A 54674-nucleotide genomic window follows, 5' to 3' on the forward strand; every position below is an offset into this window, starting at 1 on the left:
GAAGCCGGCGAACAGCGGCGTCGCGAACATCAGCAGCATGATCGTGCCGTGCATGGTGAACAGCTGGTTGAACTGCTCGTTGCTGGTGAACTGCAGCCCCGGCTGGGCCAGCTCGGCACGCATGACCAGCGCCATGATGCCGCCGATCAGGAAGAACACGAAGGACGTGATCAGGTAGAGGTGTCCGATGATCTTGTGATCGGTGGAGGACAGCCACTTGGCGATCACCCGGCCCTTGGGAGTGGGCCTGGCCGTCGTCGCGAGTGGTTCTTGGATGGCGGTCACTGGGCACTTCCAGCCTGGGTCGCGATGTACTGGTCGAACTCAGCCTGCTTGACGAGCTTCACGTTGAACAACATCCGGCTGTGGTCGACACCGCACAGCTCGGCGCAGCGGCCGGCGTAGGTGCCGGGCTTGTCGAGCGTGGTGATCTCGAACTTGCGGCCCTTGTTGTTCTCGGGGATGCCGGGGATGACGTCCCGCTTGAACAGGAACTCCGGCACCCAGAAGGAGTGGATGACGTCGGGGGACTCCAGCTCGAACTCGATCTTCTTGCCCACCGGCAGGACCAGCTGAGGACCGGCGGTGTAGTCGCTGACCGGCTGGCCGACGACGGGCTTCAGCGTCTTGCCGTCGACCGTCGTGGTGAAGCGCCAGCTCCACTGGAACGCCTCGACCTTGACCTTGACATCCGGTGCGCCGGAGAGCACCTCCAGGTCACGGCTGTCGCGGGCGGTGAAGAAGAAGAACACCGACACCATGACGAGAGGGACCAAGGTGTAGAGCATCTCGATCGGCAGGTTGTAACGAACCTGCGGCGGAAGCTCCGCCTTCGCCCGGCGCTTGGTGTGGAAGATGCACGCCCACACGATCAGCGCGATGACCACGCCACCTGTGGCGAGTGCGGCGATCCAGGCACCGTTCCACAGATTCTGGACCAGGCCACCTTGAGTGGTGATGTGGTCCGGAAGGAGGCCACGGGACCAGTCGGCCTCGGGAATGTCATTAGCACACGCCGTAACGGAGGCCAGCAGCAACGCCAAAACGGCGGCGCGCGGCACTCCGCGCCGGGCCAACGAACGCCGTGTCGAACGGCGAGTCGGACTCACGGATCGCCTACCCCACAAGTGAAGCCCAAGAGTCACTCTTGGGCGCTCGTATTTCCAAATGCACAGCTGATTGCTGACACATTAGCGCGCAAGGGCCCCGCCCTTCCGCGCGCCCCCTCGATGGCGCGCCGCGAGTGGGACCATAGGTCTCGTGGCGTACTTCGACGCGGCCTCGACCGAGCCGCTTCACCCCCAGGCGCGCGAGGCGCTCCTGGCGGCGATCGACGTCGGCTGGGCCGACCCCGCGAGGCTGTACAACCAGGCCCGCCGTGCTCACCTGCTGCTGGAGCAGGCCCGCACGGAGGTGGCCGAGGCGCTCGGCGCGCGCGCCGACGAGGTTTCGTTCACCTCTTCGGGCACCCAGGCCGTGCATCTCGGCGTCCTCGGCACCCTACACGGCAGGCGAAGGGCCGGGCGCCATCTGGTGACGAGCGCGGTCGAGCACTCCAGCGTGCTGCACGCCGCCGGTGTGCACGAGCGCGACGGCGGCACGGTCGAGACCGTGGGCGTGAGCCTGAGCGGGCGGGTCGACCTCGACGCCTTCGCCGCGGCCGTGGCCAGGCAGGACACCGCCCTGGCCTGCCTGCAGACGGCCAACCACGAGGTCGGCACGCTACAGCCGGTGACCGAGGCCGCCGAGGTCTGCCGGCGGCACGGGGTTCCGCTCCTGGTGGACGCCGCGCAGACGGCGGGCCGGATGCCGATCCCGCCCGGCTGGTCGGTGCTGACGGCCAGTGCCCACAAGTGGGGCGGCCCCGCCGGGGTGGGCGTGCTGGCGGTGCGCAAGGGCACCCGGTTCCGCTCGTTCCTGCCGGAGGACGAGCGCGAGCGCCGCCGCGTCCCAGGGTTCGAGAACGTGCCGGGCATCGTCGCGGCCGCGGCGGCCCTGCGGGCGATGACGGCAGAGGCGGCGCAGGAGTGCTCGCGCCTTTCCGCCCTGGTCGACAGGATCCGGGAGACCGTACCCAAGATCGTCCCCGATGTGGAGGTGATCGGCGATCCCGTCGACCGGGCCCCGCACATCGTGACGTTCTCCTGTCTCTACGTCGACGGCGAGGCGCTGCTGACCGAGCTGGACAAGGCCGGGTTCGCCGTATCGTCCGGAAGTTCGTGCACCGCTAGTACGCTTCGTCCATCGCACGTTCTGGAGGCGATGGGCGTGCTCACCCATGGGAATGTCCGGGTCTCACTGCCCAGGGGCGCTTCCGCGGCGGAGGTCGACAGGTTTCTCGCCGTGCTGCCCGAGCTGGTGCGGCGGATCCGCCAGGACGCAGGAGTCGCATGACAGAGATTTCTCAGCCGGTGTTGACGATCGACGCACTCGGGAAGAAGTGCCCGATCCCGATCATCATGCTCGCGGAGCGGATCAACCACGTGCCGCTCAACGCCGTGGTCTCGGTCCTGGCCGACGACCCCGCCGCCTATACGGACGTCCCTGCCTGGTGCCGGCTCAAGTCCCACCGCCATGTGGGCTCCTACGAGCTGCCCGGGGGCGGCTGGGCCATCCACGTGCGGCGCAACTACTGAAACCCGGCCTCCGTGGCATGCCGTCCGATCTGGGTAGTACTTCTCGGGGACATCTCCGACTTCCAGGGGGAAAGCAGATGACCACCGGACATCCACACGAGACCGCCCGCGACCTGATGCACCCAGGCGCGGAATGCATTCCCGCGCACGAGACACTGGACCGGGCCGCGCAGTTGATGCGCGACAGCAACGTGGGCGCGCTGCCCGTCTGCGACGTCGACGGCCGCGTCACGGGGATCATCACCGATCGCGACATCGTGGTCAGGTGCGTGGCCGAGGGACACGACCCGGCCAGCGTACGGGCCAGCGACCTGGCACTCGGGCTGGTCTGGGCGTCGCCCGACACCACGGTCGAGGAGGCGCTCGCTCTCATGGAGGAGCACCAGATCAAGCGGCTGCCGGTGATGGAGGACGACCGCGCCATCGGCATGATCAGCGAGGCCGACCTGGCCAGGCATCTGCCTGACGACCAGCTCGCGGAGTTCGTGCACCGCGTCTACGCGCGCGCCTGAACATCTCCTACGCGCGCCTGAACGTCTCCCCGCCGCGCTCCGGAGCGCGGCGGCCGCGGCTTCGGCCCCGTAGGCGGCGCCGAACCGCTCAAGGAAGACCTTCTGTCCCAGTTCGTACTCCTGCCCACCGACGCGCTCCAGCACGTGGGTGGCCGTCAGGTTGCCGATCTGGCCGCAGCGTTCGAGCGGCAGGCCCCACGCCAGACCGGCCAGGAACCCGGCGCGGAACGCGTCGCCGACGCCGGTCGGATCGGCCTTGCCCCGCTCGGGGGCGGGGGCGACGTGCAGGGCCGGCTCATCGGCGCGTTCGATGACCGCGCCCTTGGGCCCGAGCGTGGTGACGCGGACGCCGACGCGGGACAGGACCTCTCCGTCGGACCAGCCGGTCTTCTGCTCGATGAGGCCCTTCTCGTAGTCGTTGGAGAACAGGTAGGCGGCGCCGTCGACGAGGTCGCGGATCTGCTCGTCGCCCATGCGGGCCAGCTGCTGTGAGGGGTCTGCGGCGAACGGGATGCCGCGCTGGCGGCACTCGTCGGTGTGGCGCAGCATCGCGTCGGGGTCGTTGGGGCTGATCAGCACCAGGTCGAGCCCGCCCACGCGGTCGGCGACGGGCCGCAGCTCGATGAGCCGCGCCTCGGCCATCGCGCCGGTGTAGAACGAGGCGATCTGGTTGTGGTGGTCGTCGGTGGTGCACAGGAAACGCGCCGTGTGGTGGTTGTCGGAGACGTGCACCGAGGCGCAGTCGACACCGTGGCGCTCCAGCCACGAGCGGTAGTCGGCGAAGTCGTTGCCGACCGCCCCCACCAGGATCGGGGTCAGCCCCAGGCATCCCATGCCGAACGAGATGTTCGCCGCACAACCACCGCGACGGATTTGCAGGTCGTCGACCAGGAACGACAGGGACACCCGATCGAGTTGCCCGGCGATGAGCTGATCGCCGAAACTCCCCGGGAAGGTCATCAGTTGGTCTGTGGCGATGGAGCCGGTGACGGCGATGCGCACGGGATTCTTCTTCCTCGTTGTCAGCAGGCCAGTTGAGCCCCACGAGGATACGGGAAGGTCCCGCCCGCACAAAGACGAACGGGACCTCCGTGACGCCGTCTAGTTGAAGGAGTCGCCACAGGCACAGGAACCGGTGGCATTGGGGTTGTCGATGGTGAACCCCTGCTTCTCGATCGTGTCGACGAAGTCGATGGACGCGCCCATCAGATAGGGGGCGCTCATCCTGTCGGTGACCACGCTCACGCCGCCGAAGTCCGACACCACGTCGCCGTCCATCGACCGGTCGTCGAAGAAAAGCTGGTAGCGCAGGCCGGAGCAGCCACCGGGCTGCACGGCCACGCGCAGCTGCAGGCTTTCCTCGCCCTGCTGCTCGAGCAGGCTCTTGACCTTCGCGGCGGCCGCGTCGGTCAGGATCAGGCCCTGCGTCGTGGTCTCGCTGCTCTCAACCGTCATCTGCTGACTCCCTAACCCGGCTGTCTGTTTCTGACGTCCTACTAAGACGCTACCAACACCGGCGGGCTGTCTAACATTCCCCGCCCCACCGACCCGAAATAGAGCACCGGAGACCATGTGCCATGATGGGAATCGTCACTTCGACGATAAGGGGGTACGGCCATGGCCACCCAGACTGGACTGCCGCTCTTCGTTCTCGGCCAGGACGCCGATCCGCACTCCGAGAAAGGCGTGGACTGCCCGGGCGAGTTGCCGCCCGCCTCCGACCCCGACCTGGTGGAGCGGGCGCGCAGGGCCAAGGAGGCGCTCGGCGACCGGTTGTTCGTGCTGGGCCACCACTACCAGCGTGACGAGGTCATCCAGTTCGCCGACGTGACGGGCGACTCCTTCAAACTGGCCCGGCAGGCGGCCGCCAGGCCGGAGGCGGAGTTCATCGTCTTCTGCGGCGTGCACTTCATGGCCGAGTCGGCCGACATCCTCACCGGCGACGCCCAGAAGGTGATCCTGCCCGACCTGGCCGCGGGTTGTTCGATGGCCGACATGGCCACGTTCGACCAGGTCGAGGAGTGCTGGGAGGCGCTGGAGGACGCCGGCCTGGCCGATCAGGTGATTCCCGTCACGTACATGAACTCCAGCGCCGACATCAAGGCCTTCTGCGGCCGCAACGGCGGCGCGGTGTGCACCTCCTCCAACGCCCGCCGGGCCCTGGAATGGGCCTTCGAGCAGGGAGAGAAGGTGCTGTTCCTGCCCGACCAGCACCTCGGGCGCAACACCGCCGTGCTGGAGATGGGCATGACGCTCGACGACTGCGTGGTGTGGAACCCGCACCGCCCCGGCGGCGGCCTCACGCCCGAGCAGCTCGAACGCGCGAAGGTGATCCTGTGGAAGGGCCACTGCTCGGTGCACGGCCGCTTCACGGCCGAGTCGGTCGACGACGTACGCCGGCGCATCCCGGGCGTCAACGTGCTCGTCCATCCCGAGTGCCGGCACGAGGTGGTGCTGAAGGCCGACCACGTCGGCTCCACCGAGCACATCATCAACACACTCCAGGCCGCGCCGTCCGGGTCGAGCTGGGCCATCGGCACCGAGCTCAACCTGGTCAAGCGGCTCGCCGGGATGTTCCCCGACAAGAGCGTCTCGTTCCTGGACCGCACGGTCTGCTACTGCTCCACGATGAACCGCATCGACCTGCCCCACCTGGTGTGGGCACTGGAGTCGCTCGCGCTCGGCGAGGTGGTCAACCAGATCACGGTCGACGACGACACCACGCACTGGGCGAAGGTCGCCCTCGACCGCATGCTGGCACTGCCGTAGCGGCCGCCTACTCGCCGAAGGCGTAGACCACCCGGACGCCGACCGACAGTGTCTGGCGTCCGGGGCTCACCGACGCCTGCGACTCGGCGGCGAGCGTCGCGTAGGCCATCGGCTGCGGCCCGCCCCGCACCTCCTCGGTCACCGAGACCACCCGGCCGAGCGGCCGTCCCGCCAGCTCGGCGTACTGGGCGGCCTTGGCGGCGGCGTCGCGGAACGCGCGGGCCCTGGCCCGGCCGAGCGCCTCGGCGGGATCGGACAGCTCGAACGCCACCCCGCCCAGCCTGGCCTCCTCACCCACGCCCGCGACGGTGTCGATCACCCGGTCGGCCCGCGACAGGTCGCGCACCACCGCCTCGACGCCCTGCGCCGCCCGGTAGGCCGAGACCTTGGGATAGGCCTCGTACTCGGGACCCAGCGACAGCTCGCTCGTACGCAGGTCCTCGGCGGCGATCCCGGCCCCGCGCAGGGCCTCGGTCAGGCGGGCCGCGGCCGCCCGGACGGCGGCGAACGCCTCACCCGCCGACGCCCGGCGCACCTCGACGCCCGCGCTCAGCCGCATGACGTCGGGCGCGGCGGCGACGGAGCCCTCGCCGTCGACGGCGATCTGCTCGTGCTCGGTGTTCACATGCACCCCCACGGGATCATAGGACGGCTAAGGTGTGCCCCTTCGCGTAGCGAAAACCACCACCGAGGCGGGATCCCCTGGCCGCAGGGCGGCGAGGTCCGGCATTCCTACCCCCAATACGGCGTCTTTGCCCAATACGGCGTCTTTGCCGCCATTGTGGTGGGTCGCGCGGTCCCACGTCAGCCCTTCGCGACCGCTTCCTTCGGGCAACGCGTCCCCCCCACACCCCGGCCCGCGCCTCAGCCCGCATCCCAATCCGCCCCAGCCCGCGCCTCAGGCATCGCCTCAGGCATCGCCTCAGGCATCGCCTCAACCCGCGCCAGCTCACGCCCCCTGCCCGTGCCCCCAGACCGCGACTCAGACCGCGACTCAGACCGCGTCGATGATGGCGCCGGGGTCGTCGAGTTCCACGTGGTGCCCGGAGGCGGGCAGGCGGACGAGCTTGGCGTCCAGCTCATCCGCCAGCCGTTCCCAGCACGAGTCCTTCGCCCCTGCGCTGATCACCGTCACCGGCACGTCGGGCATCGGATGATCGCTCCGGACGACACGCAGGTCGGCGGCCATGCCGCGGCAGGCCAGCCACTCCCCCGCCGCCGCGGCCAGCACCCGGCCGCTGCCGTAGACGCGGTCGCGGTCGTCGAGGCCGGTGAGCAGCCGGTGGACGGCCGGACCCAGCAGTCGCGCCACGGCGGCGGCCCCCCACGTCCCCCCCAGAGCGGGCAGCCAGCGGCCGATCGCACCTCCCAGCACCGAGCCGCCGCGCCCCCTGCGGCCTGCGCAGCGGGGAGCGACGAGCACCAGCTTGGAGACGCGCATCGGGTGCAGCCGGGCGAACGCCTCCGCGTGCCAGGCGGCCACCGAGTGGGCGATCACGGTGACCTGCTCGGGATGTGCTGGGGCCAGCGCGGCCAGCCGGGCGGCCTCGCCGTACAGGGTGAGTGGGGTGGGTGAGGCCGGGCTGAGCCCGAGACCGGGACGGTCGAAGCGGATCACCCGGTGGCTCCGCGCCAGCTCGCCGGCCACCTGATCCCAGTGGAACCAGGCGCCCGCCAGTCCCGCGGAGATCAGCACGGCCGGTCCCGTGCCGTGCTCGATCACGTGCGGCGAGCCCTTCCCGTTCGAGCCGACCGGCCAGTCACAAGTGACCCTCGCTTCTTGCCCGACCGGCCGGGCACAAGTGACCCTCGCTTCTTGTCCGACCGGCGCTTCTTGTCCGACCGGCCGGGCACGGGTGACCGGCGCCTCCTGCCCAACCCGCCCATGACGGGTGACAGGCTCCTCGGAGGTGTCCGGGCCACCGGACGTGGACGAGCCACCCGAAGTGGACGAGCCGACGGACGTGGACGGGGGGTCGGTGGTGAGGAGCCTGACGGCGACGTACACGAGCCAGGCCGCCAGGAGCGTGACCTGGGCGCGCTGAGCCAGGCCGACCAGGTAGCCGGTCGCGGCGGAGGCGAGCGCGAGCGCGGTGACGCCCAGGGACAGTCCCGAGAGGAGCCAGGTCGGCCACGTCTGCCAGCTCAGGCTGAGCAGCGTCATGACGGCCAGCGCGGCGACGGTGGAGAGCGCGCCGGCGACGGAGTGGATGTGGTGCGACCATGACAGCGCGCTGTGCTCGCAGGCCGGGTCGCTCAGCACGGCGCAGTCGAGCGGGAAGACGCTTCCCATGATCACGAGGCCGCCGAAGACGGCGAGCGCCAGCCAGCCCGGCCACTCGCGCCGCACCCGGGACACGAGCGCCACCCCGGTGAGGCAGGCCAGCCCCGTCAGTGCCTCGGAGGCCCGGAACAGGCCCGTCCACGGCTGGTCACGCGCCGCCAGCTCGCTGACGTAGCCGTCGATCCGGTCCACCACCGGGCTGGTGAACTGGCCGGTCACCCACGCGCTGGACAGGACCGCCGCGACAATGAACGCGGAAGCCGCAATTGCCACCAATCTTCGCTCCACGTGATCATTAGATCACTATGCGCATTCAGAGCCCCGGGGCACCCCATACCGGGAACCATCGCCCAAGATCCTCCTCCAGCGGCAGCTCGGTCGCGAGCGCGCCTCTGACCTGGAGTTCGAGCGCGTTGTCGCGACGCTGTCCGGGCAGCGGGGCGAACGGGTAGAAGGTGCCGCGCTTGTAGAGGTAGACGATCGCGAGCCGCCGGCCGTCGGGGTCGGTGAACGACGCCAGCGAGCAGAGCAGCGACGGGCCGAACCCGGCGCCCTCCAGCGTGGAGTTGACCGCGTGCAGCTCGGTCACCAGGTCGGAGAGCGCGTCCGGCGGGCGGCGCACCAGCAGCCAGGTGTAGCCGTAGTCGTCGTCGGACTCCTCGACCCGGTCGCCGAGCAGGGCCTTCGCGTCGCGCTCGACCGCGGCGAACGCGCCTCCCTCGGCGGCCCGGAAGGCGACCGAGCCGAGCCCGGTGGGCGCCAGCCCGGTGGCGGCCTGCAGGGTGATGGCGGCGGACGGCAGCGCGAACAGCGCGTCGAGGTTGGGCTTGACCGGTTTGGACCGGCCGAAGAGGGCGTCGAGCCAGCCCATGTCAGCCCCTTCCGAGCTGGGCGGAGATCTTCGCCAGTTGCTCGAGGCGGCGGTTGAGCGGCGGGTGGGTGGAGAAGAGGCCGGCCACGGTCGCCCCCGGAGCCAGGGCGGGAGCGAAGTAGAAGGCGTTGAACGGCTCGGCCTCGCGCAGGTCGCGCGTCGGGATCCGGGCCATGTCGCCACTGATCTTGACCAGGGCGCTGGCCATCGCCGACGGCCGCTGGGTGAGCAACGCGCCCGCGCGGTCGGCGGCCAGCTCGCGGTAGCGCGACAGGGCGCGGGTGAGCAGGAAGCTGACGGCGTAGACGACGATCGACACCAGCATGATGATCAGGCCGATCGGCAGGCCGCCCTGTCCGTTGTCGCGGCGGCTGCCGAGGCCCGTGTAGAGGGCGACCCTCGTCATGAGCCCGGCGAGGATGCCGAGGAACGAGGCGATCGTCATGACCGCCACGTCGCGATGGGCGACGTGCGAGAGCTCGTGGGCCAGCACCCCCTCGAGCTCCTGCGGCTCCAGGCGGCGCAGGATGCCGGTCGTCACGCAGACGACGGACTTCTTCTGGTTACGGCCGGTGGCGAACGCGTTGGGGACGTCGGAATCCGCGATCGCCACCCGCGGCTTGGGCATGTCGGCCATGGCGCACAGGCGGTCGATCATGCCGTGCAGCTCGGGGGCCTGCTGCGGCGACACCTCCCGCCCTCCCATCGCGAACAGCGCGATGCGATCGGACAGGAAGTACTGCACCAGCAGCACGACCCCCGCGATCAGCAGCACGGTCACCGCCTGAACGCCCAGAGCGATCAGCACGCCGACGAACACCACATAGAGCAGCCCGAGCAGGAACATTGTCATGACCATGCGACGGGTCAGGCCGCTGTCGGACGCGAACCGGGAGCTCATGACTAACCCGGGATGAGGCCCTGATCGCCCAGCATCTCCCGGACCTCCTCGATCGAGGCGTCCGCGGGGGGAAGGATCAGCTCTGACGGCTCAAGGCTGTCGTCGGGCAGCGCCTTGCCCACGTGGCGCACCTTGTCGAGCAACGCGTGCAGCTTGTCGCGGAAGACCTCCTCGTCGTCGGTCTCGATCGCCGTCTCGAGCTCGCTGTCGAGCTCGTTGAGGACGCCGATGTCGTCGGCCGAGATCTCCACCTGCCCCTCGCCCATGATTCTGACGATCATGCGCCCTCCCCCGGCTGGCGCAGCTGCTGCGTGGGCTGCTGTTGCTGCTGCTGAGGCTGCTGCTGCTGCTGGCCCGGCTCGATGGCGCCCTGCGGAGCGGGGCCCTGGCCGAGCTCGGCCTTCATCTTGGCCAGCTCCAGCTCGACGTCCATGCCGCCGCCCATGCGGTCGAGCTCGGCCTGGATGTCGTCGCCGCGGGTGCCGCTGTAGTCGTCGAGCGCGCCACTGGCGAGCAGCTCGTCGATCGCGCCGGCCCGCGCCTGCATCTGCGCGGTCTTGTCCTCGGCACGCTGGATGGCCAGGCCGACGTCGCCCATCTCCTCGGAGATGCCGGAGAAGGCCTCGTTGATGCGCGTCTGGGCCTCGGCCGCGGTGTAGGTCGCCTTGATGGTCTCCTTCTTGGTGCGGAAGGAGTCGACCTTGGCCTGCAACCGCTGGGAGGCCGTGGTCAGCTTCTCCTCCTCGGCCTGCAGATTGTCATGCTGGATCTTCAGGTCGCTCATCTGCGTCTGCAGATTGGACCGGCGCTGCAGCGCCTCACGAGCCAGGTCTTCACGCCCCACCGACAGCGCCTTGCGGCCCTGCTCCTCGTAGCGCTTGGCCTGCTGCTCAAGACCGTTGATCTGCAGCTCAACCCGCTTACGCGAGGTGGCGACGTCCGCCACGCCCCGGCGCACCTTTTGCAGCAGCTCGAGTTGCCGCTGGTAGGAGTAGTCGAGGGTCTCGCGTGGATCCTCCATCTTGTCCAAGGCCTTGTTGGCCTTGGACTTGAAGATCATTGAAAGTCTCTTCATCACGCTCATGCGCGTCGGCCGTCCCCTTCTTAGGTCGTGCTGGTGTTCACCCAGTGCAGCGCAGCCGCCTTGGGATTACCCTACGCATAACGCACGGGGGCGTCACTAAGTTGCAGTCCAGGTAGGGTTGGCATCGTGTTGCGACGCCGTTCCCAAACCTCCGTGGACGACACCCCCGTCCCCATTGACGATCCTAAGCCCCAGGGTAAGGGTCGTCCCACACCCAAGCGCCGAGATGCCGAGAGCAGAAGGCGCCAGCCGGTCACGGCTCCGAAGGACCGCAAGGAGGCCTACCGGCAGTCCCGCGCCAAGCAGGCCGCCGAGCGCGAGAGGGCCCGCAAGGGCATGCTGGCCGGCGACGAGCGCTACTTCCCGGCTCGCGACAAGGGCCCGGCGCGCAAGTTCGCCCGTGACTGGGTCGACTCGCGGCGGCTGCCGAGCCAGTACTTCCTGCCGTTCTCCCTGCTCATCCTGCTGGCGACGTGGGTCCCGTGGCCTGCCGACATCCGCCCGCTCGTGCTGAGCAGCGTCATCACGATCGGCTGGCCGATCATGATGGTCGGTGTCCTGTTCACCTCGATCTACGTGGCCTGGCGGGTGAAGCGGCTGGTGGCCGAGAAGCACCCCGGCGAGAGCCTGCGGGGCGTCGGCTTCTACGCCGCGATGCGTGCCCTGCAGATCCGCAAGCTGCGCTTCCCGCCGCCCGCGGTGCTGCCGGGCGGCAAGCCCGTGCCGCCGAAGAGGTAGCCGCGGCTCAGCTCTGCGGCGTCCAGCGCAGGGTGCCTCGGGTCACCCGCGGCACCCACCCGCCGACCTGGCCGTCCTGTTCCAGGGCGTCGGCGGTGGCGCGCAGGAGCGCGTAGTAGGACGGCATCGCGGGAAACGTCCTGCCCGCGACCAGGTCGTCCCAGCCGACGTCGCCCACCTGCGAGTCGATCAGCCCGTATCCCATGTCGGCACGGTAGGCGAACGGGATCATCCTGCCGTTCCACCACTCCTCGCGCGGCTCGTGGCCCACATCCGCTGGGTCGAGACGGCACAGGTCGCGCCAGAGGTCGCGGATCTCCCGGATGCCGGAGGAGGGCGCGGTGGGCCCCAGCCCGAAGCCTCCGGTCCCGTTGTGGCGCAGCAGCGACGCGCGCAGGTCGTCGGGGAAGTCCAGGCCCGTCTGCGCTTCGGCGATCGCGATCGTCCTCGCCCTGCCCGGGTGGCCGAGGGTGACGTAGGTCCGCGGGGCCCGGGCCTTCAGCCAGCCCTCGATGCGCCGCCACTGCCGGTCGACGGCTCGTCTCACCTTCGGATCGATCGGGCGCACCGCCACCGGGCGGCGTTCGGGACGGCACGCCGGGTCCGGCACGGTGGACGGCGGCGTCGCGGCGACCGGCTCGGGAGCGCCGGACTCGGGAGCACCCGACTCGCGGGCTCCCGACTCGCGGGCTCCCAACTCGGGGGCTTCTGACTCGCGGGCTCCCGACTCGCGGGCTCCCGACTCGCGGGCTTCCGACTCGTGGACGACGAGCTCGCGCACACCCGGCTCCTGACCGCCCTGCTCGCCAACACCCGGCTCGCGGACATCCGGCTCGCGGACATCCGGCTCGCGGACATCCGGCTCCGCGCGGACGGTGGACCGGAAGGTTGTCCACCACTCCGGCTCCTCCCCGACCGGCGTCGCCACCTGGGTCGCGAACACGAGGACCGCCGCCGCCATGGCGCCGACGCCGAGCAGCGCGGGCCAGGCCCGCCTCGTGCGTCGCACCGGGTGGCGGGCCAGGTCGGCCCGGGTGGGGCGGCCCGGCACCGGCCCGGGACGTTCCGGCCGCGCCTCAGGCATACGAGCGCGGCGGCGCAGCCGTACCGCTATCGCGGTCAGGACCGCCGCGGTCAGCGCCAGCCGTACGAGCTTCACCACGCCGGGCACCTTATCCCGAAACAGATCTCGTGACGGCCTAAGGTCGGATACATGGAATTCCGTCACCTCGGTCGCAGCGGTCTCATGGTCAGCGAGATCAGCTACGGCAACTGGCTCACCCACGGTTCCCAGGTGGAGGAGGACGCCGCCAAGCAGTGCGTCCAGGCCGCCCTCGACGAGGGCATCACCACGTTCGACACCGCCGACGTCTACGCGGGCACCAAGGCGGAGGCGGTGCTCGGCCGGGCGCTCAAGGGCGTCCGCAGGGAGTCGCTGGAAATCTTCACCAAGGTCTACTGGCCGACCGGTTCCGGGCCCAACGACCGCGGGCTGTCCCGCAAGCACATCACCGAGTCCATCAACGCCTCGCTGCGCCGCCTGCAGACCGACTACGTCGACCTCTACCAGGCGCACCGTTTCGACTTCGAGACGCCGCTCGAGGAGACCCTGAAGACCTTCGACGATCTCGTACGGCAGGGCAAGGTGCTCTACGTCGGGGTCAGCGAGTGGACGGCCGACCAGATCGCCCAGGCGCTGGAGATCGCCGACGAGATGGGCTTCGACCGGATCGTGTCCAACCAGCCGCAGTACTCCATGCTGTGGCGGGTCATCGAGCCCGAGATCGTGCCGCTGAGCGAGCGCGAGGGCGTCGGCCAGATCGTCTGGTCGCCGATCGCCCAGGGCGTGCTCACCGGTAAGTACCTGCCCGGACAGCAGCCGCCGGCGGGCTCCCGGGCGACCGACCCGGGCGGCAGCGCCATGATCTCGCGGTTCATGGACGACGAGGTGCTGACCCGGGTGCAGGAGCTCAGGCCGATCGCCGCGGACCTGGGGCTGAGCATGGCCCAGCTGGCGGTCGCCTGGGTGCTCCAGAACCCCAACGTGGCCAGCGCCATCGTCGGCGCCACCCGGCCCGAGCAGGTGCGCGACAACGTGAAGGCCGTGGGCGTCAAGCTCGACGCCGACGTGCTCAAGCGGATCGACGACGCGCTCGGCCCGATCGTGGAGCGCGACCCGGCCAAGACCGCCAGTCCCAAATCGCGCCCATAATCTCCGCCCGAACAAAAACCCCTTGAGTCACAGTACGACTCAAGGGGTTTTTCCATTTGTTCTCATTCACTCCGGCCGCAATGACAATCCTGTGTATTCGACGCGGTCTTCCTCCAGCAGCGCCACCTGCTCAACGCCGAATTCGAGCAGCTCACGCCAGTTTTCGCCGATCCAGGACTCCGCGTCGGCCTGGCTCGGAAAAACTTCTCGGGGCAACGGCCGATCTGTCACCTCACCACCATGCGCATTTTCATAACGCCACCGCCATGTCATGCCATACGCTCCTTTTCCGCGGGTTCGCCGGCGCACCCTCCGACGGCACTGGCACCCTACTCCCGAGCTTGGAGGTCAATCGATGCTGCGCGCGTTTCGTGTTGCGGCGGGTGCCGCCCTCGTGGCGGCCGCCTTCCTTCTCTCGCCCCTTCCCGCCTCAGCCTCGGCCCCGATCATGCCCAGCGGGCCCGTACCCGGTGGGCCCGATCCGAACGCGCCCCGCCTGTGGAGCGTCTGGCGGAGCGACGGCACGGCCTGGCTGGCGGTCTCGGCCCGGGACGTGCCGTCCGACGGCTCCGTCGTCGGCTGGCGTTTCTCCGCCTCGCCCGACGGGACTGCCACCGAGCCGCCGGGCGGGGATCTGCCCGGGTTCGAAGCGGTATGTGGCAAGGACGCCGCGGTCTCGGGTCACAAGCGGGTCGTGGTGACGGTGGACTTCGGTGACGGCGACACCGACGCCTACCCCGGCGACCAGCCGCCCGCCCAGGGACTGCTGAAGTGCGTGGCCGCGGCCGAGAACGCCTCCACCGCCCAGTTGCTCGCCTCGGTCGCCAGGGTCCGCGCCGACGCCGAGGGCGCGGTCGTGGCGGTCGACGACTATCCGGCCCGCCAGAAGGGCGGCGCCGAGCAGGATGTCGCCGTCTCGTCCTCCGGGCCCGCCGGCGGCCCGCCGCTCGCGCTGATACTGGGCGGGGCCGGCGTGCTCGTCCTGCTCGCCGGTGGCGCCGTCGTCGCCACCCGCCGCCGCTCCAGGTCACCCGCCCACAGTTCCCGCTGACTGCCGCCTGACCGCCGCCGCGCCGACCGCCCCCGCCTCCGGTCCCGCTGACGGCCACCCGCGCCGGTCGCCGGTGGTCCCGCTGACGGCCGTTTGCGGGGTGTTTGTACGATCGGCGCGGTGAAGGTACTTCTCGCAGGCACGGCGGGCCCCGCGGGCTGGCCGGAGCCCGGGTGCCGGTGCGCCTCGTGCGCCCGCCCGCCTTCCGGGCACCGCCGGCCGTTCGAGCCGGTCGTCGACGGCGTGGCCGGGTTCCCGTTCCGCGACCGGCCGGGCGGCTACCGGTCGTTCGCCGGCGGGCACGGCCTGGCCGGGCCGGACGGGACCCGGCTGCTGTACGCGCCGGCCGGGGGGCCACAGCTGGACGCGCCGCCCTGCGACCTCGTGCTCGCCGACCTGCTCGACGGGCCCGAGCGGCTCGGGCTGCTGCGACGGGCCGGGGTGGTGGGCGAGCGCACCCAGGTGGTCGCCGTGGGGGTCGACCACCGCGTCAGGTCCGGGGAGGAGCTGGCCCGGCGGCTGGCCCTGTGGGGGGCGCGGGCCGTACCCGACGGGACCGTGATCGACACCCGGTTGCCGCCGCCCCCGGTCCGCCGCGCGCGCAGGACGCTGCTGCTGGGCGGGTCGCGCTCGGGCAAGTCCGCCGAGGCCGAGCTGCGCCTGGCCGCGGAGCCGTACGTGACCTATGTCGCCACCGGGCCGCGCGGCGAGGGCGACGGTGAGTGGGCCGCGCGCGTGCGCGCCCACCAGGAGCGCCGGCCCGCGCACTGGACGACGCTGGAGACCACCGACCTGGCGCGGGCCGTCCGCGACGCCGCCACCCCGCTGCTGGTGGACGGGCTCGGCACGTGGCTGGCCGCGGTGTTCGACGAGCACGGCGCCTGGGAGGGCGACCGGACACCGGTCGAAAGGCGGTGCGACGAGCTCGCGCGGGCATGGCGGGACGCGGCGCGGCCGATCGTGGCCGTGTCCGACGAGGTGGGCATGGGCGTGGTGCCCGCCACGGCCAGCGGGCGGGCCTTCAGGGACGCGCTCGGCCGCCTCAACGAGCGCCTGGCCGCCGAGTCCGAGGACGTGGCCCTCGTCGTCGCCGGCCGCGTCCTGCCGCTCTGACGGCGCTCGACCCGGTCTGGATCGGGCTCGCGGGGCCGGGCGTGGCGCTGCTCGCGCCGTGGGGCGCCCCGGAGACGGCGGACCCCGGGACTCCGCGAACGTGACCGCGGGTCAGAGGCGGACGGCCCGGGCGTACCAGCGGCCGTCGAGGCGGTCCACGTGCAGGGCGCGGCCGAAGCAGTCGGAGAGGTTGGACGGGGTGAGGACGTCCGCCACGGGCCCGGCCGCCAGGACGCGGGCGTCGCACATGAGCATGGCGTGCGTGGTGGTCGAGGGCACCTCCTCCAGGTGGTGGGTCACCGTGATCGTGGTGAGCACCGGCCTGGTGGCCGCCAGGTCCTCGACCGCCGCGATGAGGTCCTCGCGGGCGGGCAGGTCGAGCCCGGCGAACGGCTCGTCCAGCAGCAGCACCGCCGGATCCGGCATGAGCGAGCGGGCCACCCTGATGCGGGCCCGTTCGCCCTGGGAGCACACCCGGAAGGGGCGGTCGGCCAGGTCCTTGCAGCCGAGATCGGCCAGCAGCCGCAGCGCGCGCTCGTGTTCGGCGTCGCCGTACCTGTCCCAGAGCGGCGCGCTCGTCCCGGTGTGCCCGGTGAGGACCACGGTGTGCGCGGTCGCCCCCTCCTCCTCCAGCAACTCCTCGTCGATCAGTCGCTGGCTGGAGGCGACCAGGCCGATGTGGCGGCGCAACGACCGCACGTCGACCCGGCCGAGCCGGTGGCCCAGAACGCTCACCGTGCCCTCCGTCGGATGCCGCACGGCGGCGGCCAGCGAGAGCAGCGTCGTCTTGCCGGCGCCGTTGGGGCCGAGGATCACCCAGTGCTCGCCGTACTCCACCTGCCAGTCGACGTCGCTCAGCAGCGCCTTGCCGACGACCCGGACGCCTACGCCTTCGAGTTCAACCACGTGCATCCGGCCACCCTAGTGGCCCTTAGGATCGACCGTTATGCGGCTTCCTGGGCGGATCTTGGACCTGTTCGGTGACGACGCCGTCTGGTCCGGCGACCACGAGGGCATGAGCGGCGAGACGCTGCGCGTCACCTTTCCCACGGGCGTCTACTACGTCAAGCAGGGCCCGTCGGCGCGGGGTGAGCGCGACCGGCTGCGGTGGCTCGGGCAGTGGATGGACGTGCCGGACATCGTGACGTTCGAGGGTGACGCGCTGGTGCTGTCGGACGTGGGCTGGCGCAGTCTGGGGCGCAAGGCCCCGCCGGAGGCCGGCACGATCATGGGACGGGCGCTGCGCGTCCTGCACGGCATCCCGGTCGCCGAGTGCCCGTTCGACGAGCGGCTCGACGTCAAGCTCGGCAGGGCCCGCGAGCGGGTGGAGGCCGGACGGGTCGATCCGCGCGACTTCGACGAGGCCCGGGCGGGGCTCACCCCGGAGCAGGTGTACGAGCGGCTGGTGGCCGAGCGGCCCGCCGAGGAGGACCTGGTCGTCACCCACGGCGACTTCACCCCGGCCAACGTGCTCGCATCGCCCTCGGGCGAGCCGGTGCTGATCGACGTGGCCGCGCTGGGCGTGGCCGATCGCCACGTCGACCTGGCCCTCGCGCTGCGCGACCTGGACGAGCGCGCCGGCGCGGACTTCCTGGCCGCGTACGGGCCGGTCGAGCCCGACGCGCGGCGCCTCGACTACTACCGGCTGCTGGACGAGCTGTTCTGATGCACGGCCTGCGCTTCGCGGTCGGCACGCTCACCGTGTTCCCGGTCCGGGTGCGGCGGGTCGACCGCCAGGTCGCGGGCCTGGCCATGCTGTTCGCTCCGGCCGTCGGGCTGGCGCTCGGCGTCGTGGCCGGCCTGCCGCTGCTGCTGCCGGGCCCCGCGATCCTGGGGGCCGCGCTGGCGGTAGGCGCGCTGGCCCTGCTGACGCGCGGGCTGCACCTGGACGGGCTGGCCGACCTCGCCGACGGGCTGGGCAGCGGCAGTCCCGCCGCCCGGGCGCTCGACATCATGCGGAAGTCGGACATCGGGCCGTTCGGGGTGGTGACGCTGGTGCTCACGCTGCTCGTCCAGGTCGCCGCCCTGTCCTCGGCCGGGCCCTGCGCGCTGGTGAGCGCCTGTGTGGCGGGCCGCCTGGCGCTCACCTGGGCCTGCCGGTCCGGCGTCCCCGCCGCCCGCGCGGGCGGGCTGGGCGCCACCGTCGCGGGCACGGTACGTCCTGCGGCGGCCTGGCTCGTCACCCTCGCGGCCCTGGCCGCCGTCACCGTCCTCGGCCTGGCCGTCCCGGCCCTGGACGGGCAGGGCCGGCCCCTGGACGCGCCGGCGGCGGCCGGGGGCGCGGGACTCGGCCTGGCGGCGGGCGTCGTGCTGCCGCTGGCGATGCTCGCCGGGCTGGGGGCGGCGCTGCTGCTGCTCGCCCACGCCCGGCGGCGGCTGGGCGGTGTCACGGGCGACGTCCTCGGCGCGCTCGTCGAGACCGCCACCACCGCCGCCCTCGTCGGGTGCGCCGTCCTCGGCTGACCGGTCAGCCGCACCGCTCGGAACGAGTCATCCAGAGACCCGCTCGCCGAGGAGGGCGTTGAGGAGGGCGGCGCCGCGGGCGGCGTCGTCGACGCTGACGGCCAGCTCGCCGCCGGAGTGGTAACGGATGATCAGGCACTCGCCGCCGCGCAGCATGATGGTCGCGCCACCAGGCAGGCCGCGGATGCCCCAGCCGCCGACCTGGCTCGGGTAACGCGTGTCCGACCAGGCTTTGTCGATCTTGGACAGCTTGATCCGGCGCACCGGCCAGCCGAACGGGCCGAACCCGATCGTGAGGCCGTCGGCGGTGACGCGAGCGGTGAGGGAGGCGGTCAGCAGGCCGACGAGCAGCAGGATGCCGAGCGGCGGGAGCACGACGCCCACGGAGGCGCCCGCGACGTCGAGCACCGTGGCGACGACCAGCCCGGCCGCCGCGACGGTGGTCACGGCGACCAGCCAGGGATTGGTGACGCGGCTGACCCAGACCACGCGCTGTCCCGGCCTGAGGTCGAGCCGGGGCGGCTCGGCGCCGGCGGGCGCGTGCGGGTCGGGGCCGCCCCTGCCGAGGTGACCGCCGAGCACTCCGGCGGCCGAGGCGACGACGATCACCGCGATGACCTGCCACGGCTCCAGGACGGCGTCGGTCCAGGTGGCCGCGTCGAGGTTGGCCAGCAGGGTCACACCGCTCATGCCGAGCACGAACAGTCCGCCGCCGAAGAGCGTGCCCCACCAGTAGGCGCGGCCGAGCCTGCGGGTCAGCGTCTGCTCGCGCATCGCGGCGCCGAGCAGGAACGCCCAGATCACGGCCCACATCGCCACCTGCGCCACCAGGCCGGCCATGAGCGACATCTGTCCGTCGGGCGCTCCCGCCGGTCCCCAGTGCACGGCCAGCGGATCGGGCAGCCGGTCGCGCAGGGCCAGCGGAACCGCGACCAGCGCGGCGGTGACGGCCGTCCCCCAGAGAACGGCGGCGGATCGGGGGCTCATGACAACTCCTCAAGGATGGTGATGAGGTCTTCACGGCGGTAGCCGTATCTCCTGGCCTCGTCCAGCAACTCGCGCGCCCGCTCCACGAGCAGCGCGCGCCCGTCGGCGCGGCCGGCGACGCTGACGCCGCGTCCGCGCCTGAACTCCAGCAGCCCCTCGTCGCGCAGGTCGCGCAGCGCGCGCAGCACGGTGTTGGAGTTGATGCCGAGCGCGTCGGCCAGGTCGCGGGCCGGCGGCAACCGGTCTCCCGGCGCGTAGGCGCCTTCGCCGATGGCGTGACGGATGGCGCTGGCCACCTGCTGGTGCAGGGGCCGCGCGTCGTTGAGATCAAGGGCAAGCAACATGGTGCTAATGACTATAGCACCAATATGCTTCATCGATTCATGGGATGAACCCCTGTTTGTTAGTACCTGGAAACCCTGGATAGCATCGGTTTACGTGACCACTGTGCGGCTGAACTCAGCAGATCCAGTCTCTTTCGACACCGACGCACTGATCGTCGGGTTCCGCTCCGGGCCCGAAGGCCCCCGTCCCGCGACAGGCGCCGAAACTCTCGACGCGGCCTTCGACGGGAAGCTCGCCGCCTCCCTCGCCGCCGTCGGTTTCACCGGCAAGCCCGGCGAGATCGCCAAGGTGCCGGTGTTCGGCGCCATCACCGCCCCGCTGCTGGTCGCCGTCGGCCTGGGTGAGTCACCCGACGCCGAGGGCCTGCGCCGCGCCGCCGGCACCGCCGTCCGCTCGCTGGCCGGCACGCCCCGCGCCGCCCTGGCCCTGCCCGCCGCGTCGGCCGAGGAGGTCGAGGCCGTCGCGCTCGGCGCGCTGCTGGGCGCCTACGGCTACTCCCGCTACCGCGCCAACGGCGAGCCCAAGGAGCCGGTGGCCGAGCTGACCGTGCTCTCCGCCGAGGCCGCGAAGGCCACCGAACACGCCACCGAGCGGGCCACCGTGCTGGCCGAGTCGGTCGCCCTGGTCCGCGACCTGGTCAACACACCGCCGTCCGACCTGTGGCCGGCGAAGTTCGCCGAGATCGCCGAGACCACCGGCACCGAGGCCGGGCTGACCGTCGAGGTGCTCGACGAGAAGCAGCTCAAGGACGGCGGCTACGGCGGCCTCATCGGCGTCGGCCAGGGCTCGGCCAACCCGCCGCGCCTGGTCCGCCTCTCCTACACCCATCCCGAGGCCGCCAAGACGCTGGCGTTCGTGGGCAAGGGCATCACGTTCGACTCGGGTGGCCTGTCGCTCAAGCCGGCCGAGTCCATGGACTGGATGAAGTCCGACATGGGCGGCGCGGGCGCCGTTCTCGGGGCGCTGGTCGGCATCGCCCGCCTCGGCCTGCCGATCAACGCCGTCGGCTACCTCTGCCTGGCCGAGAACCTTCCGAGCGGCACCGCGCAGCGCCCGTCCGACGTGATCCACAGCTACAGCGGCAAGACCGTCGAGGTGCTCAACACCGACGCCGAGGGCCGCCTGGTGCTCATGGACGGCATCGCGCGCGCCGCCGAGGACGCTCCCGACCTGATCGTCGACGTCGCCACCCTCACCGGCGCGCAGATCGTCGCGCTCGGCTGGCGCACCTCCGCCGTCATGGCCAACGACGAGGCGATCAGGGAGCTCGTCGTCGAGGTCGCCGGGGCCGCGGGCGAGGGCGCCTGGGGCATGCCACTGCCCGAGGAGCTGCGCAAGGGCCTCGACTCACCGATCGCCGACATCGCCAACATCCCGGCGGAGCGCTGGGGCGGCATGCTGTCGGCGGGCATCTTCCTCCAAGAGTTCGTGCCCGACGGGGTGCGCTGGGCGCACATCGACATGGCCGGACCCGCGTTCAACAAGGGCGAGCCGCACGGCTACACCCCGAAGGGCGGCACGGGCGCGATCACCCGCACCCTCATCGGACTCGCCGAGCGGCACGCGAGCATCTGAAACAAATGAAAAGATGACGGCATCACGAACACCCCGACAAGGAGCCTTCCTGTGGCCTACGACATCGTCGTCCTAGGTGGCGGCAGCGGCGGTTACGCCTGCGCGCTGCGGGCGGCCGAGCTGGGCAAGACCGTCGCCCTGATCGAAAAGGACAAGATCGGCGGCACCTGCCTCCACAGGGGATGCATCCCCACCAAGGCTCTGCTGCACTCCGCCGAGGTCGCCGACGAGACGCGCGAGAGCGAGACGTTCGGCGTCAAGGCGCGTTTCGACGGCATCGACGTCCCCGGCGTCCACGCCTTCAAGGACAAGATCGTCACCCGGGCCTGGAAGGGCGTGCAGGGCCTGCTCAAGGGCGCGGGCGTGACGATCGTCGAGGGCGAGGGCCGCCTCGTCGGAGAGCGCGCGATCCAGGTGGGCTCCGACGTCTACGAGGGCCGCCACCTCGTGCTGGCCACCGGCTCGGCGCCCAAGTCGCTGCCCGGCCTGGAGATCGACGGCGAGCGCGTCATCACCAGCGAGCACACCCTGACCATGGACCGCGTGCCCACCTCGGTGGTGGTGCTGGGCGGCGGCGTGATCGGCGTCGAGCTGGCCAGCGTCTACCGCTCGTTCGGGGCCGAGGTCACGATCGTCGAGGCCCTGCCCCACCTGCTGCCGACCGAGGAGGAGTCGAGCTCCAAGCTGCTGGAGCGCGCCTTCCGCCGCCGCGGCATCAAGTACGAACTGGGCGTCTTCTTCGAGGGCGCCAAGACCACCGACACCGGCGTGGTGGTCACCCTGGCCAACGGCAAGACCCTCGACGCCGAGATCCTGCTGGTCGCGGTCGGCCGCGGCGCCGTGTCCTCGGGCATGGGCTTCGAGGAGGCCGGCATCACGATCGAGCGCGGCGCGGTCGTGGTCGACGAGCACTGCCAGACCTCCGTGCCCGGCGTCTACGCGATCGGCGACCTGATCCCCACGTTGCAGCTCGCCCACGCCGGGTTCGCCGAGGGCATCATGGTGGCCGAGCACATCGCCGGGCTCAACCCGCCGCCCATCGACTACGCGGGCGTGCCGCGCATCACCTACTCCGACCCCGAGGTCGCCTCGGTCGGCATCACGTCCGCGCAGGCCGCCGAGCGCGGCCTGGAGATCGTGGAGCAGGTCTACGACCTCGCCGGCAATCCCAAGAGCCAGATCCTCGGCACCGCCGGCGCCGTCAAGGTCATCGCCCAGAAGGACGGTCCGGTCGTCGGCGTCCACATGGTGGGCCGCCGCATCGGTGAGCTCGTCACCGAGGGGCAGCTGATCTACAACTGGGAGGCGCTGCCCGCAGAGGTCGCCCAGCTCATCCACGCACACCCGACCCAGTCCGAGGCCGTTGGTGAGGCGATGCTGGCCCTGGCCGGCAAGCCGCTGCACGTACACAACTAGTCCAGCCCTCGAGATCAGAACGCGAGAGAAGATAACGATGCCGGTCTCCGTACAGATGCCCCAGCTCGGCGAGAGCGTTACCGAGGGCACGGTAACCCGTTGGCTGAAGAAGGAAGGCGAGCGCGTCGAGGCCGACGAGCCGCTCCTCGAAGTGTCGACCGACAAGGTCGACACCGAGATCCCGTCGCCGTCCGCGGGCGTCATCACCAAGATCGTTGTGGCTGAGGACGAAACCGTCGAGGTCGGCGCGGAGCTGGCCATCATCGACGAGCACGGCCAGGCCGGCGGCGCCGCTCCCGCGCAGCAGGAGGCTTTCGCCGAGCCGGAGCCCGCTCCCGCCTCCTCGATCCCCCAGCCCGCTCCGGCGGCGCAGCCCGAGCCGGTCCAGCAGGCCCCGGCCCCGCAGGCACCTCCCGCTCCCGCACCGGCGCCCGCTCCGGCTCCCGTCCAGCAGGCTCCGGCTCCCCAGGCGCCCGTCGAGCAGGCCCCGCCGCAGCCCTCCGGTGAGAGCCCCTACGTGACGCCGCTGGTGCGCAAGCTCGCCAACGAGCACGGCGTCGACCTCGAGGCGATCAACGGCACCGGCGTGGGCGGCCGCATCCGCAAGCAGGACGTGCTCGAGGCGGCCAAGACGCAGCGCGCGCAGGCGGCTCCCGCCGCCCCCCAGGCCCCGGCCGCCGCCCAGCTCGCCGCGGTGCCCGCCCAGGCCGCGGCCCCCGAGCCGGTCGAGGTCGACACCACGCTGCGCGGCCGCGTTGAGAAGATGTCGCGCCTGCGGCAGACCATGTCCAAGCGCCTGGTCGAGTCGCTGCAGACCGCGGCGCAGCTCACCACGGTCGTCGAGGTCGACGTCACCAAGATCGCGCGGCTGCGCGACCAGGCCAAGGGCGAGTTCCTGCGCCGTGAGGGCGTCAAGCTGTCGTTCATGCCGTTCTTCGAGATGGCCGCGATCGAGGCGCTCAAGCAGCACCCCAAGCTCAACGCGACGATCAACAACGAGACGATGGAGGTCACCTACTTCGACGTCGAGCACCTGGCCATCGCCGTCGACACCGAGCGCGGCCTGATCGCGGCGGTCATCAAGAACGCCGGCGACCTCAACCTCGCCGGGCTCGCCCGCAAGACGGCCGACCTGGCCGAGCGCACCCGCGCCAACAAGGTGACCCCCGACGAGATCACCGGTGGCACGTTCACGCTCACCAACACCGGCAGCAGGGGCGCGCTGTTCGACACGCCGATCCTCAACCAGCCGCAGGTCGGCATGCTCGGCACCGGCGCCGTCGTCAAGCGGCCCGTGGTGATCGACACCGCCGAGGGCGAGGTCATCGCGGTCCGCTCGATGGTCTACCTGGCGCTGACCTACGACCACCGGCTGGTCGACGGCGCCGACGCGGCCCGCTTCCTCACCACCATCAAGCGCCGCCTCGAAGAGGGCCGTTTCGAGGCCCAGCTCGGCCTCGCCTGACCCCATCCGCCATGCGGCCGACCGGTCCTTCCGGTCGGCCGTTTTCACGTCCCCATCACAAAGGCCCCATCCGTTACGGCACGCCAAGCCGGCCGTGGCCGGGGTCTCCAGGGATACGGCCTCTGACCCCGGACCGGAATGGATATTTCGGGGCGGGAGGGAGATATAGCGGAGATGGCTGTTGTTGTGAGCGGGGCGTCGGGGTTGTTGGGGAGCGCGCTGGTCGAGGCGCTGCGAGGGCAGGGCGAGCGGGTCGTCGCCTTGGTGCGGCGGGAGCCGCAGGGGGACGACGAGGTGTTCTGGCAGCCCGCCGAGGGTGTGCTCGATCCGGCCGCGATCGAGGGCGCCGAGGCGGTGGTGCATCTGGCCGGGGCGCCGATCGCCGACCGGCGCTGGAGCCCGGCCTACAAGCGGGAGCTGGTGCGCAGCCGGGTCGAGAGCACGCGGACGCTGGTCAACGCCCTGCGGGAGCTGTCACAGCCGCCCGAGGTGCTGGTGTCGGCGTCCGGGGTCGACTTCTACGGCGACACCGGCGACCAGGTGGTCGATGAGAACACCGGCAAGGGTGAGGGGTTCCTGGCCGAGCTGTGCGATCGGTGGGAGGGCGAGGCGCGAGAGGCCGGGTCGTTCGGCGTGCGGACCGCCCAGCTGCGCACCGGGCTGGTGCTGAGCGGGCGGGGCGGGGCGCTCGGGCGGATGTTGCCGATCTTCAGGATGGGGCTGGGCGCGCCGCTGGGGACGGGGAAGCAGTACTGGTCGTGGATCGCGGAGGACGACTGGGTGGGAGCCACCCTGCACATCCTGAAAAATCGGGATCTGTCGGGGCCGGTCAATCTCACCTCCCCCACCCCCGTCACCAACGCCGAGTTCACCAGGTCACTCGGAAAGGCCCTGCGCAAGGGCACGGTGCCGATGCCCGTCCCGGCCTTCGCGCTGAGCCTGGGGATCGGCGAGTTCGCCAAGGAGGGCCTGCTGCCGGGGCACAAGATCTTTCCCCGGAAACTACAGGACACGGGGTACGGCTTCGCCCATACCTCTCTCGACGAGGCACTGCGCGCCGTACTCTAGTGTGCCGTTCGTCCTCCGACAGCCGCCCGCCGGGAAGGTCATCCCCACCCGCGAGGACGGGGTCTTCACCCTTAAGGAGATTCATGTCAGGGCAGTCGCACATCCTCGCCATCGGCGGCGGATCGTTCCGCCCCAGCCAGCGCTACGGATTCGTCCAGGCCAGCCCGCTGCTGCGGTACGCCCTCGACCTGACCGGCCAGGACCGCCCCAAGCTGGGCCTGCTCGCGACCGCGGTCGGCGACGACAGCGCCTGGCTGCTGAAGATGTACGGCGCGTTCGCCGGATGGGACGTCGAGCTGAGCCACCTGACCGTCTTCCCGATGCCCAACGTCGACGACCCGCGGGCGTGGATGCTGGAGCAGGACATGATCTACGTCAGCGGCGGCAGCGTGGCCAACCTGATGGCGCTCTGGCGGCTGCACGGGCTCGACGAGGCCTTCGAGGAGGCGTGGCGGTCGGGGGTGGTGCTGTCCGGTCAGAGCGCGGGCGCGCTGTGCTGGCACGTGGGCGGCAACACCGACTCGTTCGGCCCAGAGCTGCGCGTGTGGGCCGACGGGCTGGCGTTCCTGCCCTACTCGTGCGGGGTGCACTACAACTCCGAGCCACAGCGCCGCCCGCTGCTGCACCAGTCGGTGGCCTCGGGCGAGCTGCCCGGCGGCTACGCGGCCGACGAGGGCGTGGGGCTGCACTACGTGGGCACCGACTTCATCCAGGCGGTCACGACCGACCCCGACGGGTGCGCCTACCGGATCGAGCACGACGGGGCCGGAGGGGTGAAGGAGTTCCGGATCGAGCCTCGGCTGCTGACCTCCTGAATTACCCTTCAGGTGTGACGGAACGGCACAATGGTCCCATGCGCCCCAAGCACGGGGTCGATCCCCTCGCACTAGCCATCGTCCGCCTCGGTGTCGACGTCCCCTACGAGCAGGCCTGGGCGCTCCAGCGCCGGGTGCACGCCAAGCGGCTCGCCGGCGAGCTGACCGACACGGTCCTCATGCTGGAGCACGCCCCGGTCTACACCGCGGGCAAGCGCGCCGCGCCCCACGAGCGGCCCGCCGACGGCACGCCGGTGATCGACGTCGACCGGGGCGGCCGCGTCACCTGGCACGGTCCCGGCCAGCTGGTCGCCTACCCGGTCATCGCGATCACCGACGTGATCACCTACATCTGCCGGCTCGAAGAGGCGATGATCCAGATCTGCGCCGACTTCGGTGTCACGGCGCGGCGGGTGACGGGGCGGGCCGGCGTGTGGGCGGCGGGCGACCCCAGCCTGGGCCTGCCCGATCGGCAGCTCGGCGCGGTCGGCATCAGGGTCACCCGGGGTGTCACCATGCACGGCTTCGCCCTCAACTGCGCCAACGACCCCCGGTGGTTCAACCGGATCGTCCCGTGCGGCATCCCCGACGTGGGCGTCTCCTCCCTGTCCGCCGAGACCGGCAGGCGGATCGTGGTCGAGGAGGTCCTGCCGATCGCCGAGAAACGCCTGGCGGAGACGCTCGGCATGGAAGCGTTCGACATGCACGAAGAGGACCTGATGCGGCGGTGACCGCCGGTCGCCGGGGGCTGTGAGAGAGCGCGTTCCACGCCTACGATCGAGCGTGTGAAACGCCCCCTCGCTCTGGCCCTCGCCGTCGTGGTGCACCTGCTGACGCTCGCCTGCATCGCCCTGGGCGCGTGGACGATCGTGGTCAACGCCGAGCTGGTCGTCGGATGGCTGATCGGCGCCCTGCTCATCGCGCTCGGCTGGCTGCTGCGGCCCCGGCTCGCCGGCCGGCTGCCCGCCGACGCCGAGGTGCTCGACCGTCCCACCGCCGGAGAGCTGTACGCCACCGCCGAACGGGTGGCCGACCGGATCGGCGTGCGGCGGCCCGGCAAGGTGGCGGTCCGCGACCTGGAGCCGGCCACGCGCCACCTGCGCGGCGGCCTGTTCAGGAAGCCCGTGCTGGTCGTCGGTCTGCCCCTGTGGCTGGCCCTGTCGCCGCGGCAGCGGGTGGTGTCGCTGGCCGTGGCCTACGCCGAGACCCCCACCGTGGAGGAGCTCCTCGTGGACGGCGCGCTGTCGACGCTGGGCGAGTGGCGGCATGCGCTCATCGGGGCGGCGCCGCTGCGCGCGCGGGAGGAGGCGCAGACCAAGGTCGCCGCCTCGTCCCTGGGCGCGATGGACTATCCGGGCACCGGTTACGAGGTGGCGGGCCTGTTCGGGCGCCTCATCGGGCGGGTGCTCGGCGGGCCGGTGCTGCTGGCCGAGCACGTGCTGACCCGGCTGGCGCGGGCCGGCGCGGACCGCGTACGGCACAGGCGGGAGACGCTCGCGCGGCGGGTCGCCTCGGCGCGGGAGCTGGCGGAGCTCGACAGGTTACTGGCCACCGGGCGCTACCTCGCGCCGATGCAGGCGGCGGCGCTGCGCGGCGAGAGCGTCCCGGCCATCAGGGCGGGCGCCCTGGAACGCGCCCGGCTCTCCGACGGCGTGCTGACCACGATGCCCGGCACGGAGCTGCTCGGCTCGGCCGAGTCCGACCGGATCGACGGCGAGCTGCTCGGCCACTACACCAGGGCGATCCGCGGGTTCGGCCTGATCAGCTGACCGTTCGCCGGGCGGGCACGGGTGGTTCGCCACCCGCGACTGAGCCGGTGTGGCTTGCGACGTAAGCTGTGGTGGTGACCGTTGCTCCTGAAGGCCGAAAGCTCCTCCGTCTGGAGGTGCGCAACGCCGAGACCCCTATCGAGCGCAAGCCCCCGTGGATCAAGACCAAGCTGAAGACGGGCCCCGAATACACCGAGCTCAAATCGCTCGTGCGCCGGGAGGGCCTGCACACGGTCTGTGAAGAGGCGGGCTGTCCCAATATCTACGAGTGCTGGGAGGATCGCGAGGCGACCTTCCTCATCGGCGGCGACCAGTGCACGCGCCGCTGCGACTTCTGCCAGATCGACACGGGCAAACCCAAGGAGTACGACCGCGACGAGCCCCGCCGCGTGGCCGAGTCGGTCCAGCAGATGGGCCTGCGCTACGCGACGGTGACCGGGGTAGCGCGTGACGACCTGCCCGACGGCGGCGCCTGGCTCTATGCGGAGACCGCCCGGCAGATCCACGCGCTGCTGCCCGGTTGCGGCGTCGAGCTGCTGGTGCCCGACTTCAACGGCGTCCGTGACCAGTTGGAGGAGGTCTTCTCGGCCAAGCCCGAGGTGTTCGCCCACAACGTGGAGACGGTGCCGCGCATCTTCAAGCGGATCCGTCCCGCGTTCCGCTACGACCGCTCCCTCGGGGTGATCACGATGGCCCGCGAGGCCGGGCTGGTCACCAAGTCCAACCTGATCCTGGGCATGGGCGAGACCCGCGAGGAGATCGTCGCGGCCATGCGCGACCTGCACGCCGCGGGCACCGACCTGCTCACGATCACCCAATACCTGCGGCCCACGCCCCGGCACCACCCGGTGGAGCGCTGGGTCAAGCCGGAGGAGTTCGTGGAGCTCCAGGCCGAGGCCGAGGCCATCGGCTTCGCCGGTGTGCTGTCGGGTCCGCTGGTCCGCTCGTCCTACCGCGCGGGCCGGCTCTACCAGCAGGCGATCGCGGCCCGCCAGACCACCTGAGCGTCGCCCTTTCCCGCAGACCGTTCCCCGCTCGCGGGGGGCGGTCTGTCGCGTGTGGGGCACCAGGACGCGCGGCGCACGGCCTTACGAGCTGACGGCGGGCGTCGTACGGACAGGTCACGTTTTCCTTTCATGACCGGTTGGTTTGTATCCTTCAAGGCATGGCGAAGTCCGTGGACCCAGAAAAGCCGGGGCGCATCAAGCAGCTCCGCATGATCGCGCAGGTCATCAAGCAGGCCAACCCCAAGGGGTTGCCGATCGTTTTCCTCTCGGCGGTCGGCACGCTCGCTGTGGTGATCGTGATCGGCCTGGTCACGGACTACCTGTGGTATTCGGTGTTCCTCGGCATCCTGGCGGCCATCACCGTGGGCCTGGTGGTCTTCGGGCAGCTGGCGCAGAAGGCCCAATACTCGATCCTGCACGGCCAGACCGGCGCGGCCGCCGCGGTGCTGCAGGGCATGCGCGGCAACTGGCAGGTGACGCCGGCGATCGCGGTCAACCGTGACCAGGACCTGATCCACCTGGTGATCGGCTACCCGGGTGTGGTGCTGGTGTCCGAGGGGCCGGGCAACCGGGTCGGCCGGATGCTCGCGTCGGAGAAGAAGCGGGTCGCACGAGTGGTGCTGGGCGTCGAGATCTACGACATCCAGTGCGGCGACGGCGAGGGGCAGGTGCCGCTGGCCAAGCTGCAGCGCCACATCATGAAGCTGCCGCGCAACCTGAAGAAGCCCGCGGTCAACGAGGTGAAGGACCGCCTGCGGTCGCTGCCGAAGAACATGCCGATGCCCAAGGGCCCGATGCCCAAGGGCGCCCGCATGCCGCGCGGCCCCAAGATGCGCTAGTGGCGTCGGTCTCCTCGCGGGCCAACCGCGGCTGGTGGGACGGCAACGCCGACGACTACCAGGGCGAGCACGGCGACTTCCTGCGTGACAGCGGTTTCGTCTGGTGTCCCGAGGGGGTCGACGAGGCCGACGCGGGCCTGCTGGGCGAGGTGCGCGGGCGGCGGGTGCTGGAGGTCGGCTGCGGCGCGGCGCAGTGCGCCCGGTGGCTGGTGACGCGGGGCGCCCGGGTGGCCGCGTTCGACCTGTCGCACCGGCAGTTGCGTCACTCGCAGCGGATCGATCTCGACACCGGCGTGCGCGTCCCGGTGGTGCAGGCCGACGCCGAGGCCCTGCCGTTCGCCGACGCCTGTTTCGACCTGGCCTGCTCGGCGTTCGGGGCGCTGCCGTTCGTGGCCGATCCGCTGTCCGTGCTGCGCGAGGTGCGCCGGGTGCTCAGGCCCGGCGGCAGGTTCGTGTTCTCGGTCAGCCATCCGATCCGCTGGGCGTTCCCCGACGATCCGGGTCCGCGCGGGCTGACCTCCGACCGGTCCTACTTCGACCGCTCCCCCTACGTCGAGCGCGACGACGACGGCACTCCGACCTATGTCGAGCACCATCGCACGATGGGCGACTGGATCAGCCTGGTCGTCGCCTCCGGGCTGAGCGTCACCGGCCTGCTGGAGCCCGAGTGGCCCGAGGGCCACGAGCGGGTGTGGGGCGGCTGGAGCCCGCTGCGCGGCCGTCACCTGCCGGGCACCGCGATCTTCAGCTGCGCCCGTATCTAGCCGCCATGGCGTGAAAGACCTCGCGGGGCTCCCAGCGGGTCTCGTCGAGCATCCGCACCACGCCGTAGGAGCCGAGGTCGGCGGCGCCGAGGCGGGTGTAGCCGGCGAAGGTGAACCACAGGGCGGTGTCGACGCCCTCCTCCTCGAAGACGTCGAGCAGCTCGGTGAGGTAGCGGACCTGCTCCCCCTCGTCGGGCACCGCGCCGTCGGGCACCACCCAGGCGCTGCCGCCCCGGTCGGAGGCGCCGAGGTAGGGGCAGGTGCCGAACTCGGTCACCACGACGGGCTTGCCGTGCCTGAAGTGGCCGCGCAGCTCCTCGCGGAAGCCGTCGGCGTTGTAGGCGGCGCGGTAGGCGTCGACGCCCACCAGGTCGAACGGACTCCAGTCGATGAACTCCCACGGGCCCGCCGCGTAGCTCAACCTGCCGCCGAACAGTGGCCGCACGGTCTCGGCCGCCTCGGCCAGGAAGTCGTTGAATCGGGGGATGATGTCGGCCAGCGACTGCCACCAGGCCATGTCGGCCGTGATCATCGCGCCGAGCCGGTCAGCGTAGCCGTCGCCGGGGATGAAGCCGTGGCCGAAGGCGGTGGTCTCGCAGCCGGTGACCAGCACCACCTCGGCGCCGCCGCGCCGCAGCGACTCCGCCCGGGCGGCGCAGTCGGCGTAGAGGGCGAGCATGCCGGGCGGGGTGACGTCCACCGGGAAAGGCGCGAACCAGACCTCGAGGCCGGCCTGGGCGGCCAGCTCGGCAGCGGTGCTCAGCCGCTCGGGGTCGGCTCCGGAGACGCGGACGACCTGGCAGTGTAAGTCGCCGGCGATGACCCGCATCTCGTGCCGCACGGTCTCGGCGTCGAACGCGTGGCGTGACCGGCCCGGTTCGGGCAGGAATCCGGTGTCATAGTTGATCCCCTTCTTCACGATTTATCTCCATAACTTGCGGCGAATCCGTGTTCGAGCAGGTCGAAGGCGACATCGACCTCGCCCGCCAGCCGCCACCCGGCCTCCGCGAGCGGCGCGCCGCAGGCGAGCCGGTGGAAGAACTGCTCCTGCAGTGTGGTGATCACGGCGGTGATCTGCGCCGCCAAGAGGTGGGCGGTCAGGTCGCCCGGCTCGCGCTCCAGCGCGGCGGCCAGCTCGTAGCGCTGCCCAGCGTGCGCCTGGTGGACCCCGGCGAGCAGCGCCGGACTGCCGGAGATCACCCGGACCCGCGCCAGCAGGCTGTCGGCGTCGATCTCGCCCGCCCCCTCGGCGAACGCCCGGTAGTGCGCGCGGAGCGCGCCGAGCGGCGACAGGCCCGGGGCGCGCTCGGTCACGATCCGCGCCATGTCCTCCTTGACCTCGTCGAGGACCAGGCACTCCTTGGTCGCGAAGTAGGCGAACAGCGTCACCTTCGCCACCCCGGCCGCCTCGGCGACCTCGTTGACGGTCACCTCGTCATAGCCCCGCTCGGCGAACAGGCGCAGCGCGGTCTCCGCGATCCGCCGCCGCGTCTGCTCCTTCTTTCGCTCCCTCAGTCCCGCCATCATGCGGCGAGCATAAAGCGTACCGGGTTCAATTTCAAACCCAGTACGCTTTTTTACTCACGTTCATGGAGCGATCACATGCGGACGACCATGGTGTTGGAGGCGCGGTCGTGCAGGCCACGGTGGTCACGGTCGAAGATCAGCGCGGGCACGGCCAGGGCGAGCAGCAGGGTGCGGGCCAGCACGGGCACCAGCCGCGGATCGCCGCCGTCCATCGCGGCCACCCTGATGCCGGCCAGGCGGTGCCCGAACGTCTGCCCCATGAACGCCACCAGCACGAGATACTGCAGCGCGAACACGACGGCCGGCACCCAGGGCGACTCGGCCGGGTTGAGGCCCAGCAGGAGCTGGGTGACGACCCAGGTGCAGATCATCCAGTCGATGACCAGCGCGACGATCCGGCGCCCCCATCCGGCGATCGCGCCGCTGCCCTCCCGGGGCAGGCCCAGGCGCTCGCCCGGGTAGCCGAGGTCGACTCCGGCCGCCCGGAGGCCCCCCAGCCAGGTCTGTGTCCACCGGGGTTCGTTGCTGCTCATGCTCTCCACGGTATCCGGCCGCCGCACCGGTCCGGATTGTGACCCATTCGCGTCACGGGCTGGTCATCATGTTCGTCATGCCACACGGGGATGACCTTGACGCGCGCTTCAACGCGCTCGTCTCGCAGATCGGCGACGACGAACGGCGCAGGATGCGGGCCTCGGCCACCAAGGGGGCACGACCGCTCCGGGCCCCCAGGCCCGCGAGAGGCCCGCGTTCGCGGCGGGCCGTGCGCGGCCTGCTCGCCGTCGCCGCGACGATCGCGGTGGTCTCGGCCGCCGGCCTCGTCGTGGCCTTCCGTCCCGACGTGCTGACGGCCATCCAGCAGGCGGCGGGTCCGGTGTCCGAGGAGACGCTGCCGGTGATCTCCGCCCCTTGGGCGGCGGGGCCGTTTGACGGGTCACCCGCCGAGACGTACGCGGACGGAATCGCCGGTTTCGTCATGCCCCCGGCGAAGGCGCTCGGCGGCCTGCCGGAGCAGGACGTGGCCAAGGCGCTGAAGCGGACGCGCGAACTGCTGGCGGCCGCCTACCTCGACCGCGCGACGCTCATGGGCGGCGAGCCGGCGGCCTTCGTGAAGCTGCTCGACCCCACGCAGCGCGCCCTCTTCCGCGAGAACCTTGACCGCAGGACGAAGGACGGCTTCGACAGCCGCGGCTGGGTGGCCGGCTTCGCCCCCAGGACCGCCGAGCTGTCCACCGACGTCATCAAGGTCAGGGGCACGACCACACTGGCCAGGCTGGAGGAGGATGGCCGCACCGGCGTCAAGGTGCAGACCAACTACCTGGTCGTCTACGCCGTCAACCGTCCCGGCCGGCCCGCCACGACGATCCGGGTCGTCGTCCACTCCAAAGGCGAGCTGTTCGCCTATCGCGAGGGCGGGAGGCTGGTCCTGTGGGTGCGCGACCTGGGCCACAGCAGCACCCCCGCGCGCTGCGACGTGAAGGACGCCTTCATCCACCCCGTCTACCGCGACTCCGGCTACGACTCGACGGCTCCCAGCGGGCCGCCGTCCGACCCGTACGACCTGGACGACGAGCCGGAGAGCAAGAGTGGGTGCTCCGCCTCGAAGGGCACATGAGCCTGCTTAACACATGCGAAACAAACGGGACACCGTTCGGAAACGGCCCCGACTTAGCGTCGGCCTGATAGCCGGTCCCCATTGGGAGGTTCGAGAGTGTTCAACTCCGCCGACGACGTCCTGAAGTTCATCAGGGACGAAGGGGTGCAGTTCGTCGATGTCAGGTTCACCGACCTGCCGGGGACGACGCATCACTTCACCTTCCCAGTCGAGAACTTCGACGCCAACGTCTTCACCGACGGCCTCATGTTCGACGGCTCGTCGATCCGCGGTTTCCAGGCGATCCACGAGTCGGACATGCTGCTGCTGCCCGACCCGTCGAGCGCCGTGCTCGACCCGTTCCGCGACCACAAGACGCTCAACATCAACTTCTTCGTGCACGACCCGCTGACGGGTGAGGCCTACAGTCGCGACCCGCGTAACGTGGCGCGCAAGGCCGAGGAATACCTCAAGGGCACCGGCATCGCCGACACGGTCTACTTCGGCCCCGAGGCCGAGTTCTACATCTTCGACGACGTCCGCTTCGAGACGAGGCAGAACGCCGGCTACTACTACATCGACTCCATCGAGGGCGCCTGGAACACCGGCAAGGCCACCGAAGGCGGCAACCTCGGCTACAAGCCCCGCTACAAGGGCGGCTACTTCCCGGTGCCGCCGATGGACCACTTCACCGACCTGCGCTCCGAGATGGTCCGCAACCTCATCGAGAGCGGCATCGAGGTCGAGATGCAGCACCACGAGGTGGGCACCGCCGGCCAGGCCGAGATCGACTTCAAGTTCGGCACGCTGCTCAAGACGGCCGACAACCTGATGCTCTACAAGTACATCATCAAGAGCACCGCCATGGAGTACGGCCACACGGTCACCTTCATGCCCAAGCCGATCTTCGGTGACAACGGCTCCGGCATGCACTGCCACCAGTCGCTGTGGAAGGACGGGGCGCCCCTCTTCTACGACGAGGTGGGCTACGCCGGGCTGTCCGACACCGCGCGCTACTACATCGGCGGCCTGCTCAAGCACGCGGCGTCGCTGCTGGCGTTCACCAACCCGACGGTCAACTCCTACCACCGGCTGGTCCCGGGCTACGAGGCGCCGGTCAACCTGGTCTACAGCCAGCGCAACCGCTCGGCCTGCGTCCGCATCCCGATCACGGGCTCCAACCCGAAGGCCAAGCGCATCGAGTTCCGGGTGCCCGACCCGTCGTGCAACCCCTACTTCGCGTTCGCGGCCATGCTGATGGCGGGTCTCGACGGCATCCGCAACAAGATCGAGCCGCCGGAGCCGGTCGACAAGGACCTCTACGAGCTGCCGCCCGAGGAGGCCCGCCAGGTCCCGCAGGTCCCGGGCTCGCTCACCGAGGTCCTCGACGCCCTGGAGGCCGACCACGACTACCTGCTCGAGGGCGGCGTGTTCACGCCCGACCTGATCGAGACGTGGATCTCCTACAAGCGCGTGAACGAGGTCGACCCGATCCGCCTGCGCCCGCACCCGCACGAGTTCGAGCTCTACTACGACGTGTGATCGAGGCACCTGTCCGGGCCTGGGCGCGTGGTCACTCGCCTGCCGTGAAAGACCGTCGTGGGGCCGCCGGCCGTCCCGTTGAGGGGAACGACCGGCCGCCGCCGCGCGCCAGCATCGGCGGGATGGCGGCCCGGACGAAACGCACGACCGAGAACAGGTTGAACTCGAACATGACCCTCCAGTCCTCGTCGGCCGGGGCCAGGAAGGAGAAGCGCGGCAGAGCCACCCCGGGCGGGCGGCCGCCGGCATTGTTGACCAGGATGTCGAGCCCCCCGAACTCCTCCACGGCCCGCGCCACGACCTGGCCGGGCGCTTCGGGGTCCATCAGATCGACCGGCACGTGGAGCAGGTCACCGCCCAGTTCCTCCAACTCCGGGCTGGTCTTCCGGGAGACGGCCACGACGCGGGCCCCCTCGCCGATCAGGGTGCGGGTCACGGCCAGGCCGATGCCCCTGGAGGCGCCGGTGACGATCGCGACGCGACCGGAAAGCTGCAGATCCATACGTGTTCCTTCGCCGTAGGGCCCTCCGGGGTGACCGGAGGGGATTCCAACGCGGAACACGCTAGGCGCGGGCCCCCGACGCGGGCTGGCGGCGTTCGGACCGGCCATTCCGGCGGACTTCGGACCCGCAATCCCCCGGCGCCGGCCGGGGCGGCCGGGCGGCGGCCCGAGTCGGCGAGGGCGGCCCGCCGGGCCGCGTCAGATCTCGGCGCGCGTCACCTGGCCGGGTTTGACGCGGTAGAGGACGTGGCGGCGCAGAGGGCTGTCGGGGCGGACGTTCGGGTGGTCGAAGTCGTCGGCCGGGTCGCGGGTCATGCCGAGCCGTTCCATGACGGCGCGGGAGCGCACATTGCCCACGGCGGTCATGGAGACGATCTCGTCGAGACCGGCGTCGAACCCGTGACGCACCGCCCGGCGAGCCGCCTCGATGGCGTAGCCGTGGCCCCAGGCGTGCCTGGCCAGCCGCCAGCCGACCTCCACCGAGGGGTTGAAGTGGGCCTCGAACGTCTGCAGGACCAGGCCGGTGAACCCGACGAACTCCCCCGTGGCCCGCACCTCCAGCGCCCACAGGCCGTAGCCCAGCTCGTCGAAGCGCTGCTCGATGCGGTCGACGAGGGCGTCGCTCTGCGCCCGGGTCATCGTCGCGGGAAAGTGCTCCATCACCTCGGGGTCGGCGTTCATGGCCGCGAACGGGGCCCGGTCGTCGTCGCGCCATCTGCGCATGATGAGCCGCTCTGTCTCCATCTGATCGAGGATAGAGCTCAGCCTTGGTGAGTGATAAGGCTCAATGGCGCGATCTGATGCCGGTGATGCGCCGGAACAGGTCCCACCAGAAGGGCGCGCCGAACAGCAGGGCGATGTACGTCAGCAGGTAGCCGGGCCAGTGGCTGAGCGTGGTGAGGCGGTCCCACCAGGCGGCGCCGTTCCAGTGGATCGCGGGATCCTCGCCCTCGGGGATCGACAGGCTGACGATCGCGTGGTCGAACACCTTGACCAGCGCCGGCTGGCTGAGTGTGTCGGTGATGCACGGCACCGGGTTGGACTGCTCGCACCGCGCCTTGAGCTCGTTGTAGGCGTCGGGCCCGGCCTCGGCCACCGCGGTGACGGAGGCCCGGAAGGCGTTGTCACGCAGCAGCGTCTTGGCGTACTCGAGCCCGTCCATGGTGAACAGCAGCGTCACGGCCAGGCCCAGCACGGCCACGACCCATTTGACGTAGCGGCGGTAGAGCATGGACAGTCGCTGCATCTCGGTGTCGAACCAGGTTTCGACGCCCTGCCGGAAGCGGTCCATGTCGCGCTGCGCCGACTCCCACACGCCCTTGAGGTGGCCGTGGAGGGGGCTGCGCATCGCCTTGAGCTTCTCCAGCAGCCCGTCGACGCTGCCCGGGTCGGCGGCGGCCATCTCCATCATGGCGCCGGCGAACCGGCCCGGCGGGATGTTGGCGATGCTGGTGCGGCCGGTCTTCGGATGGTCGATCTCGCGAACCCGCTCGTAGAGCAGCTTCGTCATGACGTCCTCGGCCTTGGTCTCCCGCGCGGGCAGCTCGGCCGTCTCGGCGGGCGCCGGCTGGTCGCTGTGGACCGGCCGGGGGTCGCGGACGAACGGCAGCGCGCCGAACACGTCACGCGCCTTGGCGGGCAGCCACGACCTGCCCTCGGCGTCGCTGCCGTCCATGGTGTCGCGCAGGTAGGCCCACAGGAACTTGCTGCGGATGGCGAGCAACCGCACGAACGCCTCGTTGAGCCCGCTCACCAGCAGCGAAAGGAGCAGGAAGGACAGCACGAGGCCGAGGCCGAGATCAACGTAAACGGATAACAAAACCGATCACCCCGCGCCTTGATACACCCGCGAGGGGTCCGGCCGCAACGGACCGCACCTGATCGGTCACCGCCGTCAGGAGCCGTAGAAGACCCGGTCGACGACGCGGCGGGCGCGGCGGGTGACCCGGCGGTAGTCGTCGAGGAAGTCCTCCGAGCCGTCGGGCGGGTAGCCCAGGGTCTGGGCGATGCGGGCGCGTTCGCGGGCGTCGGCCGGGACGCTGTCGCCGGGCCGGCCCTTGACCAGCATGATGGCGTCCCTGACCCGGGAGGCGAAGCTCCAGGCCCGCGCCAGCACCGCCTCGTCGGACTCGTCCAGCAGCCCTTCGGCCACGGCCGCGCGCAGGGTCTGCAGGGTGCGGGTGGTGCGCAACGACGGGACCGCGCCGGCGTGGCGGAGCTGCAGGAGCTGGGCCACCCACTCCACGTCTGACAGCCCGCCGGGGCCCAGCTTGGTGTGCAGGGCGGGGTCGGCGCCCCGGGGCAGCCGCTCGGCCTCCATCCTGGCCTTCAGGCGCCTGATCTCGCGTACGGACTCCTCGGGCAGGCCGCCGGGCGGATGGCGCAGCCCGTCGACGAGCGACACGAACGCGGCGCCCAGCTCGGCGTCGCCGGCGGAGAAGCGGGCGCGCAGCAGCGCCTGCGCCTCCCACGGCGACGACCAGCGGGCGTAGTAGGCCTCGTAGGAGGCCAGCGTGCGGACCAGCGGACCCTGCCGGCCCTCGGGGCGCAGGTCGGGGTCGATGAGCAGGGGCGGGTCGGGGGCGGGGAGGCTGAGCAGGCGGCGCAGCTCGTTGGCGATGGCGTGGGCGGCGTCGGTGGCCGCACGCTCGGGAGCTCCGGGGACGGGCGAGTGGACGAACATGACGTCGGCGTCGCTGGCGTAGGAGGACTCCATGCCGCCGAGCCGTCCCATGGCGATCACCGCGAACCGGGTGGGCAGGCCGGAGCCGCGGCTGCTGATCGCCGCGTCGAGGGCGGCCTGGATCGTGATGTCGTTCAGCGTGGACAGGGCCACCCCGACCTGCTCAATGTCGATGAGCCCGAACAGGTCGGCGACAGCGGTGCGGAACAGCTCCCGGCGCCGCAGCGCCCGCACCGCGGCGACGGCCGTCTCGGGGACGCCCGCGTGGCGGGACACCGCCGCCGACGCCTCGGCCCGCAGCGACTCGGGTGAGCGCACCGCGAGCTCCTTCTCGGAGCCCAGCAGCGCCACGGCGTCGGGGGCGTGCATGAGCAGCGTGGTCGCGTAACGGCTGGTGCCGAGCACCCGGGCCATCCGCGCCGCCACCGCGGTCTCGTCGCGCAGCAGGCGCAGGTACCAGGGTGTGGCCCCCAGCTTGTCGCTGACCTGCCGGAAGCCGAGCAACCCGGCGTCGGGGTCGGGTGTGTCGGCGAACCAGCCGAGCATGACCGGCAGCAGCGTCCGCTGGATCGCCGCCCGCCGTGAGACACCGGAGGTCAGGGCGGCGAGGTGGCGCAGCGCCCCGTCGGGGTCGACGTAGCCGAGGGCGCGCAGCCGGGCGGCGGCCGCCGCCGTGGACAGCCGCGTCTCCGTCTCGGGCAGCCGGGCGACCGCCTGCAGCAGCGGGCGGTAGAACAGCTTCTCGTGCAGCCGCCGCGCCTCCCTGGCGTGCCGCCGCCACCGCTCGGTGAACTCTCCCACCGGGTCGGCCTGCATGCCGAGCGCCCTGCCGAGCCGGCGCAGGACCGCGGGGTCGGTCGGCAGGACGTGGGTACGGCGCAGCCGGTGCAGCTGGAGCAGGTGCTCGACCTGGCGCAGGAAGGTGTAGGCCTCGGCCAGGCCGCGCGAGTCGTCGCGGCCCACGTAGCCGCCCCGCGACAGCGCGGCCAGCGCGGGCAGCGTGGCCCTTCGGCGCAGCAGGGGGTCGAGCCGCCCGTGGACGAGCTGCAGCAGTTGCACCGCGAACTCGATGTCACGCAGCCCGCCGGGGCCCAGCTTGATCTGCCGCTCCCCCTCGGCGCGTACGTGGGCCTCGACGCGGCGGCGCATGGCCTGCACGTCCTCGACGAAGTTGTCGCGGGTGGCGGCCGACCAGACCAGGTCGTTGACCGCCTCGACATAGGCGGCGCCCAGCTCCAGGTCGCCGGCCACCGGCCGGGCCTTGAGCAGCGCCTGGAACTCCCAGGTCTTGGCCCAGCGCCGGTAGTAGGCCAGGTGGCTGGCCAGCGTGCGCACCAGCGGCCCGGACCGCCCCTCGGGCCGAAGCCCGGCGTCGACCTCCCACAGCGAGCCCTCGGGCGTGGCGACGGTGCAGGCCCGCATCATGGCCTGGGCCAGCCGGGTCGCGGCGCGCAGCGCCTTGGTCTCGTCGGCGCCGTCGCGCGGCTCGGCCACGAAGATCACGTCTACGTCGCTGATGTAGTTGAGCTCCCTGGCTCCGGCCTTGCCCATGCCGATCACCGCGAGACGTACCTCGTCGGTGTCGACCTCGGCCCGTGCGATGGCGAGGGCGGCCTCCAGGGCGGCGCCCGCGAGGTCGGACAGCTCGGCGGTGACCTCCGACAGCGTGGCCTGCCCGGTGAGGTCGCGCGCGGCCAGGTGCAGGAGCCGGCCGCGGTAGGCGACGCGCAGCGCCACGAGGGCGCCGGGGTCGGTGGCGCGCGGCTCGCCGTCGCCGGGCTCGGCGCCGACCGCGCGCAGCAGCTCCGCGCGGGGATCGTCCAGCCGGGGTACGGCCAGCAGAGCCACCTGCCCAGGGTGGCGCACCAGGTGGTCGCCCAGGGCGGCGCTCACCCCGAGGACGGCCAGCAGTCGTGACCTGAGCCGCTCGTCGGCGCGCAGGGTGCCGGCGAGCTCGGGCGCGCGCTCGGCCAGCCGGGTCAGCGTGGCCAGGGCGAGGTCGGGATCGGCGACGTCGACGAGTCCTTCCAGCAGCTCCTCGAACTCAGCTCCGGACTGACGGACCAGCCGAGCGGCGGCGGCTCCGTCGGCGAATCCGAGCTTGGCCAGCCGCGCGGCGGTGGACTCGATCCTTGGCACCCCTCCATCTTGACAGCCCGCCTTGGCGAAAGCCTAAAGTAAAACGCAACGTTGCGTTGCGTTTCTAGGAGGCGGCGATGATTCCGGCGACGGTTCTGACGAGGGTTCCGAGGGCGGTTCCGGCAACCGCTCCGGCGACGGCGACGGTTCCGGGGACGGTTCCGAGGGCGGCTCCGGCAACCGCTCCGGCGACGGCGACGGTTCCGGGGACGGTTCCGAGGGCGGCTCCGGCAACCGCTCCGGCGACGGCGACGGTTCCGGGGACGGTTCCGGGGACGGTTCCGGGGACGGTGACGTGGGGGCTGCTGGCGGCGTGGGCGGTGCACGACGCGGAGGAACTCGCCACGATGGCGGGCTGGGCGCGCCGGGCACGGCCGCGCCTGGAGCGGCGCCTCCCGATGGTGCCGTGGGAGCGGCTGGTGGTCTCCCAGCGGCACGTGAACGTGTCGATCGGGCTGATGGGCGGGGTGATGGCGGGCGCGTCGGCGCTCGGGGCACGCACCGGCGGGCGGAGCCCGGTCTTCCAGGCGGCATTGGTGGCCTTCGGGGTGCACGGGGTCGTCCATCTGGTGCAGGCCGCGGCCACCCGTGGCTACACGCCGGGCGCGGTGACGGCACCCGTGGTGGTGATCCCGTTCACGGTGTGGGCGTTGCGGCGGCTCCGGGCGGCCGGAGTGCCCATCAGGGGCGGGCCCGCCGCCGGGGCCTGGTCGGCGGCCTTCCCGCTCGTGCTGGCCGGCGTCCACGCGCTGGCGCACGTGCTGACCCGGCCGCGCCCCGACCGCCCTATCCGCCTCGCCCGCCCCGGCCGCCCCGGCCGGCCCGCGGCAGGTTCGGGATGATCCGGGATCTTCCCTAGGTCGTCCCCCGAGGCACCGACCAGGACGAGCCCTAGCCTCCGGATGGGCCACCACGCGCGAGTGGGCCGCCGAGGTCAGACCCTGGACAGGGCGGTCAGCCCAGGCCAGGCCGGTCAGCCCCGGGACGGCCAGGCGCGGGACGGCCAGGCGCGGGACGGGCAGGCACAGGACGGCCAGGCGCGGGACGGTCAGACTCGAACGGTGACGTGCGGGACGGTCAGGCGCGGGACGGTCAGACTCGAACGGTGACGTGCGGGACGATCAGGCGCGGGACGGTCAGGCGCGGGAGGCGGTGCCGACGATGGAGGCGAACGCCTCGGCCATCGGGCGCCAGGTGGCGATCAGTTTGTCCTCGGCCGCCTCGACCTCGGCGTTGAGCCGCTCGGCCGAGTCGAGCCCGGAGGCCGTGGTCCACGAGGCGAAGATCCCGGGCGTCGCCTCCGGATGGAACTGCACCGCCCAGGCCGTCTCGCCGAGCCGGTAGGCCTGGTTGGGGTAGCGGGTCCCGGTCATCAGCGGCACCGCGCCCTCGGGCAGCCGGGCCATCACGTCGCGGTGGTACTGGATCGCCACGCCGGCGCCGATCCCGGACAGCAGTGGATCGGTCCCGGCGGCCGGCAGCGCGGACACCTCGCACAGCCCGACCTCCAGCCCGGCGCCTCCCCGTTCCACGGTTCCGCCGCAGGCCATCGTCATCAGCTGCGCCCCCAGGCAGATGCCCAGCGTGGGCGTCCCCTCGGCGACGGATCGCCGCAGCAGGTCACGGGTGGCGGGCAGCCAGGGGAAGGCGTCGTCCTCCCAGGCGGCGGCCTCGCCGCCGAGCACGATCAGCCCGTCCGCCGCCCGCGCGGGCACCTCGTCGCCAAGGTAGGGCCGGACGACGTCGCAGGCCAGACCCAGCCAGCCGGCCAGGAAGCCCAGCCCGGCGTCCGCCTCGTGTTCGATGACAGTGATCTGCATAACGGACAATTTATCCGTAACTTCTGTTTCTGGGTACGCATCCACCAGTCATCCGGGACGGGATGAGCACCCGGCGGCCTCGGGAGACCGGAGCCGCCGCACATGACCGGCAAGCGGACAGGATCTAGGATCCGGCCATGAGATTCGACGACGTGGACGGCATGCGGATCGCGACGTTCGGCGACGGGCCGCGCCTGGTCATCGCGGTGCACGGCATCACCGCCTCGCTGATGGCGTGGGGCGCGGTGGGGCGGCGGCTGCCCGAAGACTGGTCGCTGGTGGCGATGGACCTGCGGGGGCGCGGGCACAGCGCCGGCCTGCCCGGCCCGTACGGCCTGCCCCGGCACGCCGAGGACGTGCTGCGCGTGGCCGGGCACGTGGGCGCCGGGCCGGACACGGTGCTGGCCGGGCACTCCATGGGCGCCTACGTCGCCGCGCTGGCCGCCGCGAGGCGTGACTTCGCGCGCGTGGTGCTGGTCGACGGCGGGCTGCCGCTGCCGCTGCCCGAGGGCGTGGACGCCGACGAGGAGCTGGAGGCGACGCTGGGCCCGGCGCTGGCCCGGCTCGACCGGACGTTCGAGTCGGCGGACGCCTACGTCGAGTTCTTCAAGGCGCATCCGGCCTTCACCGGGCGGTGGACCGCCGAGGCCGAGGACTACGTACGCTACGACCTGACGGGGCCGGAGGGCGCGCTGCGCTCGCGGGCGGTGCCCGAGGCGGTGCGCGAGGACGGCCGCTGGCTGCGAGTGGAGGCCGACCGGGTCGCCGCCGCGCTGGCCGCGATCAAGTCACCGATCTCCCTGCTCAGGGCGCCGCGCGGGCTGCTCGACCAGGACACCGGCTTCCACCCGGAGCCGCTGGCCGCGATGTGGGCCGCGCGCCTGCCCGGGCTGACGGACGAGCTGATCCCCGGCTGCAACCACTACACGATCCTGTTCGACGAGCGGTGCGCGTCGACCGTCGCCGACCGGCTCACGTCAGGACTCTGAGCCGGTCCAGCCTGGCCGGCGCGGGCAACCCCAGGCCGGCCGGCACGACGGGCGTGTGGGCCAGGCCCTTGGCCGGCGCGCCCACGCGGGTGCCGTGGCGCCACGGCGAGTGGTGGTCAGGTCCGCGGCTCGGCGCTGTGGCTCGGCGCACGATTCGCGGCTCCGAGTTTGTCAGCTCGCGGCGAAGACGGCGACGGGGTCAGCGTGGAGCGATCCAGGTCGCGCGGGCGGCGGCCACGAGCGTGCCGTCGACCTCGTAGACGGCACTCTCGCCGAACAGCTTGCGCCCCTCGCGGCCGGTGGCGCGGGCCACGATGGAGTAGGCGCCGCCGGCGTAGACCCGCCGGTGCATCTGCACGGCCAGCCGGCCGAGCAGCGCGGACTCACCGGGCTTGAAGTGGGACCAACCGGTGACGCAGTCGAGCGCGGCGCCCATGACCGACGCGGGCACTCCGTCCTCGTCGGCCACCGTGAACGGCACCCGCCATCCGGCGGCCACCAGGTCCGTGCCCTCGACCGGGCCGGGGAAGACGCGCAGACCGTCGCCCGGCTCGCGCAGGCCGCAGGAGAAGCACCCGGGGAAGGCGTGACCGTGCCAGCCGGCGAACCCGGCCTCGGCCCGGGCGGCGTCGTTGAACGGGACGAACTCGGGAGCGGTCAGGTCCTCGGCCACCGGGATGGCCTCGACCAGCAGCCGGTCGCCGTCGGACAGGGAGACGCTGTTGGCGACGTGCTCCAGGCGCAGCTCCGTCTCCAACGGGGTGGGGGCGTGCAACGTGACCTCGACGGCTGATCGGCTGCCGTTGAGCGCGTCGGCCATGGTCCCTGCTATCCAGCCGCCGTTGGCGACTCCATCCGGTCCCCGGAAACGCTCGGGAACGCTCAACACGGTCTGCAGGGCGGCCGTCGTCATGCCACACCCTCCTCTATCGCCTTATGTGGCGAGAAGTCCGAAATTTGACATAAAAACAGACCGATTTTACTGGATCTCCAGTTGACCAGGCCCATCAGGGTGCCGTCTGACGGCCAGCGCCCGGACATAACATCCCAAAACAGTCCGCAGACTCCCGATCAGGGTCCGACCGGCGCCACCCTCCGTAAGATACGGAACTCGCATGACACGGATGTGACGTGAGAGACAGAAGTGACGATGCTCACGTGCCCGGACGCGCCGTGGACGCGATGACGTAGTCGACTCGGATCTCGCGGTAGACCTCTCCCTCCGCCACGCGATCCGGCAGTCCGACGCGGCGGCCGCCGTCGTACGACTCCTGCTCCCCCAGGTACGCGACCGCCGTCCGGGGCGCCGCCTCGAACCGCAACCTGTCCGCTCGTACCGTGGCGGCGAAGACGATGTCCGCGGCCGCCGCGAACCGCGCGTCGGGACGCCTGTCGCTCATCCCCATCACCTCGACCGGTGCCTGTTCGCCATGTCACGCAGCCGGCGCGCGCCCGCCCGGCGGGCGGCCTTGCCCAGCCCCTTCAACGCCGCACCAAGTGCCGGCTCCTCGCGCCTCTCCACCTTCCGATGCCCACCTGCCTCACCTGGCTCCTCGCCCCGCTCCTCCTCACGAGGGCCCTCTCCGGCCTCGGCCGGTTTCCCCTCTTCCCGTGGTTCCGCCTCCCCACGAGGCTCGGCTCGCCCCTCGTCCCGCTCTTCGGTGCGGCCCTTGTCCTGCTCCTCGGTGCGAGGGGTCTCGCCTGCGTCTTCTTCCGGGGCGGGCGGCTTCCCCCTGTCGTCGACGCCGGTCTGGAGGTCCCGGCCGGTGTCGTCCACGCGTGGTTCCTCCGGAACGGCCGATGGGGCCGGGGGCGCGGTATCCGCGGGGGCCGTGGCCGGGGCCATACCGGGTTGCGGCGTAGTGGGAGGCGCCGCGTTGGACGGTGGCGGACCCGTGACCGTGGCCGACACGTCGCGGGCGGCCGTACCCGCGGTCCGGGCGACGGTCCGGGCGGTCTTGGGCACCTCGCCGACAACGTCGCGGGCGGCGTCACCGACGGACTCGACGGTGCCCTTGAGCGCGGAACCCGCGCTCGCCCCCACCTCGCCGACGGCCCGCCCGGCTCCGGCGCCGACGTCGCGGGCGGCCGACGCCACCCCCATCGTGAGGTTGTTCAGCAGCTGGGGATTGTTGTCGATCGTCTTCAGCACGTCCCGGATGATCAGGGCGACGTTGTCGAGCCGGACCTTCAGCAGCGCCTTGGCCTCCACGCCGGAGATCTCGAGGTTGACCCTTCCGAGGGTCACGTCCACGCCCACGTGCAGTCTCAGCAGATCGAGGACGTCGGCTTCGAGCGAGACCCGCGCGCGCAGGTCCTCCACGTCCAGGTTGATCCGTTCGACCTGGACCATGGGCACGTCGAGCAGGACGTCCGGATCCACGAGCCCATCCGGGCGTGACTCGCCGGGCCGTACGGGCGCCTTCTCCAGCGGACCCGAAAGATCCGTGGCCGCCTCGGGCAGCTCATCAGGCATGTCGTTGGTCCTCTCCCCCGGATGGATGGGCTCAGGCAGGACGGTGATACCGCCAAGGACGGCCAGTACGATCACGTGCCGGGCCGGCCCCCTGCGCCGGCCACGGGGAAGACCACTAGTGAGGCTGAGGCTCCAGGTGCTCGGCCTCGCTCCGCGATTCGCCGGAGCGCTCACCTTCGGGCCGATCGCCTTGGGACACGTCCCCCTCGGGCTGCTCGCCTTCGGGCGGTTCGCCCCCGGACTCCTCGCCCTCGGACTCCTCCGCGTCCGCGGTTTCGGATCCCTCATCGGTCACGAGCTGACCGTCATGGATCTCGCCTCGCCAGCCCTTGACCTCCTCCGGATGCAGCACGGCCTGCGTCATGACGTGGCGCCCGAAGTGCTTGATCTCCAGTCGCGCACGCCGGCCCTGAGCGCGCCACAGGTTCCCGACGTGCTCGAAGAACCCCTTCGGGTGGTACTCCAGGACGACCATGACCCGGGTGAGGTTGGGCGCGAGCTCGTGGAAGGTCACCGCGCCGTCCACGTATCCCTTGTCTCCCTCCGAACGCCAGATGATCCGCTCGTCGGGCACCTGCTCGATGATCTCCGACTTCCAGGTCCGGTGTGACCAGAAGATCTGTGCCTTCCACGTCAGCTGCTCTTCGGACTCCTGCTTCACGTTCTCGACCTTCTTCATGAAGCTCGGGAAATCCTCGAAACTCGTCCACTGGTTGTAGACCACGTCGATCGGGGCGCCGATGTCGATGGATTCGACCACGTTGGTCACCCGGGTCTTGTCACCTTCCGCTCTGCCTCTACCCGATTGGCCACCCGGCCGGCCGCCACGGCTGACCGCCCCCTTGACCGCCCGCCCGGCCCGGCCGAGCACACCGGGTTTCGAGGATGTCCCCTCTTCCGGGCCCTCTTCCGATCCTCCGGATCCGTCCTCCGGTTTGCCCGCCGGTCCTTCCGCCGGTCCTTCCGCGGGTCCTTTCGCAGCCTCCCCGGGCGCCTCCGCGCTCTTCTCCTCGCCGGACGGGTGCGGCGCGGTCTCCTCGCCGGACGAGCCGGGTGCGCCGCCACGCTCGGCGTAGTCGGTCAGCCTGCCGGTCATCCCCGTGACCTTGCCGGTCAGCGAGCCCAGCATCCGGGCTCCTATGGCTCCCGCGAGGTCTCGGCATTCCTTCGACAGCCGGTCCAGGGGGAGCGCCGTGGCGGCGCCGCCAAGAGTCTCCTTCGAGTCCTCCGTCATCTGGAGTCACCTCGTCACGGGAGCGCCACGCTGGGAGGGGACGGACTCCGCCTCCGGCGATTCCTTCCGCTCGCCGTGCGACACTGGCTGATCGTCCTGTTTGTCCTGCGGCTGCGCCTCGTCCTTCCGCTCGCCTTCCTGACGCTCACCCGCCTCGGTCGCGCCGGCCGCGCCGGTCTCAGGCGCCTTCGGGGCGGTCTCCCCACCGGGCGCGCCGGGATGCCGTAGCCCCTCGGCCCGCTGGTGAATGACGTCACTGAGCGCGTTGATCTGCTTGCTCGTCACCGCCACGGCCGCGGCCTTGCCGGCGTCGAGCAGATCACCGCGGAGGCGGTCGGTGGCTTCGGTCAGCTCGGGCGAGCCGAGTGCCTGCATCCCCTTCTGCAGCAATCCGCTCTTGCCCGCCTTCAGCCCACCGGCCACACCGGCCACGGCCATGGCGGCTGCCGCCCGCAGCTTGCGGCGGCGTCCGAAGTAGTATCCGGCGGCGACGGCAAGCGCCACCTTCCCTCCGCATTTCATGGTCACCGTCCTTGGTGGGCGGCCTCTCGAGGCCCGCCCGATCATCGACGGAAGCTCATGCCCCTCGTCCATTTCGCCTTGCCCAGCGAACAGGACAAAAAACACATAACCACCTAAAGTGGACCAATATCCTGCACGGAGGGCGACGGGCCCGGGACTGCGGGACGTTCCAGTCGCTGCCGCGTCCTGTCCGGACCGTCCGCATGCTCCAACTCCACGGGTCTCGATAGAGCCGTTCATGATCGCTAAGATCGGCGATCGAAACGGGACACCGCCGTAGGAGCAGGAAGATGAGTACCGGTCTTCGATTCGACCCTGGGCCGTTGGACGAGGCGGGGCGACACCTCCTGGACGTCTCAGCCGAGTTCCGGCGGCACACCCCAACTACGTTCGCTGTCGTGCGCGGCGCTGGTGAGACGGCATGGGCAGGCAGTGACATCGGCATGGCCACGGACGGGCTCACCGATCTGCTCCGGCAGGCCTGCGGACGGCTGTACGGCAACCTCCAGTTGACCGGCGAGGGCATCCGGATGATGGCCCGCACCCTCCATGAGAACGAGCTCCACGTTCAGGCCGTCCGCCGGCCGGGGCCTACAACACCGGCAGGTAGCGGCCCAGTTCGTACTCGGTGACGTGGCGCTGGTATTCGCGCCACTCGGTGCGCTTGTTGCGCAGGAAGAAGTCGAAGACGTGCTCTCCCAGCGTCTCGGCCACCAGCTCGCTGCGCTCCATCACCGCGATGGCCTCGTCCAGCGAGCCCGGCAGCGGCTGGATGCCGAGGGCCCGCCGCTCGGCGCTGGTCAGGGTCCACACGTTGTCCTCGGCGGCGGGCGGGAGCTCGTAGCCGTCCTCGATGCCCTTCAGTCCGGCCGCCAGGATCAGCGCGAAGGACAGGTAGGGGTTGCAGGCCGAGTCGAGCGACCGGAACTCGATCCGGGTCGAGCCGCCCTTGTGGGGTTTGTACATGGGCACCCGGACGAGCGCGGACCGGTTGTTGTGGCCCCAGCACACATAGGACGGCGCCTCGCCGCCCTGGCCGGCGATGGCCTCGGCCCCGCCCCACAGCCGCTTGTAGGAGTTGACCCACTGGTTGGTGATGGCCGTGATCTCGGCGGCGTGCCTGAGCAGGCCCGCTATGAACGAACGCCCGATCTTGGACAGCTGGTAGTCGGCCCCGGCCTCGTAGAAGGCGTTGCGGTCGCCCTCGAAGAGCGACATGTGCGTGTGCATGCCGGAGCCGGGGTGCTCGGTGAACGGCTTGGGCATGAACGACGCCCAGATGCCCTGCTCCAGCGCGACCTCCTTCATGACCAGGCGGAAGGTCATGATGTTGTCGGCCGTGGTCAGCGCGTCGGCGTAGCGCAGGTCGATCTCCTGCTGGCCGGGGGCGCCCTCGTGGTGGCTGTATTCGACCGAGATGCCCATCGACTCCAGCATCATGATCGCCTGGCGCCGGAAGTCGTGCCCGGAGCTGTGGGGGGTGTGGTCGAAGTAGCCGCCGGAGTCGATGGGCTCCGGCCGCTGGCTCGGCTCGGGGCGGTTCTTCAGCAGGAAGAACTCGATCTCCGGGTGGGTGTAGAAGGTGAAGCCCATGTCGGCGCACTTGGCGAGCGCGCGCTTGAGCACCCAGCGGGGGTCGGCGTGTGACGGGGAGCCGTCGGGCATCAGGATGTCGCAGAAGATGCGCCCGGCGCCCGGCGTCTCGCTGCGCCAGGGCAGGATCTGGAACGTCGCCGGGTCGGGCTTGGCCAGCATGTCGGCCTCGTAGACGCGGGCGAACCCCTCGATGGCCGAGCCGTCGAAGCCGATGCCCTCGGCGAAGGCGCCCTCGAGCTCGGCCGGCGCGATCGCCACCGACTTGAGGAAGCCGAGCACGTCGGTGAACCAGAGCCGGATGAACCGGATGTCGCGTTCCTCGAGTGTGCGGAGCACGAACTCCTGCTGGCGGTCCAAGGCATCCCCTTGTGAATACAGTGCTGGTCTCCTATCAGGATGCCGTGTCCGTGTTTCGCACAGGTTACGAGGGGTGCCGGTGCGAGCCTCGCTGACAAACCGTCCGGCCCGACCTACTGTGATCAAGCAGTCAGTCTCGGGGAGGCATTGGTGGCTACTGACCTGCTCAATCACAAGCTCGATCGGGCCTTCGACCACATCGACGCGGGCGGCAAGGGCCTCATCGAGCGCGAGGACCTGCTGGGGCTGGGCGCCCGCATCCTGGTGGGGTTCGGCGAGTCGCCCACCTCGGTCATCGGCAGCAGCCTCGGCGGCGGGTTCGACGCGATCTGGTCGGCCCTGATGGAGGCCCTCGGCCGCGACGGCTACTCCCGCATCTCGCGGGAGGAGTTCCGTGTCGGCATGGAGAAGGCGTTCGTCTCGGGTGACCGCTACGACCCGGTGTTCCGCCCGGCCATGGAGGCGGTGGCCGAGCTCTGCGACGGCGACGGCGACGGGCTGATCGGGCCGCGGGAGTTCCGGATGCTGCTGAGCGCCTACGGCACCGCCTACGACGACGTGGACGAGGCGTTCGACCGGCTCGACCGGGCGGGCAGAGGCGTGCTCACCGTGGACGATCTGGTTCTCGCGGCGTGGCAGTTCTACGTGAGCGACGACCCCGGCGCGGCGGGCAACTGGCTCTTCGGGCCGCTATGAGCACCGACGTGATCACCTCCGTGAGGACCGCGCTGCGGTCCGTGCTGCACTGGAGACCGCCGGCCCCCCGCACCGGCGGCCCGGCGGCCTGGGCGCTGCTGCCGCTCACCGAGCGGGTGCCGGCGATGGCCGCGCCGTGCCGCATGCACCCCGCGGTCTACGCGATCGAGGCGGCCGTCATCGACTGGGCGCGCCGCACGGGGCTGCGGGCCGATCCGGGGGTCGGCTTCCACCGCATCGCCGGGCGGGCGTTCGCCGGGTTCGACGCCGCCGCGGCGGCCCTGTTCGCGCAGTGGCTGACGTGGCTGTTCCATCTGAACGACGAGATGGACGAGGGGCAGGGCCGGCTGGAGATCTTCCAGGGCATGCTGGCGGGCGCCTCGTCGCACCCGCTGGAGGCGGCCTTCGCCGATCTGTGGCGGGTGACGAGCGCCCGGATGAGCGACCTGTGGCGGGCCAGGTTCGCGGTCAACCTGCAGCGCCAGCACGACGCCTGCCGGCTGGAGGCGGCCAACCGGGCGGCGGGCCGGATCCCGACGTTGCAGCAGTATCCGGCGCTGCGCCGGGCCACGGTCGGCCCCTACCTCTACGACCTGGTCGAGCCGTGCCTGCGGGTCGAGGTGCCGCCGTGGCTGCACGGCTGCGAGCCGTGGCGGGAGCTGGTCGACGCCTGCAACGACGTGACGGCCTGGTGCAACGACGTGGCCTCGCGGCCGAAGGAACACGGCGACGGTCACAACCTGGTCGTGATCGCCATGCACGAGCTGGGCCTGAGCCAGCGGCAGGCCGTCGCCTGGGTGCTCGACCGGATCACCGAGCGCTGCGGCGACATGCGTGAGGCGGCCAGGCGGCTGCCGCTCGACGCGTTCGGCCCGCGTACGGCCAGAGACGTCAGCAAGGTGGCCTGCGCCTATCTCGCCGCGCCGCGCGCCCACCTCGACTGGCTGATGGAGTCGGCCCGGTACGCGTGAGCGGGCCGGGTCAGGGCGGGCCGGCGGCGAGCGCGTCGCCCGTGGAGGTGCGCCGGTAGACGACCTCCCTGCCGACGCGCATCCCCACGGCGAGCCCGCTGCCGCTGAGCACGCGCAGGTGCTGGCTGACGGCGCCGGGGGTGACGGCCATCCGGTGGGCCAGCGCGGAGGTGGTGCTCGGCTCGACCAGCGCGAGCAGGATCTGCGCCCTGCTCCTGCCGATGAGGGCCGCCAGCGCGCCCGGCGCGGGCGGCGGCCCGTTCTCCCAGAGCCCGCCCACGCCGAGCACCGGGTAGACGAGCATCGACTGGTAGGGGGCCGACATCACGGCCACCGACGGCCAGTAGAACGCGCTCGGCACCAGCACCAGCCCGTCGCCGTGCAGCCCGGCGTCGGTGCACCAGGGCCGGTCGACGACCAGCCGCTCGCCCGTCCACACCACGGCCGGGTCGAGCTCGGCGAACAGCTCCCGCGCCCCGCCCCGGGCCAGCCGGCGCGACCTGCGCAGCACGTCGCGCTCCAGCAGCGCGTGGACCCGCGGCCAGAACTCCGCGAAGCACGCCTCCCAGTACGCCTCCAGGGCGTCGGCCACCCTGGCCACGCCCGCCTCCGGATCGCTCCTGAACCGCTCGATCACGGCGGGGTCTGCGCCCACGACGCGGCCGGCCTCCCGCGAGGCCTGAGCGGGCGGCGTGCGCCGTACCCGGTCAAGCTCGGCGGCGAAGTCGGGACAGGGGGTGTCGGGCGGCGGGGTGAGGAAGTCGGCCAGGTAGCCGGACGGCGGGACGAGCGCGAACAGCTCGGCCAGGTCGAGCCCGGCCAGGCGGGACCGCACGGACCTGATCCACGGCAGGTGGACGGCCTGCCGGGCGGGGTCGCGCAGCGTGCGGAGGCTGGCCGCCAGCTCCCACATCGGCGAGAACGCGAACCTGATCCGGGCCACGTCCTCCGGTCTCAACGTCCAGATCACCGACATACGGTTTAGTCTGCACTAAATCATTCGCGGGTCGAAACGGGACACATCACCCTTGTCCCCGTGACGACGACTCTCGCCGGAAAGCCCGGTTTCCTCCGTTCTCAGCTGGGTGGACTGCCCCGCCCGTTCTGGGCGCTGTGGGGCGGCACGCTGGTCAACCGCCTGGGCACCATGGTGATGCCGTTCACCGGCGTCTACCTCACCCAGGCCCGCGGCCTGCCGCTGGCGACGGCGGGCGTGGTGATGGCGGTGTTCGGCGCGGGGTCGCTGATCTCGCAGCTGCTGGCGGGGGTGCTCACCGACCGGATCGGCCGCCGGGCCACGCTGGCGGGCGGCATGCTGGCCACCGCGGTGACGATGGTGGCGCTCGGCTACAGCACCTCGCTGCCCGCGATCATGGGGGCCATGTTCGCGCTGGGCGTGGTGATCGACGCCTACCGGCCCGCGTCCAACGCCCTGGTCGCCGACCTCGTCTCGCCGGCGGAGCGGCCCCGCGCGTACGGGCTGCTGTTCTGGGCGATCAACCTCGGGTACGCGCTCAGCATGACGGCGGGCGGCTGGCTGGCCCGGCTGGGGTTCACCTGGCTGTTCTGGATCAACGCGGTCACCTGCGTGATCTTCGCCGTGCTGGTCTGGCGGGCGATCCCGGAGACCAGGCCCGCCACCCGGCAGGATACGGGCGGCGGGTTCGGCGTGGTGCTGCGCGACCGGCTGATGCTCGGCTTCACCCTGGTCGTGCTGGGCAACGCGCTGGTGTACTCACAGACGTTCACCATGCTGCCGATCGCGATGACCTCGGTGGTCGGGCTGTCCACCGACCGGTTCGGGATGGCCATGGCGCTGAACGGCGTGCTCATCGTCATCGTGCAGCCGCTGGTGTCGGGCTGGCTGGGCCGCCGCGACCCGTCCAGGACGTTCGCGCTGGGGCTGTTCGTCATGGGCGCGGGCTTCGCGCTGACCGCGTTCGTCACCACCACGGGCTGGCTGGCCGTCACCATCGCCGTGTGGACGGCGGGAGAGATCGTCACGGCCGGGATCGCGGGCACGATCGTCGCCGCGCTGGCCCCGGCCCACCTGCGCGGGCGCTACTCGGGACTGTTCGGTTTCGCCTGGTCGGCGGCCGCGATGCTGGCGCCGCTGCTCGGCGGCGCGCTCCTCGAGATCGGGCAGCAGGCGCTCTGGTTCACGGTCGGCGGGATCGGCCTGGTCTCGGCGGTCGGCATGCTCGCGCTCGGCCCGGCGATCAGGCGGCGTTGAACGGGCGTTGATCCGTTGTTGGCAATCACCCGGTAGTTTCCTCCCAGCCAAGAGGCTGAGAGGACGGGTGAGATGCGCCACGCAGGTCTGGCGCGAGGCGTGGCGGCCGCCATCGCCGCGCTCGCCATCGCCTTCGAACTCGTCAACGTCTGGGTGACGACGCGGCTGCCGCCCCCGGCGTACACACCGCTGCCGTTCGCGCCCGAGGACATGGCCGGCGTCACCTTCCCGCTGTTCGGGCTGCTCCTCGTCCACCAGCGGCCGCGGCTGGTCATCGGCTGGCTGCTGCTGGCCGGCGGGCTGAGCGCGGCGGCCAACATCCTGTCGGCCAACCTCCACACGCTGTTCGAGGGCGGACCGCCGGTGCGGGTGATGATCGTCGGCCTCACCTGGAATGTCTGCGAGCTCACGCTCGGCGTGCTGCTGCCGTTGCTCTACCCGGTCGGCAGGCTGCTGTCCCGCCGGTGGCGGTGGGTGATCGTGCTGGCCGTCTGCGGTCAGGCGCTCGACTGGATCGGCGTCTTCACGCAGCAGCGCGGCGTCAGGGAGGTCGCGCACTGGCTGGTCGCGGCCGGCATGGCGATGTCGTTCGCGTCGCTGGCCGTGCGGTTCAGGCACGGTGGCCCGATCGAGCGGCGCCAGCTCCTCTGGCTGCTCGTGACGCTGCCGGGGCTGCTGATCCCGTGGATGCTGGGCGACCCGATCTGGTGGGTGGCCTCGCTGGCCATCCCGCTGATCCCGGCGGCGATCGCGGTGGCGGTGCTGCGCTACCGGTTGTTCGGCATCGACACGCTGATCAGCCGGGCGCTGGTCGGCACCGGGCTGGTGGCCGTGGTGGCGGGCGTCTACCTCGCGGCGAGCGGTGCGTCCAGCGTGTTCCTGTCGGAGGTCGACCCGATCGCCGGGCTCGCGGCGGCGCTGTTCGCCGGGGCGTTCCTGCGGCCGATCCGCCGACTGTTCCAGCGCGGCGTCGACCGCCTGCTCTACGGCAGCACCGGTGACCCGAGCGCGCTGGCCGAGCGGCTCAAGCACCGCCTGCAGCACACCGACCCTGGTCACGGGCTGCTCGGCACGCTCGACGTGCTGCGCGAGGGGCTGGCCGTGACCGG

The 54674-nt window shown here is 71.4% G+C and carries 59 protein-coding genes and 1 pseudogene (2 of these 60 running past the window's edge); 28 read left to right on the forward strand and 32 right to left on the reverse strand.

Features of this window, described 5'->3' with window-relative positions:
* Window positions 1-285: the 5' portion of a cytochrome c oxidase subunit I gene (gene ctaD, locus AB0C16_RS24730; RefSeq protein WP_357686272.1), read on the reverse strand. 1377 nt of this gene lie to the left of the window's left edge; the window shows 285 of its 1662 coding nt (coding positions 1-285); its start codon is at window positions 283-285; its stop codon lies beyond the left edge, outside the window.
* The gene (locus tag AB0C16_RS24735; protein ID WP_357686273.1) at window positions 282-887 is read right to left on the reverse strand and encodes a cytochrome c oxidase subunit II; all 606 of its coding nucleotides are present in this window, start codon (window positions 885-887) and stop codon (window positions 282-284) included. Before AB0C16_RS24735 ends, ctaD begins: the two co-directional genes overlap by 4 nt.
* A gap of 373 nt (window positions 888-1260) precedes the next feature.
* On the opposite strand from AB0C16_RS24735, the gene AB0C16_RS24740 reads away from it, so the two are divergent.
* The 3 genes from AB0C16_RS24740 to AB0C16_RS24750 all read left to right on the forward strand — a co-directional run bounded on the left by AB0C16_RS24740 (window position 1261) and on the right by AB0C16_RS24750 (window position 3148).
* Window positions 1261-2394: a cysteine desulfurase family protein gene (locus tag AB0C16_RS24740; protein WP_357686274.1), complete on the forward strand. Its 1134-nt coding sequence runs from the start codon at window positions 1261-1263 to the stop codon at window positions 2392-2394.
* Window positions 2391-2636, forward strand: a complete 246-nt coding sequence (locus AB0C16_RS24745) for a sulfurtransferase TusA family protein (protein ID WP_357686275.1) — start codon at window positions 2391-2393, stop codon at window positions 2634-2636. Before AB0C16_RS24740 ends, AB0C16_RS24745 begins: the two co-directional genes overlap by 4 nt.
* 116 nt (window positions 2637-2752) lie before the next feature.
* Window positions 2753-3148, forward strand: coding sequence for a CBS domain-containing protein (locus tag AB0C16_RS24750; RefSeq protein WP_357686389.1), 396 nt, complete (start codon window positions 2753-2755; stop codon window positions 3146-3148).
* A gap of 51 nt (window positions 3149-3199) precedes the next feature.
* Here the strand turns inward: AB0C16_RS24750 and AB0C16_RS24755 are convergent.
* Window positions 3200-4150 (reverse strand): annotated as a pseudogene (locus AB0C16_RS24755) (carbohydrate kinase family protein); the annotation flags it as partial.
* Between the two features lie 99 nt (window positions 4151-4249).
* Window positions 4250-4603, reverse strand: a complete 354-nt coding sequence (gene erpA / locus AB0C16_RS24760; RefSeq protein ID WP_357686276.1) for an iron-sulfur cluster insertion protein ErpA — start codon at window positions 4601-4603, stop codon at window positions 4250-4252.
* A gap of 162 nt (window positions 4604-4765) precedes the next feature.
* Here erpA and nadA point away from each other — a divergent pair, with 162 nt between their 5' ends.
* Entirely contained in the window at window positions 4766-5917 is a 1152-nt protein-coding gene (gene nadA, locus AB0C16_RS24765; protein WP_357686277.1) for a quinolinate synthase NadA, read from the forward strand.
* Between the two features lie 7 nt (window positions 5918-5924).
* Here nadA and AB0C16_RS24770 read toward each other — a convergent pair whose 3' ends face one another.
* The 6 genes from AB0C16_RS24770 to AB0C16_RS24795 form a co-directional block, all read right to left on the reverse strand.
* Window positions 5925-6554: an SIMPL domain-containing protein gene (locus AB0C16_RS24770; RefSeq protein ID WP_357686278.1), complete on the reverse strand. Its 630-nt coding sequence runs from the start codon at window positions 6552-6554 to the stop codon at window positions 5925-5927.
* A 357-nt stretch (window positions 6555-6911) separates the two neighbouring features.
* Window positions 6912-8474 (reverse strand): alpha/beta fold hydrolase, encoded by a 1563-nt coding sequence (locus AB0C16_RS24775; protein ID WP_357686279.1) that lies wholly within the window; start codon window positions 8472-8474, stop codon window positions 6912-6914.
* Between the two features lie 40 nt (window positions 8475-8514).
* Window positions 8515-9072: a hypothetical protein gene (locus tag AB0C16_RS24780; protein ID WP_357686280.1), complete on the reverse strand. Its 558-nt coding sequence runs from the start codon at window positions 9070-9072 to the stop codon at window positions 8515-8517.
* A 1-nt stretch (window position 9073) separates the two neighbouring features.
* A complete protein-coding gene (gene htpX, locus AB0C16_RS24785; RefSeq protein WP_357686281.1) occupies window positions 9074-9973 on the reverse strand; it encodes a zinc metalloprotease HtpX in 900 nt (299 codons plus the stop codon).
* A gap of 2 nt (window positions 9974-9975) precedes the next feature.
* Window positions 9976-10254: a hypothetical protein gene (locus AB0C16_RS24790; protein ID WP_357686282.1), complete on the reverse strand. Its 279-nt coding sequence runs from the start codon at window positions 10252-10254 to the stop codon at window positions 9976-9978.
* On the reverse strand, window positions 10251-11057 hold the full coding sequence (locus tag AB0C16_RS24795) for a PspA/IM30 family protein (protein WP_357686283.1): 807 nt from the start codon (window positions 11055-11057) through the stop codon (window positions 10251-10253). Before AB0C16_RS24795 ends, AB0C16_RS24790 begins: the two co-directional genes overlap by 4 nt.
* 153 nt (window positions 11058-11210) lie before the next feature.
* On the opposite strand from AB0C16_RS24795, the gene AB0C16_RS24800 reads away from it, so the two are divergent.
* A complete protein-coding gene (locus AB0C16_RS24800; RefSeq protein ID WP_357686284.1) occupies window positions 11211-11795 on the forward strand; it encodes a DUF3043 domain-containing protein in 585 nt (194 codons plus the stop codon).
* Between the two features lie 7 nt (window positions 11796-11802).
* On the opposite strand, the gene AB0C16_RS24805 is transcribed toward AB0C16_RS24800, so the two are convergent.
* Window positions 11803-12957 (reverse strand): SMI1/KNR4 family protein, encoded by a 1155-nt coding sequence (locus AB0C16_RS24805; RefSeq protein ID WP_357686285.1) that lies wholly within the window; start codon window positions 12955-12957, stop codon window positions 11803-11805.
* A gap of 51 nt (window positions 12958-13008) precedes the next feature.
* Here AB0C16_RS24805 and AB0C16_RS24810 point away from each other — a divergent pair, with 51 nt between their 5' ends.
* Window positions 13009-14007: an aldo/keto reductase family protein gene (locus AB0C16_RS24810; protein ID WP_357686286.1), complete on the forward strand. Its 999-nt coding sequence runs from the start codon at window positions 13009-13011 to the stop codon at window positions 14005-14007.
* A gap of 66 nt (window positions 14008-14073) precedes the next feature.
* Here AB0C16_RS24810 and AB0C16_RS24815 read toward each other — a convergent pair whose 3' ends face one another.
* A complete protein-coding gene (locus AB0C16_RS24815) occupies window positions 14074-14280 on the reverse strand; it encodes a hypothetical protein (RefSeq protein WP_357686287.1) in 207 nt (68 codons plus the stop codon).
* Window positions 14281-14362: 82 nt separating this feature from the next.
* Between AB0C16_RS24815 and AB0C16_RS24820 the strand changes: the two genes are divergently transcribed.
* A complete protein-coding gene (locus tag AB0C16_RS24820) occupies window positions 14363-15058 on the forward strand; it encodes an SCO2322 family protein (protein WP_357686288.1) in 696 nt (231 codons plus the stop codon).
* A gap of 120 nt (window positions 15059-15178) precedes the next feature.
* Window positions 15179-16171 carry a bifunctional adenosylcobinamide kinase/adenosylcobinamide-phosphate guanylyltransferase gene (locus tag AB0C16_RS24825; protein WP_357686289.1) on the forward strand — a complete coding sequence of 331 codons (993 nt, stop codon included), beginning with the start codon at window positions 15179-15181 and terminating at the stop codon, window positions 16169-16171.
* Between the two features lie 111 nt (window positions 16172-16282).
* Here AB0C16_RS24825 and AB0C16_RS24830 read toward each other — a convergent pair whose 3' ends face one another.
* A complete protein-coding gene (locus AB0C16_RS24830) occupies window positions 16283-17083 on the reverse strand; it encodes an ATP-binding cassette domain-containing protein (protein WP_357686290.1) in 801 nt (266 codons plus the stop codon).
* A gap of 34 nt (window positions 17084-17117) precedes the next feature.
* On the opposite strand from AB0C16_RS24830, the gene AB0C16_RS24835 reads away from it, so the two are divergent.
* A complete protein-coding gene (locus AB0C16_RS24835) occupies window positions 17118-17837 on the forward strand; it encodes an aminoglycoside 3'-phosphotransferase (RefSeq protein ID WP_357686291.1) in 720 nt (239 codons plus the stop codon).
* Window positions 17837-18634 (forward strand): adenosylcobinamide-GDP ribazoletransferase, encoded by a 798-nt coding sequence (locus AB0C16_RS24840; RefSeq protein ID WP_357686292.1) that lies wholly within the window; start codon window positions 17837-17839, stop codon window positions 18632-18634. The genes AB0C16_RS24835 and AB0C16_RS24840 overlap by 1 nt, the downstream gene beginning before the upstream one ends.
* A 27-nt stretch (window positions 18635-18661) precedes the next feature.
* Here the strand turns inward: AB0C16_RS24840 and AB0C16_RS24845 are convergent, their stop codons facing one another.
* Together AB0C16_RS24845 and AB0C16_RS24850 are read right to left on the reverse strand one after the other, a co-directional pair.
* On the reverse strand, window positions 18662-19621 hold the full coding sequence (locus AB0C16_RS24845; RefSeq protein WP_357686293.1) for a DUF1648 domain-containing protein: 960 nt from the start codon (window positions 19619-19621) through the stop codon (window positions 18662-18664).
* Entirely contained in the window at window positions 19618-19965 is a 348-nt protein-coding gene (locus AB0C16_RS24850) for a GntR family transcriptional regulator (RefSeq protein WP_357686294.1), read from the reverse strand. The genes AB0C16_RS24845 and AB0C16_RS24850 overlap by 4 nt, the downstream gene beginning before the upstream one ends.
* A 94-nt stretch (window positions 19966-20059) precedes the next feature.
* On the opposite strand from AB0C16_RS24850, the gene AB0C16_RS24855 reads away from it, so the two are divergent.
* The 10 genes from AB0C16_RS24855 to AB0C16_RS24900 all read left to right on the forward strand — a co-directional run bounded on the left by AB0C16_RS24855 (window position 20060) and on the right by AB0C16_RS24900 (window position 30684).
* Window positions 20060-21541: a leucyl aminopeptidase gene (locus AB0C16_RS24855; RefSeq protein ID WP_357686295.1), complete on the forward strand. Its 1482-nt coding sequence runs from the start codon at window positions 20060-20062 to the stop codon at window positions 21539-21541.
* Between the two features lie 51 nt (window positions 21542-21592).
* A complete protein-coding gene (lpdA, locus tag AB0C16_RS24860; RefSeq protein ID WP_357686296.1) occupies window positions 21593-22957 on the forward strand; it encodes a dihydrolipoyl dehydrogenase in 1365 nt (454 codons plus the stop codon).
* A 37-nt stretch (window positions 22958-22994) separates the two neighbouring features.
* Entirely contained in the window at window positions 22995-24422 is a 1428-nt protein-coding gene (sucB, locus tag AB0C16_RS24865) for a 2-oxoglutarate dehydrogenase, E2 component, dihydrolipoamide succinyltransferase (RefSeq protein WP_357686297.1), read from the forward strand.
* Window positions 24423-24596: 174 nt separating this feature from the next.
* Entirely contained in the window at window positions 24597-25490 is an 894-nt protein-coding gene (locus tag AB0C16_RS24870; protein WP_357686298.1) for a TIGR01777 family oxidoreductase, read from the forward strand.
* Between the two features lie 83 nt (window positions 25491-25573).
* Complete coding sequence (locus AB0C16_RS24875; RefSeq protein ID WP_357686299.1) at window positions 25574-26305, forward strand: peptidase E; 732 nt, start codon at window positions 25574-25576, stop codon at window positions 26303-26305.
* A gap of 38 nt (window positions 26306-26343) precedes the next feature.
* Complete coding sequence (lipB, locus tag AB0C16_RS24880) at window positions 26344-27036, forward strand: lipoyl(octanoyl) transferase LipB (RefSeq protein ID WP_357686300.1); 693 nt, start codon at window positions 26344-26346, stop codon at window positions 27034-27036.
* A gap of 54 nt (window positions 27037-27090) precedes the next feature.
* Entirely contained in the window at window positions 27091-28074 is a 984-nt protein-coding gene (locus tag AB0C16_RS24885) for a hypothetical protein (RefSeq protein ID WP_357686301.1), read from the forward strand.
* 74 nt (window positions 28075-28148) lie between these two features.
* Window positions 28149-29078, forward strand: coding sequence for a lipoyl synthase (gene lipA, locus AB0C16_RS24890; RefSeq protein ID WP_357686302.1), 930 nt, complete (start codon window positions 28149-28151; stop codon window positions 29076-29078).
* Window positions 29079-29239: 161 nt separating this feature from the next.
* Window positions 29240-29920 (forward strand): DUF4191 domain-containing protein, encoded by a 681-nt coding sequence (locus AB0C16_RS24895; RefSeq protein ID WP_357686303.1) that lies wholly within the window; start codon window positions 29240-29242, stop codon window positions 29918-29920.
* Window positions 29920-30684 (forward strand): class I SAM-dependent methyltransferase, encoded by a 765-nt coding sequence (locus tag AB0C16_RS24900; RefSeq protein ID WP_357686304.1) that lies wholly within the window; start codon window positions 29920-29922, stop codon window positions 30682-30684. Before AB0C16_RS24895 ends, AB0C16_RS24900 begins: the two co-directional genes overlap by 1 nt.
* Here AB0C16_RS24900 and AB0C16_RS24905 read toward each other — a convergent pair.
* The 3 genes from AB0C16_RS24905 to AB0C16_RS24915 form a co-directional block, all read right to left on the reverse strand.
* On the reverse strand, window positions 30665-31603 hold the full coding sequence (locus AB0C16_RS24905; RefSeq protein WP_357686305.1) for a hypothetical protein: 939 nt from the start codon (window positions 31601-31603) through the stop codon (window positions 30665-30667). The two genes, AB0C16_RS24900 and AB0C16_RS24905, sit on opposite strands and share 20 nt — an antisense overlap.
* Entirely contained in the window at window positions 31600-32211 is a 612-nt protein-coding gene (locus AB0C16_RS24910; protein ID WP_357686306.1) for a TetR family transcriptional regulator, read from the reverse strand. The genes AB0C16_RS24905 and AB0C16_RS24910 overlap by 4 nt, the downstream gene beginning before the upstream one ends.
* Window positions 32212-32282: 71 nt before the next feature.
* On the reverse strand, window positions 32283-32744 hold the full coding sequence (locus tag AB0C16_RS24915; protein ID WP_357686307.1) for an RDD family protein: 462 nt from the start codon (window positions 32742-32744) through the stop codon (window positions 32283-32285).
* A gap of 77 nt (window positions 32745-32821) precedes the next feature.
* On the opposite strand from AB0C16_RS24915, the gene AB0C16_RS24920 reads away from it, so the two are divergent.
* Together AB0C16_RS24920 and glnA (AB0C16_RS24925) are read left to right on the forward strand one after the other, a co-directional pair.
* Window positions 32822-33826 (forward strand): hypothetical protein, encoded by a 1005-nt coding sequence (locus AB0C16_RS24920; protein ID WP_357686308.1) that lies wholly within the window; start codon window positions 32822-32824, stop codon window positions 33824-33826.
* Between the two features lie 96 nt (window positions 33827-33922).
* A complete protein-coding gene (gene glnA / locus AB0C16_RS24925) occupies window positions 33923-35347 on the forward strand; it encodes a type I glutamate--ammonia ligase (protein WP_357686309.1) in 1425 nt (474 codons plus the stop codon).
* A gap of 31 nt (window positions 35348-35378) precedes the next feature.
* On the opposite strand, the gene AB0C16_RS24930 is transcribed toward glnA (AB0C16_RS24925), so the two are convergent.
* The 4 genes from AB0C16_RS24930 to AB0C16_RS24945 all read right to left on the reverse strand — a co-directional run bounded on the left by AB0C16_RS24930 (window position 35379) and on the right by AB0C16_RS24945 (window position 40671).
* Window positions 35379-35849: an SDR family NAD(P)-dependent oxidoreductase gene (locus AB0C16_RS24930; protein ID WP_357686310.1), complete on the reverse strand. Its 471-nt coding sequence runs from the start codon at window positions 35847-35849 to the stop codon at window positions 35379-35381.
* A gap of 198 nt (window positions 35850-36047) precedes the next feature.
* The gene (locus AB0C16_RS24935) at window positions 36048-36593 is read right to left on the reverse strand and encodes a GNAT family N-acetyltransferase (protein WP_357686311.1); all 546 of its coding nucleotides are present in this window, start codon (window positions 36591-36593) and stop codon (window positions 36048-36050) included.
* Between the two features lie 40 nt (window positions 36594-36633).
* Window positions 36634-37668 (reverse strand): hypothetical protein, encoded by a 1035-nt coding sequence (locus AB0C16_RS24940; protein ID WP_357686312.1) that lies wholly within the window; start codon window positions 37666-37668, stop codon window positions 36634-36636.
* A gap of 75 nt (window positions 37669-37743) precedes the next feature.
* Entirely contained in the window at window positions 37744-40671 is a 2928-nt protein-coding gene (locus AB0C16_RS24945) for a bifunctional [glutamine synthetase] adenylyltransferase/[glutamine synthetase]-adenylyl-L-tyrosine phosphorylase (protein ID WP_357686313.1), read from the reverse strand.
* A gap of 290 nt (window positions 40672-40961) precedes the next feature.
* Between AB0C16_RS24945 and AB0C16_RS24950 the strand changes: the two genes are divergently transcribed.
* Complete coding sequence (locus AB0C16_RS24950; protein ID WP_357686314.1) at window positions 40962-41513, forward strand: HXXEE domain-containing protein; 552 nt, start codon at window positions 40962-40964, stop codon at window positions 41511-41513.
* Window positions 41514-41807: 294 nt separating this feature from the next.
* On the opposite strand, the gene AB0C16_RS24955 is transcribed toward AB0C16_RS24950, so the two are convergent.
* Window positions 41808-42491 carry a type 1 glutamine amidotransferase gene (locus AB0C16_RS24955; RefSeq protein ID WP_357686315.1) on the reverse strand — a complete coding sequence of 228 codons (684 nt, stop codon included), beginning with the start codon at window positions 42489-42491 and terminating at the stop codon, window positions 41808-41810.
* Window positions 42492-42628: 137 nt separating this feature from the next.
* Between AB0C16_RS24955 and AB0C16_RS24960 the strand changes: the two genes are divergently transcribed.
* Window positions 42629-43480: an alpha/beta hydrolase gene (locus AB0C16_RS24960; RefSeq protein WP_357686316.1), complete on the forward strand. Its 852-nt coding sequence runs from the start codon at window positions 42629-42631 to the stop codon at window positions 43478-43480.
* On the opposite strand, the gene AB0C16_RS24965 is transcribed toward AB0C16_RS24960, so the two are convergent.
* The 8 genes from AB0C16_RS24965 to glnA (AB0C16_RS25000) all read right to left on the reverse strand — a co-directional run bounded on the left by AB0C16_RS24965 (window position 43464) and on the right by glnA (AB0C16_RS25000) (window position 49665).
* Window positions 43464-43631, reverse strand: coding sequence for a hypothetical protein (locus AB0C16_RS24965; RefSeq protein ID WP_357686317.1), 168 nt, complete (start codon window positions 43629-43631; stop codon window positions 43464-43466). The two genes, AB0C16_RS24960 and AB0C16_RS24965, sit on opposite strands and share 17 nt — an antisense overlap.
* A gap of 48 nt (window positions 43632-43679) precedes the next feature.
* Window positions 43680-44393 (reverse strand): hypothetical protein, encoded by a 714-nt coding sequence (locus AB0C16_RS24970; protein WP_357686318.1) that lies wholly within the window; start codon window positions 44391-44393, stop codon window positions 43680-43682.
* 241 nt (window positions 44394-44634) lie between these two features.
* Complete coding sequence (locus tag AB0C16_RS24975) at window positions 44635-44880, reverse strand: hypothetical protein (RefSeq protein ID WP_357686319.1); 246 nt, start codon at window positions 44878-44880, stop codon at window positions 44635-44637.
* Window positions 44881-44885: 5 nt separating this feature from the next.
* Window positions 44886-45956: a hypothetical protein gene (locus AB0C16_RS24980; RefSeq protein ID WP_357686320.1), complete on the reverse strand. Its 1071-nt coding sequence runs from the start codon at window positions 45954-45956 to the stop codon at window positions 44886-44888.
* Between the two features lie 115 nt (window positions 45957-46071).
* Window positions 46072-47190, reverse strand: a complete 1119-nt coding sequence (locus AB0C16_RS24985; protein ID WP_357686321.1) for an SRPBCC family protein — start codon at window positions 47188-47190, stop codon at window positions 46072-46074.
* A gap of 6 nt (window positions 47191-47196) precedes the next feature.
* Window positions 47197-47694, reverse strand: a complete 498-nt coding sequence (locus AB0C16_RS24990; protein ID WP_357686322.1) for a hypothetical protein — start codon at window positions 47692-47694, stop codon at window positions 47197-47199.
* A gap of 374 nt (window positions 47695-48068) precedes the next feature.
* The gene (locus AB0C16_RS24995) at window positions 48069-48278 is read right to left on the reverse strand and encodes a hypothetical protein (protein ID WP_357686323.1); all 210 of its coding nucleotides are present in this window, start codon (window positions 48276-48278) and stop codon (window positions 48069-48071) included.
* A gap of 25 nt (window positions 48279-48303) precedes the next feature.
* A complete protein-coding gene (gene glnA / locus AB0C16_RS25000) occupies window positions 48304-49665 on the reverse strand; it encodes a type I glutamate--ammonia ligase (protein ID WP_357686324.1) in 1362 nt (453 codons plus the stop codon).
* A 150-nt stretch (window positions 49666-49815) separates the two neighbouring features.
* On the opposite strand from glnA (AB0C16_RS25000), the gene AB0C16_RS25005 reads away from it, so the two are divergent.
* Window positions 49816-50361 (forward strand): hypothetical protein, encoded by a 546-nt coding sequence (locus tag AB0C16_RS25005; RefSeq protein WP_357686325.1) that lies wholly within the window; start codon window positions 49816-49818, stop codon window positions 50359-50361.
* Between the two features lie 8 nt (window positions 50362-50369).
* Complete coding sequence (locus AB0C16_RS25010; protein ID WP_357686326.1) at window positions 50370-51332, forward strand: terpene synthase family protein; 963 nt, start codon at window positions 50370-50372, stop codon at window positions 51330-51332.
* 10 nt (window positions 51333-51342) lie between these two features.
* Here AB0C16_RS25010 and AB0C16_RS25015 read toward each other — a convergent pair whose 3' ends face one another.
* Window positions 51343-52308, reverse strand: a complete 966-nt coding sequence (locus AB0C16_RS25015) for a DUF5937 family protein (protein ID WP_357686327.1) — start codon at window positions 52306-52308, stop codon at window positions 51343-51345.
* Between the two features lie 60 nt (window positions 52309-52368).
* Between AB0C16_RS25015 and AB0C16_RS25020 the strand changes: the two genes are divergently transcribed.
* Together AB0C16_RS25020 and AB0C16_RS25025 are read left to right on the forward strand one after the other, a co-directional pair.
* On the forward strand, window positions 52369-53565 hold the full coding sequence (locus AB0C16_RS25020) for an MFS transporter (RefSeq protein WP_357686328.1): 1197 nt from the start codon (window positions 52369-52371) through the stop codon (window positions 53563-53565).
* A 72-nt stretch (window positions 53566-53637) separates the two neighbouring features.
* Window positions 53638-54674, forward strand: partial view of a sensor histidine kinase gene (locus tag AB0C16_RS25025; protein WP_357686329.1) — the 5' portion only. 817 nt of this gene lie beyond the right edge of the window; the window shows 1037 of its 1854 coding nt (coding positions 1-1037); the start codon lies at window positions 53638-53640; its stop codon lies beyond the right edge, outside the window.

The organism is Nonomuraea sp. NPDC048916, assembly GCF_040649575.1.
Taxonomy (GTDB): Bacteria; Actinomycetota; Actinomycetes; order Streptosporangiales; family Streptosporangiaceae; genus Nonomuraea.

What these genes read in the sequence shown, in the direction of transcription:
- AB0C16_RS24935 (WP_357686311.1), bottom strand. Translation starts at nt 36,593, where the DNA reads ATGGAGACAGAGCGGCTCATCATGCGCAGATGGCGCGACGACGACCGG.
- AB0C16_RS24830 (WP_357686290.1), bottom strand. Translation starts at nt 17,083, where the DNA reads ATGCACGTGGTTGAACTCGAAGGCGTAGGCGTCCGGGTCGTCGGCAAG.
- AB0C16_RS24960 (WP_357686316.1), top strand. Translation starts at nt 42,629, where the DNA reads ATGAGATTCGACGACGTGGACGGCATGCGGATCGCGACGTTCGGCGAC.
- AB0C16_RS24750 (WP_357686389.1), top strand. Translation starts at nt 2,753, where the DNA reads ATGCACCCAGGCGCGGAATGCATTCCCGCGCACGAGACACTGGACCGG.
- AB0C16_RS24920 (WP_357686308.1), top strand. Translation starts at nt 32,822, where the DNA reads ATGCCACACGGGGATGACCTTGACGCGCGCTTCAACGCGCTCGTCTCG.
- AB0C16_RS24820 (WP_357686288.1), top strand. Translation starts at nt 14,363, where the DNA reads ATGCTGCGCGCGTTTCGTGTTGCGGCGGGTGCCGCCCTCGTGGCGGCC.
- AB0C16_RS24810 (WP_357686286.1), top strand. Translation starts at nt 13,009, where the DNA reads ATGGAATTCCGTCACCTCGGTCGCAGCGGTCTCATGGTCAGCGAGATC.
- AB0C16_RS24845 (WP_357686293.1), bottom strand. Translation starts at nt 19,621, where the DNA reads ATGAGCCCCCGATCCGCCGCCGTTCTCTGGGGGACGGCCGTCACCGCC.
- AB0C16_RS24840 (WP_357686292.1), top strand. Translation starts at nt 17,837, where the DNA reads ATGCACGGCCTGCGCTTCGCGGTCGGCACGCTCACCGTGTTCCCGGTC.
- AB0C16_RS24745 (WP_357686275.1), top strand. Translation starts at nt 2,391, where the DNA reads ATGACAGAGATTTCTCAGCCGGTGTTGACGATCGACGCACTCGGGAAG.
- AB0C16_RS24985 (WP_357686321.1), bottom strand. Translation starts at nt 47,190, where the DNA reads ATGACGGAGGACTCGAAGGAGACTCTTGGCGGCGCCGCCACGGCGCTC.
- lipB (WP_357686300.1), top strand. Translation starts at nt 26,344, where the DNA reads ATGCGCCCCAAGCACGGGGTCGATCCCCTCGCACTAGCCATCGTCCGC.
- AB0C16_RS24975 (WP_357686319.1), bottom strand. Translation starts at nt 44,880, where the DNA reads ATGAGCGACAGGCGTCCCGACGCGCGGTTCGCGGCGGCCGCGGACATC.
- sucB (WP_357686297.1), top strand. Translation starts at nt 22,995, where the DNA reads ATGCCGGTCTCCGTACAGATGCCCCAGCTCGGCGAGAGCGTTACCGAG.
- AB0C16_RS24835 (WP_357686291.1), top strand. Translation starts at nt 17,118, where the DNA reads ATGCGGCTTCCTGGGCGGATCTTGGACCTGTTCGGTGACGACGCCGTC.
- AB0C16_RS24870 (WP_357686298.1), top strand. Translation starts at nt 24,597, where the DNA reads ATGGCTGTTGTTGTGAGCGGGGCGTCGGGGTTGTTGGGGAGCGCGCTG.
- AB0C16_RS24780 (WP_357686280.1), bottom strand. Translation starts at nt 9,072, where the DNA reads ATGGGCTGGCTCGACGCCCTCTTCGGCCGGTCCAAACCGGTCAAGCCC.
- AB0C16_RS24970 (WP_357686318.1), bottom strand. Translation starts at nt 44,393, where the DNA reads ATGACGACGGCCGCCCTGCAGACCGTGTTGAGCGTTCCCGAGCGTTTC.
- AB0C16_RS24930 (WP_357686310.1), bottom strand. Translation starts at nt 35,849, where the DNA reads ATGGATCTGCAGCTTTCCGGTCGCGTCGCGATCGTCACCGGCGCCTCC.
- AB0C16_RS24790 (WP_357686282.1), bottom strand. Translation starts at nt 10,254, where the DNA reads ATGATCGTCAGAATCATGGGCGAGGGGCAGGTGGAGATCTCGGCCGAC.
- AB0C16_RS24875 (WP_357686299.1), top strand. Translation starts at nt 25,574, where the DNA reads ATGTCAGGGCAGTCGCACATCCTCGCCATCGGCGGCGGATCGTTCCGC.
- htpX (WP_357686281.1), bottom strand. Translation starts at nt 9,973, where the DNA reads ATGAGCTCCCGGTTCGCGTCCGACAGCGGCCTGACCCGTCGCATGGTC.
- erpA (WP_357686276.1), bottom strand. Translation starts at nt 4,603, where the DNA reads ATGACGGTTGAGAGCAGCGAGACCACGACGCAGGGCCTGATCCTGACC.
- AB0C16_RS25015 (WP_357686327.1), bottom strand. Translation starts at nt 52,308, where the DNA reads ATGTCGGTGATCTGGACGTTGAGACCGGAGGACGTGGCCCGGATCAGG.
- AB0C16_RS24910 (WP_357686306.1), bottom strand. Translation starts at nt 32,211, where the DNA reads ATGATGGCGGGACTGAGGGAGCGAAAGAAGGAGCAGACGCGGCGGCGG.
- AB0C16_RS24795 (WP_357686283.1), bottom strand. Translation starts at nt 11,057, where the DNA reads ATGAGCGTGATGAAGAGACTTTCAATGATCTTCAAGTCCAAGGCCAAC.
- AB0C16_RS24955 (WP_357686315.1), bottom strand. Translation starts at nt 42,491, where the DNA reads ATGCAGATCACTGTCATCGAACACGAGGCGGACGCCGGGCTGGGCTTC.
- AB0C16_RS24915 (WP_357686307.1), bottom strand. Translation starts at nt 32,744, where the DNA reads ATGAGCAGCAACGAACCCCGGTGGACACAGACCTGGCTGGGGGGCCTC.
- AB0C16_RS24980 (WP_357686320.1), bottom strand. Translation starts at nt 45,956, where the DNA reads ATGCCTGATGAGCTGCCCGAGGCGGCCACGGATCTTTCGGGTCCGCTG.
- AB0C16_RS24815 (WP_357686287.1), bottom strand. Translation starts at nt 14,280, where the DNA reads ATGACATGGCGGTGGCGTTATGAAAATGCGCATGGTGGTGAGGTGACA.
- nadA (WP_357686277.1), top strand. Translation starts at nt 4,766, where the DNA reads ATGGCCACCCAGACTGGACTGCCGCTCTTCGTTCTCGGCCAGGACGCC.
- AB0C16_RS24850 (WP_357686294.1), bottom strand. Translation starts at nt 19,965, where the DNA reads ATGTTGCTTGCCCTTGATCTCAACGACGCGCGGCCCCTGCACCAGCAG.
- AB0C16_RS24895 (WP_357686303.1), top strand. Translation starts at nt 29,240, where the DNA reads ATGGCGAAGTCCGTGGACCCAGAAAAGCCGGGGCGCATCAAGCAGCTC.